Origin of the sequence: Bartonella sp. CL435QHHD, from assembly GCF_042195095.1 — a bacterium.
Lineage (GTDB): Bacteria > Pseudomonadota > Alphaproteobacteria > Rhizobiales > Rhizobiaceae > Bartonella.
Map to the genome: position 1 here is coordinate 173,015 of NZ_JBHINS010000083.1, position 47,103 is coordinate 220,117.

The 47,103-nt window shown below is 37.6% G+C and carries 42 protein-coding genes and 5 pseudogenes (1 of these 47 running past the window's edge); 19 read left to right on the top strand and 28 right to left on the bottom strand.

The window, feature by feature from the left end; all coding sequences use genetic code 11:
* On the top strand, positions 1-189 hold the final stretch of the coding sequence (gene mutY / locus ACFILH_RS08890) for an A/G-specific adenine glycosylase (protein ID WP_375667671.1). It extends 870 nt beyond the left edge of the window; 189 of the gene's 1,059 nt are visible here — the last part of the coding sequence; its start codon lies beyond the left edge, outside the window; its stop codon occupies positions 187-189.
* Positions 190-945: 756 nt separating this feature from the next.
* Here the strand turns inward: mutY and ACFILH_RS08895 are convergent.
* Positions 946-2,034, bottom strand: a complete 1,089-nt coding sequence (locus ACFILH_RS08895) for a site-specific DNA-methyltransferase (RefSeq protein WP_375613050.1) — start codon at positions 2,032-2,034, stop codon at positions 946-948.
* A 372-nt stretch (positions 2,035-2,406) separates the two neighbouring features.
* Here ACFILH_RS08895 and ACFILH_RS08900 point away from each other — a divergent pair, with 372 nt between their 5' ends.
* The 9 genes from ACFILH_RS08900 (at position 2,407) to ACFILH_RS08940 (ending at position 13,257) form a co-directional block, all read left to right on the top strand.
* Positions 2,407-3,102: an HAD family hydrolase gene (locus tag ACFILH_RS08900; RefSeq protein ID WP_375667673.1), complete on the top strand. Its 696-nt coding sequence runs from the start codon at positions 2,407-2,409 to the stop codon at positions 3,100-3,102.
* 430 nt (positions 3,103-3,532) lie between these two features.
* Complete coding sequence (locus tag ACFILH_RS08905) at positions 3,533-3,706, top strand: hypothetical protein (protein ID WP_375643148.1); 174 nt, start codon at positions 3,533-3,535, stop codon at positions 3,704-3,706.
* Positions 3,707-3,979: 273 nt separating this feature from the next.
* Positions 3,980-4,213, top strand: coding sequence for a hypothetical protein (locus ACFILH_RS08910; RefSeq protein WP_273791557.1), 234 nt, complete (start codon positions 3,980-3,982; stop codon positions 4,211-4,213).
* An 896-nt stretch (positions 4,214-5,109) separates the two neighbouring features.
* Complete coding sequence (locus tag ACFILH_RS08915; RefSeq protein ID WP_273791363.1) at positions 5,110-5,466, top strand: hypothetical protein; 357 nt, start codon at positions 5,110-5,112, stop codon at positions 5,464-5,466.
* Positions 5,467-5,640: 174 nt separating this feature from the next.
* On the top strand, positions 5,641-6,003 hold the full coding sequence (locus tag ACFILH_RS08920) for a hypothetical protein (protein WP_273791362.1): 363 nt from the start codon (positions 5,641-5,643) through the stop codon (positions 6,001-6,003).
* A gap of 216 nt (positions 6,004-6,219) precedes the next feature.
* A complete protein-coding gene (locus ACFILH_RS08925) occupies positions 6,220-6,582 on the top strand; it encodes a hypothetical protein (protein WP_273791361.1) in 363 nt (120 codons plus the stop codon).
* 636 nt (positions 6,583-7,218) lie between these two features.
* Positions 7,219-8,616 (top strand): threonine synthase, encoded by a 1,398-nt coding sequence (thrC, locus tag ACFILH_RS08930; RefSeq protein ID WP_375643150.1) that lies wholly within the window; start codon positions 7,219-7,221, stop codon positions 8,614-8,616.
* A gap of 82 nt (positions 8,617-8,698) precedes the next feature.
* Complete coding sequence (locus tag ACFILH_RS08935) at positions 8,699-9,973, top strand: M16 family metallopeptidase (RefSeq protein WP_375631389.1); 1,275 nt, start codon at positions 8,699-8,701, stop codon at positions 9,971-9,973.
* Between the two features lie 398 nt (positions 9,974-10,371).
* A complete protein-coding gene (locus tag ACFILH_RS08940; protein ID WP_375667674.1) occupies positions 10,372-13,257 on the top strand; it encodes an EAL domain-containing protein in 2,886 nt (961 codons plus the stop codon).
* Between the two features lie 42 nt (positions 13,258-13,299).
* Here ACFILH_RS08940 and ACFILH_RS08945 read toward each other — a convergent pair whose 3' ends face one another.
* A complete protein-coding gene (locus ACFILH_RS08945; protein ID WP_375631387.1) occupies positions 13,300-13,884 on the bottom strand; it encodes a YqgE/AlgH family protein in 585 nt (194 codons plus the stop codon).
* 71 nt (positions 13,885-13,955) lie between these two features.
* Here ACFILH_RS08945 and ACFILH_RS08950 point away from each other — a divergent pair, with 71 nt between their 5' ends.
* Complete coding sequence (locus ACFILH_RS08950; protein ID WP_375667676.1) at positions 13,956-14,834, top strand: protein-disulfide reductase DsbD domain-containing protein; 879 nt, start codon at positions 13,956-13,958, stop codon at positions 14,832-14,834.
* Positions 14,835-14,860: 26 nt separating this feature from the next.
* Here ACFILH_RS08950 and rnhA read toward each other — a convergent pair whose 3' ends face one another.
* The 4 genes from rnhA to cyoE all read right to left on the bottom strand — a co-directional run bounded on the left by rnhA (position 14,861) and on the right by cyoE (position 18,466).
* Complete coding sequence (gene rnhA / locus ACFILH_RS08955) at positions 14,861-15,328, bottom strand: ribonuclease HI (protein WP_273791355.1); 468 nt, start codon at positions 15,326-15,328, stop codon at positions 14,861-14,863.
* Between the two features lie 5 nt (positions 15,329-15,333).
* Complete coding sequence (locus ACFILH_RS08960) at positions 15,334-16,293, bottom strand: homoserine kinase (protein WP_273791354.1); 960 nt, start codon at positions 16,291-16,293, stop codon at positions 15,334-15,336.
* Positions 16,293-17,348: a 4-hydroxy-3-methylbut-2-enyl diphosphate reductase gene (gene ispH, locus ACFILH_RS08965; RefSeq protein WP_375663361.1), complete on the bottom strand. Its 1,056-nt coding sequence runs from the start codon at positions 17,346-17,348 to the stop codon at positions 16,293-16,295. Before ispH ends, ACFILH_RS08960 begins: the two co-directional genes overlap by 1 nt.
* Positions 17,349-17,530: 182 nt before the next feature.
* Complete coding sequence (gene cyoE, locus ACFILH_RS08970; RefSeq protein ID WP_375643165.1) at positions 17,531-18,466, bottom strand: heme o synthase; 936 nt, start codon at positions 18,464-18,466, stop codon at positions 17,531-17,533.
* Between the two features lie 344 nt (positions 18,467-18,810).
* On the opposite strand from cyoE, the gene ACFILH_RS08975 reads away from it, so the two are divergent.
* Positions 18,811-19,350, top strand: coding sequence for an invasion associated locus B family protein (locus ACFILH_RS08975; RefSeq protein ID WP_273791352.1), 540 nt, complete (start codon positions 18,811-18,813; stop codon positions 19,348-19,350).
* A gap of 110 nt (positions 19,351-19,460) precedes the next feature.
* Positions 19,461-20,885 (top strand): metalloprotease TldD, encoded by a 1,425-nt coding sequence (gene tldD, locus ACFILH_RS08980; protein ID WP_273791351.1) that lies wholly within the window; start codon positions 19,461-19,463, stop codon positions 20,883-20,885.
* A 518-nt stretch (positions 20,886-21,403) separates the two neighbouring features.
* Here tldD and ACFILH_RS08985 read toward each other — a convergent pair.
* The 8 genes from ACFILH_RS08985 to ACFILH_RS09020 form a co-directional block, all read right to left on the bottom strand.
* The gene (locus tag ACFILH_RS08985; RefSeq protein WP_375667678.1) at positions 21,404-22,657 is read right to left on the bottom strand and encodes a class I SAM-dependent RNA methyltransferase; all 1,254 of its coding nucleotides are present in this window, start codon (positions 22,655-22,657) and stop codon (positions 21,404-21,406) included.
* Positions 22,654-23,397 carry a TlyA family RNA methyltransferase gene (locus ACFILH_RS08990; RefSeq protein ID WP_375643156.1) on the bottom strand — a complete coding sequence of 248 codons (744 nt, stop codon included), beginning with the start codon at positions 23,395-23,397 and terminating at the stop codon, positions 22,654-22,656. Before ACFILH_RS08990 ends, ACFILH_RS08985 begins: the two co-directional genes overlap by 4 nt.
* A 16-nt stretch (positions 23,398-23,413) precedes the next feature.
* Positions 23,414-25,321, bottom strand: coding sequence for a 1-deoxy-D-xylulose-5-phosphate synthase (gene dxs, locus ACFILH_RS08995; protein ID WP_375667680.1), 1,908 nt, complete (start codon positions 25,319-25,321; stop codon positions 23,414-23,416).
* Between the two features lie 237 nt (positions 25,322-25,558).
* Positions 25,559-25,813: an exodeoxyribonuclease VII small subunit gene (locus ACFILH_RS09000; protein WP_273791347.1), complete on the bottom strand. Its 255-nt coding sequence runs from the start codon at positions 25,811-25,813 to the stop codon at positions 25,559-25,561.
* Positions 25,814-25,820: 7 nt separating this feature from the next.
* Positions 25,821-26,924, bottom strand: a complete 1,104-nt coding sequence (gene ribB, locus ACFILH_RS09005) for a 3,4-dihydroxy-2-butanone-4-phosphate synthase (RefSeq protein ID WP_375663230.1) — start codon at positions 26,922-26,924, stop codon at positions 25,821-25,823.
* Between the two features lie 15 nt (positions 26,925-26,939).
* The gene (gene aroC, locus ACFILH_RS09010; RefSeq protein WP_375660559.1) at positions 26,940-28,028 is read right to left on the bottom strand and encodes a chorismate synthase; all 1,089 of its coding nucleotides are present in this window, start codon (positions 28,026-28,028) and stop codon (positions 26,940-26,942) included.
* Positions 28,029-28,174: 146 nt separating this feature from the next.
* Entirely contained in the window at positions 28,175-28,993 is an 819-nt protein-coding gene (gene fabI / locus ACFILH_RS09015) for an enoyl-ACP reductase FabI (RefSeq protein ID WP_273791344.1), read from the bottom strand.
* Positions 28,994-29,120: 127 nt separating this feature from the next.
* Complete coding sequence (locus ACFILH_RS09020) at positions 29,121-30,023, bottom strand: DnaJ C-terminal domain-containing protein (RefSeq protein ID WP_375667682.1); 903 nt, start codon at positions 30,021-30,023, stop codon at positions 29,121-29,123.
* Positions 30,024-30,348: 325 nt separating this feature from the next.
* Here ACFILH_RS09020 and pdxH point away from each other — a divergent pair, with 325 nt between their 5' ends.
* Positions 30,349-30,972: a pyridoxamine 5'-phosphate oxidase gene (pdxH, locus tag ACFILH_RS09025; protein WP_375628318.1), complete on the top strand. Its 624-nt coding sequence runs from the start codon at positions 30,349-30,351 to the stop codon at positions 30,970-30,972.
* A gap of 237 nt (positions 30,973-31,209) precedes the next feature.
* Here pdxH and ubiA read toward each other — a convergent pair whose 3' ends face one another.
* On the bottom strand, positions 31,210-32,214 hold the full coding sequence (gene ubiA, locus ACFILH_RS09030; protein WP_375631380.1) for a 4-hydroxybenzoate octaprenyltransferase: 1,005 nt from the start codon (positions 32,212-32,214) through the stop codon (positions 31,210-31,212).
* Between the two features lie 90 nt (positions 32,215-32,304).
* Here ubiA and purD point away from each other — a divergent pair, with 90 nt between their 5' ends.
* Positions 32,305-33,588, top strand: a complete 1,284-nt coding sequence (gene purD, locus ACFILH_RS09035; protein WP_375667684.1) for a phosphoribosylamine--glycine ligase — start codon at positions 32,305-32,307, stop codon at positions 33,586-33,588.
* 1,067 nt (positions 33,589-34,655) lie between these two features.
* Here purD and ACFILH_RS09040 read toward each other — a convergent pair.
* The 3 genes from ACFILH_RS09040 to ACFILH_RS09050 form a co-directional block, all read right to left on the bottom strand.
* Entirely contained in the window at positions 34,656-35,183 is a 528-nt protein-coding gene (locus ACFILH_RS09040) for a DUF6101 family protein (protein WP_012754813.1), read from the bottom strand.
* A 144-nt stretch (positions 35,184-35,327) separates the two neighbouring features.
* A complete protein-coding gene (locus tag ACFILH_RS09045) occupies positions 35,328-36,737 on the bottom strand; it encodes an FAD-binding oxidoreductase (protein WP_375664170.1) in 1,410 nt (469 codons plus the stop codon).
* Positions 36,738-36,739: 2 nt separating this feature from the next.
* A complete protein-coding gene (locus tag ACFILH_RS09050) occupies positions 36,740-37,702 on the bottom strand; it encodes an L-threonylcarbamoyladenylate synthase (protein ID WP_273791338.1) in 963 nt (320 codons plus the stop codon).
* A 281-nt stretch (positions 37,703-37,983) separates the two neighbouring features.
* On the opposite strand from ACFILH_RS09050, the gene ACFILH_RS09055 reads away from it, so the two are divergent.
* Complete coding sequence (locus ACFILH_RS09055; RefSeq protein ID WP_273791337.1) at positions 37,984-38,265, top strand: type II toxin-antitoxin system RelB/DinJ family antitoxin; 282 nt, start codon at positions 37,984-37,986, stop codon at positions 38,263-38,265.
* Positions 38,266-38,272: 7 nt separating this feature from the next.
* Entirely contained in the window at positions 38,273-38,554 is a 282-nt protein-coding gene (locus tag ACFILH_RS09060) for a type II toxin-antitoxin system YafQ family toxin (protein ID WP_273791336.1), read from the top strand.
* 60 nt (positions 38,555-38,614) lie between these two features.
* On the opposite strand, the pseudogene ACFILH_RS09065 reads toward ACFILH_RS09060, so the two are convergent.
* From ACFILH_RS09065 to ACFILH_RS09085, 5 genes and pseudogenes are all read right to left on the bottom strand, one after another.
* Positions 38,615-38,832: pseudogene (locus tag ACFILH_RS09065) on the bottom strand (hypothetical protein).
* A 146-nt stretch (positions 38,833-38,978) separates the two neighbouring features.
* Positions 38,979-39,180: pseudogene (locus tag ACFILH_RS09070) on the bottom strand (hypothetical protein).
* 66 nt (positions 39,181-39,246) lie between these two features.
* Positions 39,247-39,534 (bottom strand): annotated as a pseudogene (locus ACFILH_RS09075) (glycoside hydrolase family protein); the annotation flags it as partial.
* Positions 39,529-40,541 (bottom strand): annotated as a pseudogene (locus ACFILH_RS09080) (hypothetical protein); the annotation flags it as partial. The pseudogenes ACFILH_RS09075 and ACFILH_RS09080, both read right to left, overlap by 6 nt.
* Entirely contained in the window at positions 40,541-40,804 is a 264-nt protein-coding gene (locus tag ACFILH_RS09085; protein ID WP_375660562.1) for a tail fiber domain-containing protein, read from the bottom strand. The pseudogene ACFILH_RS09080 and the gene ACFILH_RS09085, both read right to left, overlap by 1 nt.
* A gap of 201 nt (positions 40,805-41,005) precedes the next feature.
* Between ACFILH_RS09085 and ACFILH_RS09090 the strand changes: the two are divergent.
* Positions 41,006-42,173 (top strand): annotated as a pseudogene (locus ACFILH_RS09090) (tyrosine-type recombinase/integrase).
* Between the two features lie 209 nt (positions 42,174-42,382).
* Complete coding sequence (locus ACFILH_RS09095) at positions 42,383-42,583, top strand: helix-turn-helix transcriptional regulator (protein ID WP_375646451.1); 201 nt, start codon at positions 42,383-42,385, stop codon at positions 42,581-42,583.
* A 51-nt stretch (positions 42,584-42,634) separates the two neighbouring features.
* Here the strand turns inward: ACFILH_RS09095 and ACFILH_RS09100 are convergent, their stop codons facing one another.
* The 5 genes from ACFILH_RS09100 to ACFILH_RS09120 all read right to left on the bottom strand — a co-directional run.
* A complete protein-coding gene (locus tag ACFILH_RS09100) occupies positions 42,635-42,994 on the bottom strand; it encodes a hypothetical protein (protein WP_375667686.1) in 360 nt (119 codons plus the stop codon).
* Positions 42,995-43,174: 180 nt separating this feature from the next.
* On the bottom strand, positions 43,175-43,591 hold the full coding sequence (locus ACFILH_RS09105) for a hypothetical protein (RefSeq protein WP_375658216.1): 417 nt from the start codon (positions 43,589-43,591) through the stop codon (positions 43,175-43,177).
* Complete coding sequence (locus tag ACFILH_RS09110) at positions 43,588-44,352, bottom strand: hypothetical protein (protein ID WP_375658215.1); 765 nt, start codon at positions 44,350-44,352, stop codon at positions 43,588-43,590. The genes ACFILH_RS09105 and ACFILH_RS09110 overlap by 4 nt, the downstream gene beginning before the upstream one ends.
* 3 nt (positions 44,353-44,355) lie before the next feature.
* Positions 44,356-44,769: a hypothetical protein gene (locus ACFILH_RS09115; RefSeq protein ID WP_375637901.1), complete on the bottom strand. Its 414-nt coding sequence runs from the start codon at positions 44,767-44,769 to the stop codon at positions 44,356-44,358.
* On the bottom strand, positions 44,766-47,103 hold a 2,338-nt coding region (locus ACFILH_RS09120; RefSeq protein ID WP_375667687.1), incomplete at its 5' end, for a hemagglutinin repeat-containing protein. The genes ACFILH_RS09115 and ACFILH_RS09120, both read right to left, overlap by 4 nt.

Sequence of the window (47,103 nt, forward strand, 5' to 3'; positions counted from 1 at the left end):
GGACAAATTACACATGTTTTTACTCACTTTTCTCTAAAACTCGATGTTTACTATACCGAAGATGTTCATGAAATGAATTGTGAAAATGGTTGGTGGTGTAACATTCAACATCTTACCGAAGAAGCATTACCTACTGTTATGAAAAAAGCCATTTCCGTAGCACTTCCCAATTCTTTCAGATTTAAATAACCTTCCCTATTCATAAAAATGTTTTCTAACAGAGACTTTTGTATCTCTAGCGATTATTTATTAATCTGCAAAAGAAAAATTAAAAAAATGAAATAACCAATTTTTTCTACAGATAAGAATTAAGGAGGGATAGAAAAGCTTAAAAATCTTAAATTTAAATTTCAGGTTCTATCCTTTTTTCGCTTATGAAGGAGTAAGTCGGCTCCATCGTTATATTTACCAGCCCCCTCAACATCCCTTGGTACGTGAAACGGTTCATAAGAGGTACTTTTAGTTCTTTCGTTAACAATTTTTATTCACACGCCAACCCCGTTTATGACATGCAAGCAAGTAATTTTCATCGATTCAATATGGAACAAGTTTGAAATGAAAAAACTTGACGATATTCCGAGGGCAATTCAATATGAGTTGCGTTAAATTATCTTTATAAATAAATACATTTTACGCACTTTACAGATGTACGTATTCAAAAAAGCACTTAATTTGGAACTTCTGAATGAACCTTTTAATTCTGATATTTCATTTTTATAAGCTTATATTGAAATTTTACTGTCTTGGAACTAAAACTAGAATATAGAGTGAAAATTTCTCATTTTAATTTCTTCTACAAGAAGCATAAAAATACTCGCTTGCCGCTTACAAGCGAGATTAGTGTGTCAATAAAAAACATCTAAGAAAGGCATAAAACGCCCTCACGTCCATCTTAATCAAGATCAGGTACATTGGTGGTCAATAGAATGAAGCGATCAGCTTAGTTCATAAAACACCCGTTTTTAACATTTGTGAACGTATAATCATTCTTAAATGATCTATGGACTTCAACCGTCCATTTTCCTCGTAATACCAAAAGGTCCAACCATTACAACTCTGCGAATCTTGAGCCTTTCTTCCCATTGCGTGAATTGAACCCGCTTCACCACCATGCATAATCGTACCATCAGCTCTTACAATAGCAGATACTTGCTTCTTACGATCATAAAGAACTTCTCCAGGATAGAGCAAACCTGCTTCAAGCAAACTGTTGAATGCTACGCGCGGTTCTGCTTTTTTTCTATCCAAAATCGCTAGTTCTGGTTGCGCTAAAGGTTGAACCGCCGCAATTCTCTCACATGCTGCATCGATGTAATCTTGCTCGCGTTCAATCCCAACAAAATCACGCCCTAAAAGCTTGGCAACAGCACCTGTTGTTCCCGAACCAAAAAACGGATCGAGAATAACATCACCAGGTTTACTAGAAGCCATAATAATACGCGCTAATAACGCTTGCGGTTTTTGTGTTGGATGCAATTTACGCCCTGAATCATCCTTTAAACGTTCAGCTCCAGTGCAGAGAGGGAAAAGCCAATCTGAACGCATTTGTAGATCTTCATTTGCCGCTTTTAAGGCATCATAATTAAATGTGTACTTTTTATCTTTTTGATCTCGCACGGCCCAAATAAGCGTCTCATGAGCATTTTGAAAACGGCGCCCTCGAAAATTAGGCATCGGATTATTCTTGCGCCAAATAATATCATTAAGCATCCAAAAACCTAAATCTTGTAATGCCGTTCCAACCCGAAAAATATTATGGTAAGATCCGATAACCCAAAGTGTTCCGTTGGGTTTTAATACACGACGACAAGCAAGCAACCATGCACGGGTAAAAGCATCATAAGCAGCAAAACTCTCAAACTGATCCCATGCATCATCAACCGCATCAACAAGCGAATGATCTGGACGGTATAAAGCTCCATCCAATTGCAAATTATAGGGTGGATCCGCAAAAATCATATCAACAGAATGTTTTGGAAGTTTTTCTAGAACGGAAACACAATCTCCTTTAAAAATTTTATTGCGCCATGGCATTTGTGAGGGAATACGAAGGAAATCTTTTTGAAGCTGAATAACTGTCATGAAAAACCCAACAAAATTAACTGAATTTGCCCTATAATCAACTAAAATAGTTTATAGGCCCGCATTACCAATCCATATTTACAAAATAGCGTAAACGTATCGTTAAAATTCTACAAAATTGATAATTGTTTTTGTTTTTTTAGTAAAAAAAAACTTTCACATGAATGAAACCTTAATTTTCTTTTTTTCAATGTACTGTTCCCATATCTTTTATTTCGTAAAAGAATTAAGAATCATTTTCAAAACTTATTTTTATGAAATAAGATCCTCTCAATATCGTTTTCATGAAAGTTGTCCATCTCGTAACATGTAAAGGAATATCTTATGCCTCAGATAGATCTTATTATTTTTGATTGTGACGGAGTTCTCGTTGACTCTGAATATCTTGCAGCAAAAATTGGATCACAATTGCTCAAACAAACAGGGTATGAAATATCACCCGAAGAATTGAGTGAGCGTTTTGCAGGGCTTATCTTTCGCGATATTCTTAAACACGTTGAACAGGAAACAGAAAAACCAATTTCTGCTCATCTCATAGACCAAATGACTAATATTTTTCGTACACAAATAAAAACTAAATTACGGGCTATTGATGATGTAAGAGAAGCTGTAGAAATTATTCAAACACGCTATCCCTACTGTATCTGCTCTAATGCAAAAAGCGTAGATATAAAAGAGATGCTCACCACGGTTGATCTCTATGACCTTTTTGAAGGTAAAATATTTTCAGCACCTGAAGTTGGAACAAAAAGAACGAAACCGGCCCCTGATGTTTTCCTTTTTGCTGCACAACAATTACAGGCAGAGCCCCAAAACACTATCGTTATAGAAGATTCACTTCATGGTGTACACGCAGCCATAGCAGCAGGCATGCGTGTCATCGGCTTTACGGGAGGATCACATAGCTATTTTGGCCATTCTAATGCACTTGCAGAAGCTGGTGCAGAAACAGTTATCGCAAAACATGCTCATTTAGGAGAAGTTTTAGAAGCAATGGCAATATGGCGCGATCTATTATAAAAAAAATCTCTTGAATATATTAGTTTGTAAACTCTTGTAAGAAGAATTTTTACTCAAATGTCCTTCTCTTCTCGTTGCTCCTTTTATAATAACTTCAATAAATGCGTATCACGACACGGGTGAATTGCATCTCAATGTGAAGGAAAAATATAGCGCCTCATTGAAATCATAAGTCTGTTAACCATTGCACGTGCTTTAAAAAAAGCAAAAAACAGGGGTGCCAACTCATAAAAATTAAACCCTGCTTATCTATCTCAACTCCGATATCCCACTCCCAACCTCAGCAGCTCATCCTGATAAATTATTATATTTGTCAAAAAAGGAATATTACGATGCCTTGCTCGATAAGATGTGAGAATTGCTAGCCTCTTTCATCTGATCAAAAAAATCACATACTATGGTAAAATTGTAAGGGATGTGCCTATTGATCATGGAAAAAAATATTAAAATTCGCGGAATCTATGGAACACAAGAGTTTATTGAAAATGATAAAAGCGTCCTTGTTGAGTTACACGGGCTTATATTTGCTCAATCCAAATCTCGTAAACTTGTTGAAGGCTTATTTACTTTGCTGCTTAAACAGTATTTTAACAGCATCAATTAGTACAACCTCCCTAAGATTACAAAAAACAAAAAGAATACATTTTTATGAAAAATGTGCCTTTTATAAAAAACATTTCATACCAAGTAATTTACAGACAACATGTTGATTTATAATCAATAATTAATCATTATTCAAATTAAGCAAAAAAACCGAATATTGTAAGATCCTCTCATTTAAAATCTGGATATGCTGAATTAAAGAAATAAAAATTCCTTTTAATGAATTATCTCAAAAGGCAAAAATTAGTAGCAACATTAGGAGCGAGCAAAGTGTATGGCACTGCCATCTTTCTTCTTTATAAACGTCAAAAATTCTGATGTCCTAAGAATTTTATATTATGGGACTTTATCATCATATATAGCGTTGCAAAATAGGCTTGAGTACCTTGAGAACGGTTTCTTTAAAAAAGCACTTAAATATGAAACATACAATCATGTTAAACAACGTACAGAGATACCAGTAGTTGCTCAAAATTTTCCAAAAGCACTTAATAGACTTTTTAAATAAGCAATGAAATCAGATCTTTTCAAAAGTAATCCAACTTTAGGAAAAACACCCTTTCTAAAAATAAAAGCGGCTTTTCAGTTTGGAAAGAAGAAAATGTCGAAAAATATTATCCAATGCTGATCTTTCGGCACTCATAAATATGTCTGAATTGACATTCTTCTATACACTTTGCATCATAGTAATACGCCGCTCACATTGGCGAGAAAAAGATAATATCATTTATCTCTATCCAATTCGAGCTCTACTTTCCACTATGAGAGAGCTGTATATTTTTTAGTATCTATAACATATTATTATCTATAAGATAAATGTATATAATTAATAGTTAAGTAAGCAGTAGTATTATGCTATCATGATGCAATTAATAATCATTGAATAATAACTTAATAATATCTATATAACACATATTATTAAAATAATGACTATCTATAATAACTCATATAAATAATAATATTTTAGCATGTCCATTAATATTTTAATTTTTAAGAATATTTTTATAAATACATCATAATTTTTATGTTTTTATTATAATATCTATAATAAATAAATTTATATATATTTATTATGTAAAAAGTTTGATCAACTTTATTATTTATAATTGTATTAAAAAAAATAATATTAATATCATTTTATAAAAATCATACGATAACCACGTGTTGTTTTATATATAACACATAATAAGATATTTTATAAAATTTTTTAAAAAATATTTTTGTAATTATTACTGTTACTTTTTTACAATAATGTTTATAAAAAATTACAGTTATATTTTTATATGTATTTTTATTATTGACTAAAAATACATATTGAAATATATAAATTATATATAGTGTGAGATACATAAACATTATGTATATTTCTTACATATATAACTTAAAAATATTTGAGGTAAAGTTATGATAAAAATATTTAAAAATTATATCTTAAGCATTTTTATAGCGAGCACTTTTTTTATTTCACAAACTGTAAATGTTAATGCAAACTATTTGAAAAATGATACTCCAAAAGAGGAACTTTCTGTTTTCCCAATGGAACAAGTAAAATATGCGACATCCGATGTAGTTTCTACGACTGCTTTCTATGTTCCATCTGTAAATTATCAAACAGAAAATGGAACAACTGGTGAAGGAAAATTAGAAAAGGTCGTTGAGCCTATAACTATAGGAATGGGACTATTGTTTACTGGATATGCAATGAGCTTTATAGGATCGATAATAAGTTGGATAAAGGACATAGTATTGATGTTCAAATAATTCAACCTCATCTAGAACTCTAGAATATTAGCTTCATTATGTGTCTATAATTTATTGTAAATAATTACATAATGAAGCTCATCTTTCTACAAAATATAAATGTTGTAGATTATATCCAAATATCCAAAGTATAAATTTACGCATATATATAGTATAAAATATTTGAGGTAAATTATGATTAAATTATTTAAAAATCATATATTAAGTATTTTCATTATGTCTGCCTTTTCTCTTTCTCAGGTTGTAAATGTACATGCAAACTCTTTGCAAAATAGTACTCATCGTGAGAATACTTTTGTTTCTGCAATAAAGCAGAAAAGAAAGGATGCAGTCCATACCGTTTCTCTCTATAGACCCAGTCTAAATCGTGGAGTGAGTAATGAAACTACTATTGAAGGAAAATTTGAAAAGGTCGTTGAACCTCTTACAATCGGGGCTTTTGGTATGGGGATGGCACTTGGATATGCATCAAGTACGATAGGCATGTTTTTAGGATGGATAATAAGTAAAATAATATCGTGTTTTAAATCTCGTTAGAATTGAAATTTCATCAGAATAAAACCTTCTCATATGAAATATAAACTATGGATATATTCTGTGTTGATCGATTGTTGATGACAAAAAACTAATGAATTATCACACTAAGAATGAAAAAAGCTTTAAATGCTTCTGTTTCTCTCAATGTGCACTAATTCTGCCGACGAATCTATTCAATTCAGATTAAAATAAAAGTAAAAGTAGTGGTGAAAAATTATGATTAAAGTATTGAAAACTTACGTATTAAATATTTTAATAGCAGTTTCTTTTTTGCTTTCACAAGTTATAAATGTTCATGCCAATCATTTGAACAATGATACTCAATGGGAAACTGTCTCTTTAATAGAACAAGGAAAGAAAAAAGCTATCGATATAGCGGCTCTTTATGTCCCAAGTTTCACTCATAAAGCAAAAAGTGAATCTGCCTTTGAAGGAAAATTTGAGAAAGTGTTTGAACCAATTACGCTAGGAATTTTTTCTACAGTAGGAGCTTTAGGTTTTGGATTCTTGACTGGATTTGTTATGTCCATATTTAGCGGGATAATCGGATGTGCAATAGGAAAAATTAAAGGAAAATAATTCAAAGATACTCAGTATTTTTTCTATTAAAAATGAGAATACTTTACAGCCTGCTTCACATCATTTAGCAGGCTGTTGTATGTTTTCTATGGATAAACTTTAAGTTACCATACTGTATAGCATAAATATAATATCTATTATTATACAAAATGATAAATTATGCTAAAAAAAGATTATGCAAAGTATAGATTTGCGCACGAAATGCCATAAAATTACCTTATAAATCTTCCAGTGTGAATTCTGAGATGTATCATTTTAACATTCGGTTTAGCAGATGTAATTGTTACAAAGTATTAAGAGCATAAAATAACTATGAATGATTGAGTTTTATACAAAAGTTCTTCAGTAACTACCATTCTATCTATTTAATTTTATTATTTTAGAAGGTGCACAAGTGAAGATACGTTGTAAAATTTAAGTGAGTGAATAATAGAGAGGAAATTTTCGTCTGCAACAGATTTTCTGTGAACATTTGACGTTTATATCTTAAAAATAAAAATGCTTAAGACTATTTCCTTTCATTATTGAGTTAAAAAGAAGAAAAGAAGCTCTATCCATTTAATAATTTAAATATTATGAAAAACGTGAAATAAATAACTTCACCAATTTGCCAGAAATAAAAAAAGGATAAGACTTATGGAATATATCAGCACGAGAGGTGAAGCTCCTGCTTTAAGCTTTACGGAAACAATCATGACAGGGTTGGCAAATGATGGGGGACTTTATTTGCCAGATAAATTTCCTCAGCTATCATTTGATGCGTTACGAGCACTTCGTGGTCAGTCCTATACAACAATTGCTAAAACTATTCTGTGGCCCTTTGTGAATAACGAAATCGAATATACAGCTTTTGAAAATATGATCGCTGAATCTTATGCAACCTTTCACCATCCAGCAATCTGTCCGTTACGACAAACTGGAGCAGATGAATTTATCCTTGAACTCTTTCATGGTCCTACTTTAGCTTTTAAAGATGTAGCAATGCAGTTTCTTTCTCGACTGATGGATTATGTTTTGACTGAAAAAAATAGATGTGCAACGATTATTGCTGCAACATCAGGTGATACAGGTGGAGCTGCGATACAAGCTTTTGCTGGAAAAGAACACTCAGATATTTTTATTTTATTTCCTAAAGGACGTGTATCACCTGTTCAACAACGGCAAATGACAACCAATCAATGTTCAAATGTTCATGCCATTGCCATTGAAGGAAATTTTGATGATTGCCAAGCCCTTGTCAAAGCAATGTTTAATGACCACAATTTTCGTACAAAAAGAGCACTTTCAGGTGTGAATTCTATAAATTGGGCGCGTATCATGGCGCAAATTGTTTACTATTTTTCATCTGCACTTTCTTTAGGAGCTCCTGATAGAGCTGTTTCATTTACTGTTCCTACTGGAAATTTTGGTGATATTTTTGCAGGTTATGTCGCAGCCCGTATGGGATTACCCATTGCTCAACTGGTCATCGCAACGAATGATAACGACATCCTTGTACGTACATTGACCAGTGGTACTTATGAAACACAACCAATAGTCCATACAACATCACCTTCTATGGATATTCAGGTCTCTTCTAATTTTGAACGTTTGCTCTTTGAAAGTGGCAATCGTGATCCAATCTGGATTCGCAATGCAATGGAAAACTTGAAAAAAACGGGGCTCTTTACTCTTGATGAAAAGCAACTCAAAAATATTCGTTCCCTATTTTCCGCCGGGAAAAGCAACATGGCTACAACAGCTCAAACAATTGATAGTGTCTATAAGGAAAGTGGCTATCTTGTTGATCCACATACAGCGGTTGCTCTTCAAGTAGCGCGTGAAAACAAAAAACCGCATATTCCAATGATCGTTCTTGCCACGGCTCATCCAGCTAAATTTCCTGATACGATTAAAAGCGCTTGTGGCCTTCATGCTCCATGGCCATCTCATCTCAATGATGTAATGAAACACGAAGAACATTTTATAAGTCTTGCTAATGATGAAAAAATAGTAAAAGATTATATTTCTTTAAAATCGCGTGCATCTTATTAAAGTTAGCTGCATTAATTTAAATCAAGAATATTCTAATACCTTTACAATGAGGTATTTAGCTTATTAATGGAGTTGTAAATACATGGATGTAGATATATGTCGCCTTAGTAATGGTTTGACTATCGCCACACATACAATGCAACAAATTGATAGTGTTGCCCTCGGGATATGGGTTAAAGTGGGCTCACGCAATGAAACCTCCACACAGCATGGTATTGCTCATCTTCTTGAGCATATGGCTTTTAAAGGAACCGAAAACCGCACTGCTTTTCAAATTGCAACCGATATTGAAGATGTTGGCGGTGAAATAAATGCTACAACCAGTATTGAAACAACAGCTTACTTTGCACGTGTACTTAAAAGCGATATCCCTCTTGCTATAGATATTTTAGCCGATATTTTAATGCATTCAAAATTTGACGACAATGAACTAGAACGAGAAAAACAAGTAATCTTTCAGGAAATTGGTGCTGCCCATGACACTCCTGATGATATTGTTTTTGATCATTTTACAGAAACAGCCTTTCGTCATCAATCCCTTGGGCGCTCTATTTTAGGAACAGCTAAAACTATTCAATCATTTACATCTACTGATCTCCATGATTTCATCAATAAACAATATAGTGCAGATCGTATGATTGTCGTTGCAGCAGGAGCTGTAAAGCACGAAAGTTTCGTGCGAGAAGTTGAAAGTCGTCTTGGTACTTTTCGCTCCCATTCAACCGCACCTCTTACTAATCTTGCAAATTATGTCGGTGGCGACTTTCGTGAATATCGCGATTTAATGGATACACAAGTTGTTCTAGGGTTTGAAGGACGCGCTTATCACGCGCGTGATTTTTATGCGGCCCAAATTCTTTCAATCATTCTTGGTGGTGGTATGTCTTCACGTCTTTTTCAAGAGGTAAGAGAGAAACGTGGATTATGCTATTCTATTTATGCTTTTCATTGGGGATTTTCAGATACTGGACTTTTTGGTGTTCACGCTGCTACCGGACAAGAAGGGCTCAAAGAACTTATTCCTGTGATTCTTGATGAACTTTCCAAGGTCAGCAAAAATATTCACGCTAATGAACTACAACGAGCACAAACGCAATATCGTGCGAACCTGACAATGTCACAGGAAAATCCTTCTAGTCAAGCACATCTCATTGCTCGCCAAATACTCCTTTATGGTCGACCAATTCCAATATCGGAAACAATTGAACGCCTCAATCTCATTACTCCTAAAAGATTAACTGATTTAGCACATCGTCTTTTTACAAACTCCACACCAACACTAACTGCTGTCGGACCTGTAGGACCCCTCATAAATTTTGATGATTTAACGTCAACTCTTTCATACAAGCTAAAGTAAAAACTTCTTTTCAAAGCAGCATCACAATAACATCACATATTTTATCATAAAATTTACCACAAAAGCTCTTCTCATTAAATAAGTTTTGGAAATATTGGGCAAAGAGGCGTACAAAACTACCCAATTCATACTTCATGTGATAAAGATTCTAATGAGTGAAGGTATATCCGTGAAATCTGGAAATTTATGGTTTAACTTTGCCCTTTTAAAATATAAAACTTCATTCGCTTCAAGTTCTATTGGAGCAAATGGGTATGTGGTTTATTTGTATATAAAATCACACAACTTAAGAAAAAGTGATAACAATTTATTATGTAAATAAATTATAAAAGGTGGACGTTTTTTCTCAAAAATCGAAATGAAAATTAAACATCCTAAAATATTGAGAGTGGGACATTGTGAAGAGTTTGCGTAAAATAATTGACATCATTTTCATTGTAGTCGTTAGTTCTTTTGTCCATCTTACATCAGCACAAGCAATTGAGCCAGTTAAAATTTCTGCTCAAGATGCTGCTCTTGATCTCTCAAAAGCAATTGAAATTCACCATACAAACAACTCTATTTTTCAAACAAGTACAGCGCCAGGACCAGATGGTATTGTATGGCGTATTGAAGTGCAGGCAAAAAATGAAAAATTTTCCGGAAATTGGGCAGTTTTTTCTCTTGCAAATCCAACAGATGAACAAGTTGATCGTCTCATTGTTGCCCCCCATTACCGCATGGCACGTTCTGGATTTTTTTGGCCAGACCTTGGATCAGCAAGGATTCAATCCATAACGCCAAGCGAAGGTTTTTCCCTCGATCGTCAACTTAGTGCAAACTCTGATATCTTTCGTATTACTCTTAACCCTGGTGCTGTTGTTACATTTGTGGCCGAACTTAACTCTGCAAATCTACCGCAAATCTATTTATGGCAACCTGAAGCTTATAAAGATGCAATTAATTCTTATACGCTTTATCATGGTATTCTTCTTGGGATATCAGGTCTCTTAGCGCTTTTGTTAACTGTTCTCTTCGTCGTCCGTGGAACAGGGCTGTTTCCTGCAACAGCTGCTGTTGCTTGGGCAGTGCTTTTTTATATTGGTATTGACTTCAACTTTTTAAATAAATTCTTTGCAGTTACACTCACAACACAACCAATCTGGCGTGCTGGTACAGAAGTAGCTCTTACTGCTACACTCTTCATTTTTCTTTTTACCTATCTCAGCCTTAACCGCTGGCATTATCATTTTAGTTACGGTGCTATCGCTTGGACCATTGCCTTTTGCAGTCTAGGAGCCTTTGCTATTTATGATCCCATCAGAGCAGCTGGAATTGCGCGTTTGTCTTTTGGCCTTACCGCTGTGCTTGGTATAATATTAATCATCTATTTCTCAATCAGAAGCTATGACCGCGCTATTATGCTTATTCCAACATGGTTGCTCATTAGCTTTTGGTGTGTTGGAGCCTATGCTTGCATAGCTGGACATTTAAACAATGATATTATCCAGCCAGCATTAGCGGGGGGATTAGTGCTCATTGTTCTTCTCATAAGCTTTACTGTCCTGCAACAAACTTTTTCTAATGACGCTTTCCATGAAGGAATATTTTCCGACCTGGAACAACAAGTACTCGCAGCAAAGGGAGCTGGAAATATTATTTGGGATTGGAATATCGAGCGTGACCGTATTGTTGTACATCCAAACATGGCAACCCTTTTTGGTACTGAAATTCATAACCTCAATGGACCTATGCGCAACTGGATTTCAGCCTTGCACCATGATGATCGTGAACGCTTTCAAGCTGTATTGGATATCATTCTTAAAAATAAAAAAGGGCGCATTGATCAAATTTTTCGTCTTTCTTCCGGTGGTGGTTATTATCATTGGTTTTCTCTTCGTGCACGTCCGGCTATGCAAAAAGATGGAAAAATCACACGTGTCATTGGAACCATTGTCAATATTACTAACCATAAAAAATCCGAAGAACGCTTATTGCATGATGCAATCCACGACAGCTTAACCGGACTTCCTAACCAACAAATTTTCTTTGATAGACTACAAAATTATACCTCTTTAGCGAAAGCAAATATCAAAATTAGACCGACTGTCTTTATGATTGATTTTGACAATTTTCGCCAAATTAATCGCAAATTAGGCATAGCAGTTGGGGATACTGTACTGCTTATAATCGCACGTCGTTTAAATCGTCTCATTAACTTTCAAGACACCTTATCGCGTCTTTCAGCAGACCGCTTTGCAATTATTTTACTTAGTGAAACCGAACCACAAAAAATTGCAGCATTTGCAGATCATTTGCACAAAACAATTTCAGCACCTATTTCACTTTCAGAAAACAAAATAATCCTTTCAACCTCTATCGGATTGGTTACATGGAGTGAAAGCCGATCGACGGCTAAAGATATTTTTAATGATAGTGAATTAGCGATGATTCGCGCAAAACAAATGGGTGGAAACCATATTGAACCTTTTCGTCCTAATTTTCGCACTTTGGGTCTCGAACATAATACTCTGGAGAAAGATGTTCATTATGCCATAAAACGTAATGAGATGAAAATCCTCTACCATCCTATTCTTAATTTATCAGATGGACATATTATTGGTTTTGAAACAATTGTAGAATGGCATCATCCCACTTATGGAAATTTAAATGTCTCTGATTTCATAAAAATCGTAGAAAATGAACAAATTGTTATGGATTTGTCACAATTTATCATCGATAATGCCATTATTGATCTTATAAATGTACAAGAAAAGTTTTCCCAACAATCTTTCTTTATTTCAATTAATTTACCAAGCGCAGAAATGATTCATCCTCGTTTTATCAGTCAATTGCGTGCCGCTTTGCTTCGCCATCCGCTCCACAAAGGGCGTCTGATGATTGAAATATCTGAATTTGTCTTAAGAAATAATCCTGAACAATCAGCGCACTTTCTTGAACAAATTAAAACACTGGGAATGAATCTCGCACTCGATAATTTTGGAACAGGTTATTCGTCTCTGACCTATCTCGTACGTTATCCATTTGATATGGTTAAACTTGATCGTTCACTTATCTCAATCGACTCTCTTAAGAAGAAAATTGTTCTAAAGTCTATCATTAATATGGCAACAGATCTTAATTTGCAAATTATCGCAGAAGGTGTTGAAAATGAAAAAGAAGCAATCTTTCTTCGTCAAGAAGGCTGTAAATATGTTCAAAGTACACTTGTGACGAAACCGATTGCCATAGAAGAATTAATTACACTCGTTCAGAGCCATTTCCCTTATAAAATAAAAACATAATGGATAAAATAACGTGTAAAGTTAAAAAGCTTAGAAAAAACTCTACGCGTGTCCCATTTCAGAAGCAAGATAAGTTGGATCGATACCCATGCGTGTTAAACTTTTATCATATTTGCAGCTTAAATCGCTTTCAAAAAGAAAACTAGGTGATGTAGAACTGATTAGCCAACCATTTGTAGAAATTTCTGCCTCAAGTTGCCCCGCTTTCCATCCAGCATAGCCTAATGCGACCAGTGCATGTTGCGGACCTTGTTCGCAACTGATCGCTTTTAATATATCAATTGTCGCAGTAAAACAGATCTTATCTGCAATAAAAACAGTTTCTTCACAAGCATAATCATCTGAATGAAGGACAAAACCACGCAAAGGATCAACAGGACCACCATAGCGAACTGGAAACTGTTTTATTGGTTCAGAAAGACTTTTTTTTTGGCCACTGTCTATGACTCCCAAATGAAGCAAAAGCTCTGGAAAATCAATATGATGCAATTGATTAAGAATGATGCCCATCGCACCGGCATTAGAATGCGCACAAATATAAATAACAGAACGAATAAAGCGTTTGTCATTCATCCCAGGCATTGCTATGAGTAATTGTCCACCTAAAAAGCCATTACACCGCTTCATTAATCTGTTATTCTCCATAATTTACATGATAAAAGTTTGTTCATTTAGCACACTAGGAAAATAAAACTCCAATGAAAAAAAGTCGTATATTTACAAATTTACAAAATATCGCAACTTTCTTTTATAAAAAGCTTTTAGTTACTTTAAGCTTAACATTCATAGTTTTAGAATTACTTAACATTCCTGTAAATGCTCAAACAGAACAAAAACTCCAGCTTTTCGCAACATCTTGGTATGAATCAGATGGTGGTCGTATCCGATTAGCGATCACTGAACCTTCTCTTTCTGGAATAAGAGAAGGCATTATTGAAATTGAACTTAAACCAGGATGGAAAACTTACTGGCGTAATCCAGGTAATTCTGGCATGGCACCATTTTTTAATTTCAACCAACAGATTTCTTATGAAATCTTCTATCCTACTCCACAGCTTTTTGAAACAGAAAATGATTGGTCATTAGGTTATAAAGATAAAGTAATATTGCCCTTCAATCTTTCTGGTTCAAGCAAAAATTTAAGTGGTGCTTTCACTCTTGGATTATGTAATAAAATCTGTCTTCCATTTACTATTAACTTTGATTTTTCGCCATCTGCTCTTAAAAATAAACATCTTCCTGCTTCCTTCTTAAAAAAGGCGCAAGATTCTTTGCCCCGCATGATGCAGAATGCACTAAAAATAAGTGCCGAAAAAAATAACAGTACCCTTCTTATAAAAATACAAAATAACAACAAAACTACACCTTCCTCTCTCTTTTTAGATGGAGGAGAAATGCAAATTGGAGCAGCAAGAAAAGTCAGTGATAACGCAGAATATACACTCTTCAGTGCTCCACTCTATTTCGCACCAGAAGAAATAAACCAAAAAATTTTTTATACAGTTTCTTTTAAAGATCACGCCTTAAGTGGAACATTCATATTCCATACGCAGCCAACCCCGCTTACGACTCCGTGATAAAAGAAAAAGCTCCCAAACAGCAATTATGCTGGAAAACGTCCATTTTCACGATATTGAGTAATTGCTTTGCGAGCAAGGGCATCTGCGCGTTCATTTTCTGGATGTCCCGCATGCCCTTTTACCCAGTGCCATCTGACTGTATGACAAGAACTAGCATCCTCAAGAGCTTGCCATAGCTCCATATTTTTAACAGGACTTTTTGATGCGGTGCGCCAATTATTCTTTTTCCAATCTTCAATCCACTTAGATATACCGTTACGCACATAAACTGAGTCTGTATAAAGATCGACCAAACAGGGCTCTTTAAGCGCCTTTAATGCACAAATAGCCGCCATGAGTTCCATTTGATTGTTTGTCGTATGAACCTTACCGCCATAAAGCTCCCGTTCATGACCATTCCAGCGTAAAATTGCCCCCCATCCTCCAATTCCAGGGTTCCCTGAGCAAGCACCATCTGTATAAATTTCAACGACTTTTTGTTGAGTTGCCATAAAATTTAAAAACCTAATTCACTTAGCGAATTTACATTACTAAAAAAACAAAGCTTGTGCCAATACTCCCATGGATCTTTCTTAATAACAAAGCTATTAGGCGGTGTATTAAACCAATCATATAGACGTGTGAGTAAGAAACGTAGAGACGCACCACGAGCTAATAAAACCATCTTGTCCAATTCTAAAGGGATCAATGGTCTTATTTTTTGATAACTTTCCAATAACTTACGTGCTTTGGTAAGATTATAGGAATGATCAGGCTCAAAGCACCAAGCATTTAAACAGATCGCTAAATCATAAGCAAAAAAGTCATTACAAGCAAAATAGAAATCTATCATCCCAGAAAGACGATGATTCACAAAAAAGACGTTATCATTAAATAGATCTGCATGAATAATGCCTATTGGTAAATTGAACGGCCAATTTTTCTGTAAAAAAGCCAATTCCAACTCAATTTTTTGTCCAAATTCTTTTAACAATGCATCTTCTTTGGTTTGACAACGTTGCCACAAGACCTTCCAATCCATAACAGAAAGGGTATTTTTACGACTAAGTGTAAAATCCTGTCCTGCTAAATGCAATTGTGCGAGCCCCATCCCCACTTCGCCACAATGATCTATATTGGGCTGGCGGATCCACTCTCCTTCCAGAAAAGTAATAATAGCGGCAGGACGTCCTGCTAATTCACAGATCATCATTCCATCATTTTGAATAACAGGTTGAGGACAAGGAATTCCACGCTGTCCTAAATGCTGCATCAAGCGACAAAAAAAAGGTAAATCATCTTTTGAAATACGCTTTTCATAAAGTGTTAAAATAAATCGCCCTTGTGTTGTCTCTAACATAAAATTAGAATTTTCAATCCCCTCCTCTATACCTTGATAAGACAAAAGTGATCCTATTGCATAACGTGTTAAAAACACTTTTAAATCATTTGGGTGAATATCTGTATAAACGGCCATTATTCTGCTTTCGTTGTAGACATGTTTGTATTCTGATTTTTATTTTTTGCATTATTTGCTTGACCATTGACGAAAGCCATATCTTGAGACGTTAAAATGACGTCACGTAATTCGCGACTCACTAAAAATTTTTCCGTTTCTACCGCTGTTTCAGCTAATTCTATTGTGACATCATAACGCTCACGAAATGCTGAAATAATTTCATCAATAATAATTTCAGGAGCCGAAGCCCCTGCTGAAAGACTGACAATAGAAAGAGATTTTAGGTTTTCAAAATTAATTTCATCAGCGCGCTGAACTAAAATAGCTTGCCGCGCACCAGACTTTTCGGCAACCTCTACTAAACGTCGTGAATTAGAAGAATTTGGTGCTCCAACAATCAAAAACAAATCGCTCCCCTTTGCCGCTGCTTTAACCGCATCTTGTCGATTCGTTGTAGCATAGCAAATTGACTCAGCCGCTGGGGCTGCTAATGTAGGAAAACGTTGTTGTAATATATCGATAATTCCTGCTGTATCTTCAACAGAAAGCGTTGTTTGTGTCACAAATCCTAATTTATCTGGATCATTGGGTTGATAATGCAAAGCATCTTCTATCGTTTCAATAAGCGTCACAGCCCCTTCTTCAAGCTGTCCCATTGTCCCTATCACCTCAGGATGACCAGCATGACCAATCAATATAACATGACGACCATGACGTTGATGTCGTATCGCTTGTTTATGCACTTTCGAGACCAACGGACATGTTGCATCGAGATAAAACAAATTATAGCATCGCGCTTCTTCTGAAACAGATTTTGGTACACCATGAGCAGAAAAAACAACCGGTTGATTGCGATGTTCTTCTGGAATCTCATCAAGTTCTTCGACAAAAACAGCTCCCCGTTGCTGTAATCCCTCAACCACGTAGCGGTTGTGTACAATTTCATGACGAACATATACTGGAGCACTATATTTTTTTAATGCAAGCAGAACAATCTGGATAGCACGATCAACCCCTGCACAAAATCCACGTGGACCACAAAGACGTATCGTTAAAGGGGGAAGTCCAGACATAAATCATCCTTAATCTCTATAGTTTTAGCTATATATTCAAACAACCTATTATTATACATGAATAAGCAATGTAAAAAAACGCGCAATATCATCTTTTGCATAAGAACAGACTCTATCGTGTTTTCTTACAGAATTTTCTTGAAGAAAAGCTCTTTTTAAATTTGCTTTTTCATTTTATTTGCCTAAAGAGCGATAAAATACCAAACAAGAGATTCAATCAAAAGAACTCCAAAGATAGCTGCCAAATAGAGTAACGAAAAGAAAAACGTTTTTTTGGCCATCAAAATAGTTTCATTATGTGTATCAGCTTTCCATAAACGATAAGCAAAATAAATAAAGATAATGCTTAAAATTGTTGAAAAAATAGCATAAAAAATTCCGCCAAGACCAATAAAGCAAGGAGCAGCAGCACATAATGCCATCAAAATAGTATAAAATAAAATCTGTTTTTTTGTTGAATGTTCACCTCGTACATTAGGCATCATAGGGATGCCTGCAGCCTCATAATCAAGAGATGAAAATAAAGAAAGAGACCAAAAATGGGGGGGGGTCCACATAAAAATGATCAAAAATAATAAAAAGCTATCAATACTCACTGTCCCTGTTGCCGCGGCCCATCCAATCATTGGTGGAAAAGCCCCAGAAGCACCACCAATAACAATATTTTGTGGTGTGATACGCTTTAACCAAATTGTATAGATAACGACATAAAAGAAAATCGTAAAAGCAAGAAAAAATGCCGCAAACCAATTAATGAAGCTCCCCATAACCAATACCGAGAGCATAGAAAGAACCATGCCAAAAATAAATGCCTTTTGAGAGCTGATTTTACCCATGGGAATGGGACGCTTTTTAGTCCGTTCCATCACAGCATCAATGTCAGCATCATACCACATGTTCAGTGCTCCCGCACCACCGCCACCAGCAGCAATACATAAAATTGCTAAAAAACCATACCACGGATTGATAGGAACAGGAGACACCATCAAACCAACTAAAGCCGTAAAGATCACAAGAGACATAACACGTGGCTTTAATAATGTGATATAATCACTAATAGTGGATTTTGGTGGCGTTGGTTTACCATTCACAACCGATAACTTTTCTGAAACTGACATTCCACTCAAAGCCCTTTTCCATTTCTGTCATTCACAAACCCAATATTATCTGACAAATATTATCTAGCGTATGGAAATGACCAATTAAGACCAATCGTATTTTTGAGAAAATATGAAATATCTCTTTCGCACGTATACCCTAAAAGTAGATGAAAATACTGGCAATAAAAACACATTTTTTCAATCAACGTTCTTTCCCATATTACAAGTGTATCATAAAAATATATCCTATGAATTAATATATTTGGGTAAATACTGATTTTGTGTTATAGTTTTTTATAGGGAATTCATTTTTTATGTAAATCTATGCATGGTTGTGAGTGTTAAGTCGGATAGGATTTTCTGTGATACTTTATAAATTACTCAAAAAAACTTTTTTTATTGGCACTGTTTTTTACACACTTTATAGTAGTTTTATCAGTCATGCATTTGCACAAACACCCTATGCGCAAAGTGTCCCTGCTCCACAAACCTATGGTGCATGGACAAAAGTTTGTTCTCTACCACCAGGTACACCTAACATGCAGTGTGAAGTTGTACAAAACGTTCACACACAAGGGCGTCAAGATATTACCTTGCGCGTTACATTTTATAAACTTCCTCAAAAGCAAGGTGCCTTGATGCGTGTTTTTGTTCCGATTCGCGTTGAATTACGTCCTGGCGTTGGAATTAAAATTGACGATAAAAATATGGGCAGAATGGAATATCGTCGTTGTCTTGGTGATAATTGTGTTGCTGAAGCCTTTCTTAAAGAAGACATATTGCAGCTCTTTTTAAAAGGAAAAATGGCAACCTATTTTATCTTTACAACTCCGGAACAAGGGATTGGAGGTTTTGTTGACCTTCATGGTCTTGGCGACGCCTATGCAACCTTACCAACATGAGTGAAATCAATACACTTTAAACGATTGAAATTTCATCGTATATTTTGAAAGATTCTTAAAATTAGATTGATAAAAATCTTCTAAGCCCCCATAAAAATAGGATAATTCTTATGAAATCGCTGATTGATCATTTTGATATTGCTTCCTCTAAAGTGCAATCACTTGTACAGGAAACACTTCATCATGCTGATGATGGTGAGCTTTACCTTGAGTACACAGAAAGCGAAGCTCTTTTATTTGATAATGGGCAGCTTAAAAACGGCTCATTTCATCAAGATATGGGATTTGGACTACGCGTTGTTGCTGGAGAGGCTACTGGATATGCTCACTCTAGTGAGTTATCAGCTGCTGCACTCAAACGTGCCAGTGAAGCTGCTAAAGCTGTTACCTATAATAATCATGCAGGGCCTTATAGTATAGCACCTCAACAAACAAACAAAAGACTTTATCAACCGCATAATCCCCTTGATGCTCCATCATTTGAAGAAAAAAGTGCTCTTTTGCAAAAAATTGATGCCTATTTACGTGCTAAAAATGATAAATTGCATCAAGTGACTGTTTCTCTTTCCGGCTCGCTACAACATGTTGAAATTTTACGTGCAGATGGTTATTTGGTTCGTGATATTCGTCCCCTTGTGCGACTTTCTATATCTGTGGTCGTAGCTGAAGGCAATCGACGTGAAAATGGTTTTTATGGGTGTGGAGGGAGACAAGCATTTAACCAATTTATTCATGAAGACAATTGGAAGAAAGCTGCAGATGAAGCCTTACGTATGGCTTTAACAAATTTAGAAGCAGAAGCAGCACCTGCTGGATCTTTTGATGTTGTCTTAGCCAACGGATGGCCTGGTGTTATGCTCCATGAAGCCGTAGGTCATGGTTTAGAAGGTGACTTTAACCGTAAAAAAACATCCGCTTTTGCTGGACTTTTAGGACAACAAGTTGCAGCAAAAGGTGTTACAGTTGTTGATGACGGAACAATTCCACAATGCCGTGGCTCTCTCACTGTTGATGATGAGGGGACCCCTTCAGGATATAACGTTCTCATTGAAGATGGAAAGCTCGTTGGTTTTATGCAAGACAGGCTTAATGCACGGCTTATGGGAGGTAAATCAACTGGAAATGGACGGCGTGAATCTTATGCTTATGCACCAATGCCACGAATGACCAATACAATCATGCTAGGAGGAGATAAAACACCTGAAGAAATCCTTTCTTCACTTAAAAGTGGTATCTATGCTGTTTCATTTGGTGGAGGACAAGTTGATATTACTTCTGGAAAATTCGTCTTTGAATGTACTGAAGCATACCGAGTAGAAAATGGTAAAATTTGTGCACCAATCAAAGGGGCAACTCTTATTGGAAATGGACCGGATGCTATGAAACGTATCACAATGATTGGTAATGATAGTAAACTAGATAATGGTATTGGTATGTGTGGAAAAGCTGGCCAAAATGTCCCTGTTGGTGTTGGCCAACCTCACCTTCGAATCAATAATATGACAATCGGTGGAACTGCGCTTATAGAGGAATAAGCTTGCTCATTCCTTCCCCGTATTGCCTCCTTCTCGTCTATTACGACCATTTTGTGAGTGGGTACAATGCATTGATTTATAAAGATAATCTAGCGTTATTCATATTGTATTAGAACCTTGAATACCGTAAGATTCTCTCATTTTAAATCTGTGTCTGTTGAACCAATCAAAATCATTCGTTTATACATTACAGGCAGGGAGAGTTATATGGATAAAAACTGTACAAGAAAGAACTAAAGATTCTTCTTATGGACCGTCTCAAGTACCAAGAATTTTAGAAACATTGGGAGATGGCAAATATAACGATGGAACAGGCTTATTCAGATACATATTCTTCGTAATCCATTCGTCTTTTTTGTGGTTTTTTTGTGTGGGGTAACTTGTCTTTTATATTTCATAATAAAAAAGCACTTTCTACATTCAGTGCTCTTAGATCAACGAGAAAAAGGTTATTATTATAGATAAATTTTGGAGAGATTTTATAATAATACTCAGGTAAACTTTTAAAAAAAATTAGGCTAAAGTTTCCAACCTTTCTTTTTTTTCTTTTTGCTCAAAACAGCAACAATTTCGACATGTGGTGACCATAAAAATTGATCGATCGGTATGATTTTTTCTACTGTATACCCCCCTGCAACAAGAAGAGATAAATCACGAGCAAATGTAGTAGGATTACAAGAAATTGCCACAACACGTGATACTGTTGTCTTCGCTAATTCACGTACTTGTTGCTCTGCACCAGCACGGGGAGGATCAAAAACAACACTCTCAAAACATTCAAGTTCCTTTACAGAAAGGGGATGTCGGAAAAGATCACGTTTTTCACAAGTGACCGTTTTTAAACCAGTCGCAAAACGTGCTGCTGTATTTAGATTTCTTAATGCATCTTCATTATTTTCTACTGCATGAACACTCATCTTTTTTGCCATACGCAAGGTAAATGTTCCTACCCCTGAAAACAAATCAACAGCATTCTTTGCTTTTTTTAAATGAGTCAAAATAATATTGCCCATTATATTTTCCGCTTCACAAGTTGCTTGCAGAAAACCACCAGAAGGAAATTCAACACGGACATCTCCAAAGTAAATCTCTGGTTTTTCTCGTTCAACCAAAACTTCACCGTCAACAGATAAACGTATAATCCCATATGAAAGAGCAGCACTGATCATTTTCTGACGAAGTGATTCATGGTGTATAATGCAACCGCTTAAAGCAACATCTAAACCATTTTCAACACATGTTATCGTAACATGAAACCGTTTGGCAGAGTTCTTTAGAAAAGCACAGAGCTCTTTGATATTATGCAACTGAGAAATAAGCTCTGGACGGCTTACTGGGCATTCCTCAAGAGCTACAATCTCATGAGAGAGATAACGGTTAAAACCAACTTTTTGCCCCTGTGGGGTCATGGATGCTGTTAGAGTAATCCGCCGTCGGCTATAAGGTTTACATTCTATTAAAGGCGCAACAACATTATTAAGTCCATACTTTTTAAGCGCCTCAACAACCAATTGTTGTTTCCATACGCGATAAGCATCCATATGCCAATGCTGAAGAGTACACCCTCCACATTCTCCAAAATGCTGACAAAGAGTATCAATGCGTTCTGATGATTTTTCTTTTAATGCTATATATGTTGCATATTTTCCATGAACAGTAATTTCAGCACACTCTCCTGGTAAAGTAAAAGGAACAGAAACGAAGCCGTGAGACGTCTTAGCAATACCATAACCATTTGCTCCGATATGATCGATTATGACATTGTCATTCACTCTTGTTTTTCTCCGAATAGTAAATATTCCACGTTGCCATCACCACCTGTAATAGGGGAAGAAATTAAACCTTTTGCACTCCACCCTGTTTGTGTATTTAACCAAACAAAAAGTGCCTCAGCAGTTTCTTTAGCACTTGATGGACTTAATATTCCTCCCTTACTAAAATGTTTACGACCAACCTCAAACTGAGGCTTTACCAGTAAAACAGCTTGGGCACCCTTCTTGGCTAAAGACAACACGGGAGGCAATGCAAGTTTGAGCGAAATAAAGCTAACATCTGAAACGATAAGATCAATTTCTCGCCCACCTAAATGTTCCTGTTTAAAATCTCTGACATTCAAGCCTTCTAATAACGTTATAGCACTGTTGCCCAATAAACGTTTATCAAATTGATGATGCCCAACATCAACGGCAATAACATGATCTGCTCCACGCTCTAAGAGAACTTGCGTAAAACCACCTGTTGATGCACCAACATCAATGGCTGTCACTTTATCTGTTATAATTGGAAATGCATCAAGTGCAGCAATCAATTTTAACGCTGCCCGAGAAACATAATTCTGCGCTGGATCACAAACGGTAATCTCTGCATCATCAAAAACGATTTGCCCAGCTTTAAAAACGATTTCTCCGTTAACTTTAACAGTTTGGCGCATAACAGCATCACGTGCGCGTGAACGTGTCTTAAAAAAGTTTTTTTCAACTAAAAGAATATCGAGTCTTTTTCTGGCAGCCATCTCATACTCGAATTTTCTATCCTGTTCGAATCTCGCGGTCCAAAGCTGTAAAAACCGTGTTGACAATGCCCATAGCATCAAGCCCGATACGTGAAAGAACTTTTTTTGGTGAGCCGTGATTCAAATATTCATCTGGAAGTTGTAGTGTACGAACTTTCAAACCATGCTCTAAGAGCCCTTCTTGCGCTAAAAATTGTAATATGTGCGCTCCAAATCCACCGATTGCCCCTTCTTCAATTGTCACCAATACCTCATGCTCACGTGCCAAACGACGCATCAAATCCTTATCTAAAGGTTTTGCAAACCGTGCATCTGCAACCGTTGTAGATAACCCTTCAACCTCCAACGCATCAGCAGCTTGCAACACTTCTGACATCCGCGTTCCAAAACAAACCAAAGCGATCTTATTCCCTTCACGCAGAACGCGCCCTTTTCCAATTTCTAATAACTCACCACGTTGCGGTAAATCTATACCAATCCCCTCACCACGCGGATAACGAAAAGAAATGGGTCCCTGATCATAAGCTGCAGCTGTACGCACCATATGCATCAATTCAAGCTCATCAGAAGGTGCCATAACAACAAACTCAGGAAGAGTGGACAAAAAAACAATATCAAAACTTCCAGCATGTGTTGCGCCATCTGCCCCCACAAAACCTGCTCGGTCAATAGCAAAACGTACCGGTAATTTTTGAATTGATACATCATGAATAATTTGATCATAAGCACGCTGTAAAAAAGTAGAATAAATTGCAACAAAAGGCTTATACCCTTCACAAGCAAGTCCTGCCGCAAAAGTTACGGCATGTTGCTCAGCGATACCAACATCAAACATTTTTTCAGGAAATTTTTTCGCAAAAGAATCAAGGCCTGTCCCTGTTGGCATCGCTGCTGTTATGCCAACAATCTTATCATCATGGCGAGCTTCTTCTATTAAAGCTTTAGAAAATACCTTGGTATAGGGTAGAATATTACTTGATGCTTTTACCTGTTTTCCTGTCGTGACATCAAAACGATTAACACCATGATATTTATCAGACGAGGCCTCTGCAGGTGGATATCCCTTTCCCTTATGGGTTACAACATGCACCAAAACAGGACCGTTAGGATATTCACGAACATTTTTAAAAACAGGCAATAAATGCCCCAAATTGTGCCCATCTATGGGTCCAACATAATAAAAGCCAAGCTCATCAAATAAAGTTCCCCCAACCAAAAGTCCACGCGCAAATTCCTCTGAACGACGGGCCTTATCCAAAAAAAACTTTGGCAATTTTTCGCTCAACATCTTTACGCGTTCACGCAAATGACGATAAGAAGGACGAGACACTAATCGTGCAAGATGTGCACTCATAGCACCTGTAGGTGGTGCTATAGACATATCGTTATCATTAAGAACAACAATCAAGCGCGCATTCAAAACACCAGCGTTGTTCATTGCTTCATATGCCATACCCGCAGACATTGCACCATCACCAATGACAGTTATGATATTGCGTCTTGTCTCTGCTTTCAAAGCACTTGCCACCGCCATGCCAAGCCCCGCTGAAATAGAAGTAGATGAATGCCCCGCTCCAAATGGATCATACACACTTTCTGAACGTTTTGTAAAACCAGATAATCCGCCCTCTTGACGTAATGTGCGAATTTTTTCTCTACGCCCCGTTAAAATCTTGTGTGGATAGGTTTGATGACCAACATCCCAAATAATCCTATCCTCTGGTGTATTAAAAATATAATGTAATGCAACAGTGAGCTCAACAACACCAAGTCCCGCCCCAAGATGACCACCTGTTACAGAAACCGCATCAATTGTTGCTGTCCGCAACTCATCAACCAACTGTACCAAATCAGACTCATGCAATGCCCGCAAATCTTGCGGAAAACAAACACGGTCAAGCAATGGTGTTAGGACCTGAGACAAAAAAAATCCTTTCTATTATCTTAACTCAAGAAAACGCAACGAAATACATCTTCTCTACTCTTATTTACAGTTTTGCATCTTTTTTTACTGAAAAATGCTCTTTATCTATTGAGATGAACTATAATTTCCTCATTTTTAAATTATTATATAAAAAAGAAATCAATAAATTTTTCTGTTTATAAACTAAGGTTATTGCATCTCTTAAGTCCCACAATAAATATCCAAAAAGATTTAATATTATTTAGCATCAAGTGGTTCTACTCCTTCTGGAGAACCTTCTTCTGAAAACTGGATTTTTTCAACTTTAGCTTCAGCAACTCTTAAGAGTTTTTCACAATGCTTTTTAAGCGCTTCACCGCGTTCATAAATATCAATGGATTGTTCCAAAGGCACATCGCCACGTTCCAAATTTTCGACAATAACTTCAAGTTGCTTAAGCGCTTGCTCGAAACTTAAGGTCGTAATATCTCCCTCTTGTATCTCTTTTTTCATATGAACCTCAAAAAATATCTGTTCTGGATATACGAATTCCAAAACCTTCCAAACCTACATAATGACGCTCTTTAGAAGCATAAACAATAACAGAGCCTATTCCTAAATATTTTAAAATTTGTGATCCTAAACCAATTTTGCGCCATTCTTCTTCGCGTTCAATCGCCTGCACATGGTTTTCTGAACTGTCTCTTGCCATGTTTTGAATACCAATAGTTGATTGTATAACAGATCCTTCACGCAAATAAATAAATACGCCACGTTTTTCTTTTTCCATCATACGCCGCATCATCACCATAATATCTGAAGTTTGACAAAAAACGTCATTTATAATGTTTTCATGATGTAAATACACAGGAATATCCTCCCCCTCACGGACATCACCAAAAACAATTGCAATATGCTGAACGGCTTCCCAAGGGAGTTGATAACTTTGAATAATAGCGGGACCTACAAATGTTTCAATAGGCATTTCTCCAACATTTTTGATCAATATTTCCTTACGTTGGCGGTAAGCAATTAAATCTGCAACCGTTATAATATGCAACCGATGTTCTTGCGCAAATTTCATAATCTGATCGCCATGTTTAACGCTTCCATCATCATTAACTAACTCACCGATAACACCAACCGGCGGCAAATTAGCTAATTTACATAAATCAACAGCCGCCTCTGTGTGACCTGAACGCATGAGCACCCCCCCTTCATGCGCAATCAAAGGAAAAACATGCCCTGGACGAACAAAATCATCCGCACTTGCATTTGAATTCGCAAGATTACGTACAGCTAATGTACGGTCATGTGCTGAGATCCCTGTTGTTATGCCGTGTTTAAAATCAACAGTAACCGTAAATTGTGTCCCATGTGCAGAATTATTATCTGGTACCATAGGAGAAAGATTAAACCGTTTTGCTTCTTTTTTTGGCATAGGTGTGCACACAATACCTGTTGTGTGACGAAGAATAAACGCCATCTTTTCTTCTGTACAATGCGCTGCAGCAACAGTTAAATCACCTTCATTTTCACGGTCATCATCATCTGTTACCACAACAATTTCACCGCGTTCAAAAGCTTTAAGTGCAGAAACAATTTTTTTTTCATCATACGCCATTGTTCACCTTCTCAATCACCCAACTTGACCGCGATGTCTTAGATAATGGTCAGCAATAGCACAAGCAACCATCGCTTCACCAACAGGAACGGCACGGATCCCAACACATGGATCATGACGCCCCTTTGTTATAACGTCTATATCATGACCATCAACATCAATAGAGCGACGAGGTGTTAAAATTGATGAAGTAGGCTTTACAGCAAAACGTGCAACAATTGGCTGTCCACTCGATATTCCCCCTAAAATACCTCCCGCATGATTTGATAAAAAAAGCGGTTTTCCATCATTTCCCATTCGCATTTCATCGGCATTTTCTTCTCCCCTCAAGCGGGCTGCCGCAAAACCATCACCAATTTCCACACCTTTTACCGCATTAATCGACATAAGTAACGAGGCAATATCTTGATCAAGCTTTGCGTAAATAGGGGCTCCTAAACCTGCCGGAACATTTTCTGCAACGATCTCAACAACCGCTCCAACAGATGTTCCCTCTTTACGGAGTTCACTGATATAATCACTAAAAATGTGAACCATCTCTGCATCAGCTGTAAAAAAAGGATTATTATTAACCTCTGACCAATCCCAACGATCACGATTAATATTATGAGGACCAATTGCTATCACTGCTCCTCGTACAATCAAACCAGGAACGATTTTACGAGCAAATGCACCAGCTGCAACACGTGCTGCCGTCTCCCGTGCCGAAGAACGTCCCCCACCTCGAAAATCACGAATGCCATATTTAATATCATAAGTATAATCCGCATGTCCTGGACGATACTGATGGGCAATCGAGCTATAATCCTTCGAACGCTGATCTGTGTTTCGAATCAACAGAGAAATTGGTGTACCTGTTGTCACCAATGTCGTCCCATCGTCTTGAACAACAACTCCTGAAAGGACCTCTACTTTATCTGATTCTCGGCGCTGCGTTGTATATTTTGATTGTCCTGGTTTGCGTTTATCAAGATAAGCTTGAACTTCTGCAAGAGTAAAAATAATTCCAGGTGGACAACCATCAATGACACAACCAAGAGCAGCACCATGACTTTCACCCCATGTTGTTACACGAAACAAATGACCAAATGTATTATGCGACATGAAAAAGATCCGTTTCTCTGTCAAATATTACAACGACAACGCATGTTGTATGCTATACACAAGGTAGCTCTTTGCGCTCAAATACTCTTAGCCACTTTAAATTTGGTCAAATTACTGCTGTCCAATAAAATCCTATAAACCAAACTTTATTCTTTAACGACAGAAATGTCTGGTGCATCAACGGCTTTCATACCTATGATATTATAACCCGAATCGACATGATGGACTTCACCAGTAACAGAACGAGACAAATCTGAAAGAAAATAAAGCGCAGAATCACCAACCTCTTCAATTGTTACCGTACGACGTAATGGAGCATTATATTCATTCCATTTTAAAATATAACGAAAATCACCAATACCAGAAGCTGCTAACGTTTTAATGGGTCCAGCAGATATAGCATTAACACGAATATTTTGAGGACCTAAATCTACCGCTAAATATTTCACGCTCGCTTCAAGAGCCGCTTTAGCAACCCCCATTACATTATAATTTGGAACAACCTTTTCTGCTCCATAATAGGTCAGTGTCAAGATTGAACCACCATCTGGCATCAATTTTTCTGCACGCTTCGTTAGAGCCGTTAGGGAATAAACGGAAATATTCATGGTCATCATAAAATTTGATTCGCTGATATCAATATAACGACCACTTAATTCATCTTTATCAGAAAAACCAATAGCATGAACTAAAAAATCGAGTTTTCCCCATTTCTTCTCTATTTCTTTAAAGACCGTATCAATAGAGACACTGTCAGAAACATCACAATGTCCACAAACAAACCCCTTTAATTCTTCAGCCAAAGGCTCAACACGCTTTTTCATTGCTTCACCCTGATAGGTAAAAGCAAGCTCTGCCCCTGCGCTACTTGCCGCTTTAGCGATTCCCCAAGCGATGGAGCGATTATTGGCCAACCCCAAAATTAAACCACGCTTACCGTACAATAAACCATTACCCTTAGCCATCAGCACTGCCCCATTGTTACTTAAAATTAATATTATTCATCTGCCTATGACACAGGTCAACTTTTTCTTCAAGCAATTGGTTTAAAATCAAACAAAAACTACGCTTTTATATATAAAAATTTTAAAATTAATCTTGTTGCATTTGCAAAAACTGTTCTAGCGCGGCATTTTCACCTTCCGGCAACATAATGCGAACATGCACATAAAGATCATCTCTTGTACCATTTTTTAAACGAAGCCCTTTCCCTTTCAACCGTAAAACGCGATCAGAACTTGACCACGCAGGAATCGTTAAAACCACACGTCCCTCCAACGTCTCAACTTCTTCTTTTGCTCCCAAAACAGCATGTTTAAGAGAAACTGGTAAATCAAGATGAAGTGCTCTTCCTTCAACCCGAAAACGAGGATGTTTTTGAATCTGAATGGTTATCAACGCATCTCCTGCTTGCCCAAGAGCTACCTCTTCTCCCTGACCTTTTAAACGAATAACCTGTCCGTCTTCAATATAATATGGAAGTTTAATTTTTAACCTTTTTCCATTTGGAAAAACAGCTTCCACCTTTTCTGCGCCAACCATCTGCTCTAGTGTTATGGCAAGATTAGCACGAACATGTGCTCCTTGTTGGGGACGGTTATAGTGTGTGGAATTCGAAAAGCTACCTCCTCCTCCAAACAGATCCCGAAAAATATCACTCGCATCAAAACCTGCACCACCTGAAGAGGAAAAATCAAATCCCTTTGCTCTTCCTGAAAAGGGATTTTGTTTATTGCTAAAATTTTCACCAGTACCATAGGCTTGATAAAGCGGTTTTCCTTCCATATCAATTTCACCGCGGTCAAATTGTGCCTTTTTATCTTTATCACCTATAATTTCATAAGCTTGATTAATTTCAGCAAATTTTTCTTTAGCCTTTGCATCATCTCTATTATGATCTGGATGATACTTCTTTGCTAATCTTCTAAATGCCGATTTAATCTCTTGCGATTTTGCGGTACGTGCCACACCCAGAATCGTGTAGGGATCACGCATATTGCCCTCTTTTCAATTTTTTCGTTTTCAAAATATCAACTGATCCGTTGTTCAATATCCCTTATAACTTCATCAATCTATTCTAGAGAATAATTTCTTCTTTCCTCTTTATATGTCTATCAATAAACTAAAATACCAGATAAAATGAGATATTTATTTAATATAGCTCCTTGTAGTCTATGCTAAAGTAAAAATAATTAAACTACCATAGAAATACACGATAGCATTGGCTTTTTGAAAATGAGAAAAAATGGTACTGTGACTTTTTGATGATAAAGTAAATGAGAAAATGCCTCACCCATGCTCACTGATATTTGGAGAAGCTATGAGCAAAAAAATACCAACAGATGATCATTTTATGCAAATGCAAAAACCTTTTGAACTTTTCGCAAAGTGGCTTGAAGAAGCAACGATAAGTGAAATAAATGATCCGAATGCTATGGCATTAGCAACAGTTGACGAAACAGGACTCCCTAATGTTCGTATGGTTCTCCTCAAAGACTACAGTCCCCAAGGCTTTGTCTTCTATACCAATTATGAAAGCTGTAAAGGACAAGAAATTTTAAAATCAATGAAAGCATCCTTAGGTTTTCATTGGAAATCGCTCCGTCGTCAGGTAAGAATTAGAGGAATTGTTGAAAAAGTAAGTCAACAGGAAGCCGATGCCTATTTCCAATCACGACCACGTGGTAGTCGAATTGGTGCATGGGCATCTAAACAATCTCAACCTTTAGACAATCGTTTTGTGCTCGAAAAAGCAATTGCTCAATATACTGCGCGTTATGCTCTAGGTAATATTCCACGACCACCTTATTGGTCTGGGTTTCGTGTTAAACCCCTTTCTATAGAGTTCTGGTGTGATCGCCCATTTCGTTTACATGATCGTCTGCTTTTTACACGCGATTGTGTTGAACACAGCGATTGGAAAAGACAAAAACTTTATCCCTAATCCTTCAAATTTCATCGTTATGAAGATTTTTTCTTCCCAACAGTTAAACAAATATTTTTTATTTGAAAAATTCTAAAAGAAGATGATTTATTTTATTTAAATAGAAGAATTTCATTTCCACTGTAACAGTTGATTAGTAATATTTTCTACTGTATCGCTTAAAAATAGATTAGCAACAAGCTTATTTAAAAAAACATACTGTATTCAGTAGAAACTATGATTTTAGCTAACTTATTTTTAGACCGCAGGATAAAATATCGTCCATATACCCCCACATACTAAACCAGCAAAAATCACAAAACCAATAAGCGAATTAGATTTGAAAAGCCTGAGGCATTGTGAACTGTCATCTATATCAATGACTTTAATTTGAATAAACATATGGATGCTTGCCACAAAAATCCCCAAAAAACTAAGAACAGGGACTCCAGCTAAATAAAATGCTAGACTAATGAACATCACAAAACCACCATACAAAAATACTAAAGCACGCTTGGTTGCTTTACCAAAGAGAAGAGCCGTAGAACGGACACCAACAGTAACGTCATCTTCTTTATCTTGATGTGCGTAGATTGTATCATATCCTATGGTCCACAAAATTGATCCCACATAAAGCAAGATTGGTGCCCAGCTTAAACTTCCAAAGACAACAGCCCACCCCATTAATGCCCCCCAATTAAACGCAACGCCTAAAAAAAACTGCGGCCAATATGTTACGCGTTTCATAAAAGGATAAAATGCAACAGCTATCAATGACGAAATACCTAGAAAAAAACTAAACCTATTAAATTGTGATAAAACAACTAAACCAACCAAACATTGCACAAGTATAAAAACTCTTGCTTGAAACCGACTCACATGACCTGTCGGCAATGGGCGAGAACGTGTCCTTTCTACCTGAGCATCAATTTTATGGTCAATAAGATCATTCCAAGTACATCCTGCCCCTCGCATAGCAATAGATCCCAGAAAAAAAAGAAAAAGATACCAAACCCAATGAAGAAACATTGATAAAAGAGTATCGTAATGCATTTTATAAGAGAAAAAAGCCATTGTTGTTGACCAAAAACAAGGCCACATCAACAATTGCCATCCAATAGGCCGATCCCAACGCGCCAATTGCGCATAAAACCATAAAGAACAGGGAAGGAAATTGTAGACCCATTGTTTGGAAGATGCATCCATAACCCGTCCTTGGCTATCATAGGACTGAACATGCGCGATATTTTTATTTTTTTTCATCAAATGATTTACCTTTGGTCTTGCGATAGAGACATTTCATTCTTATGAGAAGGGGATGAGATTAATCATCTTTTATGAGAGGAGCAAGCAATGAATATTCTTCTTATTGGCTCAGGTGGACGAGAACACGCTTTAGCATGGAAAATAGCAACATCACCACTGCTAACAAAGTTATACTGTGCTCCTGGAAATCCTGCAACAACAGAATTTGGTGAAAATATTAATTTAAACATTGATGACCATTCCCTTGTTATTGATTTTTGTAAAGCACGTTCTATTGATCTTGTAATTGTAGGACCAGAAGCACCATTGGTTGCGGGTATAACAGACTCTCTTAATAGCGCTAACATCTGTGTATTTGGTCCTACTCAAAAAGCTGCTCAACTAGAAGGTTCAAAAGCTTTTACAAAAGATTTATGTCGTAAGAATAACATTCCTACAGGAAGTTACCAATGCTTTAATGATGCCTCTAAAGCTAAAGCTTACATTCAGCAACAAGATGTTCCCATTGTTATTAAAGCTGATGGCTTAGCAGCTGGCAAAGGTGTTGTGGTTGCAACAACTATGGAAGAAGCATTTAACGCAGTTGATGCCTGCTTCAAAAGTACATTTGGAGATGCAGGAAACAAAATTGTTGTAGAATCTTTTCTTGAAGGTGAAGAAGCAAGCTTCTTCTGCCTTTGTGATGGTAAAGTTGCTCTTCCTTTTGGATCTGCTCAAGATCATAAACGTGTAGGTGATGGGGATATTGGAGCAAACACCGGTGGTATGGGTGCTTATTCACCAGCGCCCATCATGACCAAAGAAATAGTGAATCGTACTCTCAAAGAAATTGTTGAACCAGCTTTAAAAAGCATGAAAGAAATGGGCGCTCCCTTTAAAGGTATTCTCTTCGTCGGATTAATGATAACGCAAAAAGGACCCGAATTAATTGAATTTAACGTACGATTCGGTGATCCTGAATGTCAAGTTTTAATGATGCGCCTCAAAGATGACATTTTGCCAATTTTTCTTGCTGCTGCTCAAGGAAAACTTGAAAATAAGCCTCTTCGGTGGTCTGAAAAAGCTGCTCTCACCGTTGTTATGGCTGCTAATGGTTATCCAGACTCTCCCCAAAAAGGTACTGTTATCCGTAACGTTGATCAAGTAAACTCTCTTCCCGATGTGAAAGTTTTTCAAGCTGGTACAGTGTTGCGTGATGGAGAACTCATTGCAAATGGTGGACGTGTTCTCAATATAACTGCAACAGGAAAAACGATTACGCATGCACAAAAACGTGCCTATGAAGCTGTTGATTGTATTGATTGGCCAGAAGGTTTTGTTCGTCGTGATATCGGATGGAGAGCCGTTGCGCGAGAAAATAAAATCCTTTGAATATTCTTTTTCACGATTTTATTATTTTATATAAGAGCATGACACACAAATTTTCTCACTGTTTTACGTTGACCATAATTTTGAAAAAATGAGTGTGCTTTCCTTTGAACAATCAAATATTATAAATAGAATATCTACTCATGATAAAATAGGAAAATTTTTTGAATCTGAAAATGTAATATAAAATGATCATTTTACTGTTACTTTAAACGTATTTTCTCATCATTTTTATAAACACTTTCTTTCTTATAAAGTCCTGAAGAAAAACATATATACTATCATTTCTTTTATCTATCGCGTTTTTAATGAAATTCCGCTTTTACAAAAAATAAAATGCCCAAAAAAGATAGTTATATTATTCACATACAAATTCTTAAACAATACCTCTCATGCTCATCACTCCCATTTTACGACACTACCTGCAAATAGTATAAATCCATTCTGCCATCTTTCTGGAATAAAAACCGATACCATCTTTGTATTTTCCAACTCTCAATATTACGATCACCCTTTCTATCTAAATGATTTTGATTATAAGAGAGAGAGATGAAATAAGAATATTCTGCAATATTCAAAGCTCTCATTCAACATGGAGAAATTATTTATAAAAAAATTCAAAAACACTTCCAGCAATCTGCTGGTGTTTTTATGATGTGGCAAAAACCCAAAATTATACCGCCAAAAAAAACAGTTTCTATTGTTATGAAAACCGTTTTTACCTCTCCGAAAAAAGCGTTTTACATAATCGATTCCTGCTGCCAATGTATGGTGTCAAAAAACTCTCATTTACAATCATTGACTTCCTCTTTTTGTTTTCAAGAACCAAAAGTCACACCAAATCCCGTCTGTAAAGGTCTGGATTCTCATTGAGCGGGTTCCTCTTGCTTCCCACTCCTATGCTGCACTTACACAAATACCTACAAGCAAACTTAAGAATATTTGCCATATCTTCTAAAACACTTCATGTGTGAAGTTTACATGCCTTATATTACCGCTCCAAACAACGATGTTTTACAGCACAACAAGATAAATGCTGACGGTAGTACAAAAATGAATGCATGTTAATATTACTGGAGTGCAATTCGATTCGCAATCACCAAACGCAAGCCTAACGGATTGCTATAACGAAGTAAAAAACGCTTTTGTTTAGAATGTGCTGTTGTACCAAAAAATCGATGTAAATCAGAACGATCTTTTACAACCAGAATGCGATTATCTTCATTGATCATAAGCATGGGAAGGCCATAAGTATCCGCCCATAACCGCCAATCCAGAAGAACATTATTCAAATCTCTGGAAACCAAAAGTGGTATACAAGCTTCCTCATCGGCATGAAGTAATTCTAATGCAACAGCTCTTTCTCCTGAACGCGTTTTTACGGTACGTGCTGCAATTCCTTGGAAATGATAAGGGGGTATTAAATGCGATAAACTTGAAGGCATATCCGTTTTAAAAGAAACACCACGCTCATTTAACGAACAAATAACCTGATTACCCGTTTTGGATGAAAAATATGTCGTCGTTTGTGGCAAATGGCACGGATCTAACCGAAATTCAAGCACCGCTTTTGCCTGATTAAAGCATTGATTAGCCATATACATTATCCCAATTTATCTTAAATAACATACACCCTTTAGCAGCTTTTTCTCATTGGATTATTAAAAGTTTGAATAAAAAACAACTGGTTTCTTTTTTGGTTATTAAAATCTAAACAAAAATACATGATCACCATTCTTGAATTATAATACTTTTCCAGGATTCATTATCCCTAAAGGATCGAGCGTTTTTTTAATCCCTTGCATAATATCCAATGCGACAGGCGATTTAAAAGAACGAAGTTCTTCGCGCTTAAGCTGACCAATTCCATGCTCAGCAGAAAATGCACCTCTATAGTCCACCACTAAACTATGAATGCGATGATTCATTGTTGACCATAACTGCAAGAACACTGTCGTATCAGCTCCTACAGGTTGTGTAATATTATAATGTAAATTTCCATCGCCCATGTGTCCAAAACAAATCACCCGTGCTCCTGGAGCAATATCTTCTACAATAAGCGCTGCCTCAGCAATAAAATCAGGAATAGAAGCAAGTGGGATTGCAATATCATGCTTAATGGACCCTCCTGCTAACTTTTGTGCTGATGATATACTTTCTCGTAATTGCCAAAAAAAATCTTGCTGTTTTAAAGATTGCGCAACAACTGCATCTTCTATCACCGCATTCTTTAAAGCTTCTTCTAAAATAGTACTCAATACCGATAATGCCTCATCATTGCCTTGCAACGATGAAATGTTCATTAATACATACCATTCATGTTTCCGCTGAAGAGGAGGCTTCTCACACATCTTATAATCTAAAGCCATTTGCAAACTGAGATTTCCCATGAGCTCAAAACCTGTCAACATCCCTCCTCCATATTCTTGAGCCAGAGATAAAAACTCTAAAGCCTTCGCCGGACTATATAATCCCACCAAAGCAACAGCTTTTCCTTTTATTTTTGGAAACATCTTCAAAACGGCTGCGGTTATAACTCCCAATGTGCCTTCTGCACCAATAAAAAGATCTTTTAAATCGTAACCGCTATTGTCTTTTTTAACAAAACGCAAATCATCTAAAATACGCCCATCCGGTAAAACAACTTCTAAACCAAGACAAAGATCACGCATATTGCCATAAGCTAAAACAGCTGTCCCTCCAGCATTCGACGAAAGATTGCCTCCTACTTGGCAAGAACCTTCAGATGCCAAAGAAAGAGGGAAAAAACGACCTGATTCATCCACTTTTTTCTGTAAATCCTGTAAAATAACACCAGCCTCTACAACAACAAAATTTCCCTCAAGATTTATAGCTCTAATCTTATTTAATCGCTCCATGGATAAAAGAACGCTCCCTCCTCTTTCATCTGGTTGTTGTCCCCCCACAAGCCCTGTATTTCCACCCTGTGGCACAATCGGTGTGCGCGTTTTGCTCGCTAACTGCATAATCGATGAGATCTCTGCGCAAGAAGATGGACGTAAAAGTAAAGGTGTTTTTCCATGAAAAAGCCCACGCTCTTCAAGCAAATACGGCGCAATCAACGCTTGATCTGTTATAGCATGCTTAGCACCAACAATTTTCCTAAACCCCTCAATTAATTCCTGCTCCATGTTCATTTCTCCTTTGGAGCTGCAGCCCGTATAAGACGATCATTGATAGCCTCCCCTAATCCGTATGATGGAATAGGTTCTACTGCGATACATCTCACTTTAAATGAATCTAATTCCTTCATATATTGAAATAAATGAGAGGCTGCCTCTTCCAACTTTCCATCTTCGCTAAGGTTTAAAATAGAAACGGCATTTTCAGCCCCCATAACACGCTTTGAACCAAATGCTAAAAGCGCTTCACCATTTTCCACCTTTTCTACATTCAAACGAACCGTGGCATTGGGGGCATAATGCGATTTTAACATCCCAGGAGCTTCAATCGCCGCCCTTTGATCTATCCGTTTTAAAGACTTCCCCACAACTTCTTCAATTTTATCAGCCGTAAGCCCCCCTGGACGCAAAAGATAAATATTTTCACCACAAATTTTAATAATCGTTGATTCTAGCCCTATTTTAGCAGGTCCTCCGTCCAATATTAAAGGAACAGATTCCCCCAAAGATGCAAAAACAGCCTCAGCTGAAGTAGGGCTAAGACGCCCCGATTGATTCGCACTAGGAGCAGCAAGTGGACGGCCAAAATGTTGTACCACTTCCGCAAAACGACTGTCTGGAAAACGAACAGCCAAGGTATTCAAACCAGAGGTTGTTAAAGGATGGATATTATGCTGTTCCTTTAAAGGCAAAACCAATGTCAAAGGCCCTGGCCAAAATTCCTCCATTAATTGGCGTGAAAGAAAGTCAATTTCAACATAACGTTGTGCCATTTCGATGCCGCTGACATGCGCAATAAGAGGATTAATTTGCGGACGACCCTTTGTAGAATAAATAGAAGAAATTGCCCTCCCATTGGTTGCATCGCCCGCTAATCCATAAACAGTTTCCGTTGGTAACGCTACTAACTTCCCTTTTTCAAGAAGCGCTATTGCTTCTCTTATCGAAGCACTATCGAGTGGTAGAATCGTCATGATACATCATTTCTATAACACTCTTTTAGTGATATTATGCTCTTTTTTATTCATATATCACATTGATTTTATATAGTTTTTTTAAAAGTGCGAGGTTCATAAATAAAGGTTAGGGAATAGGATTTTCCAATATTCTTCTACAAAACATATCTTATTCTGCCAACTTTCTCTAATCATTTTTTGAATTTTGCTAAGTTCTCTTGTGAAAAGCTATTGTTGAAACTCTTGACATAAACTTAACGTGTAGTACATTGTACTACAATTGAATAGGAGGTTTAGCAATGGGAAAAATTCAAGCCCGCATACCTGATGAAGTTCAAGAAATTGCAAGTGCAGTTATTAAGTCTACGGGTTTAACTGTATCGGATGCAGTACGCATGTTTATGACCCGCATTGCTAGAGATCGAGCATTACCGCTTGATCTATTCCAACCAAATCCGGAAACATTACGAGCTATCGAGGATGCTGAAATGAGACGCATCGAACATACATCATTAGACGGCTTAAGGACCATGATACGGGAAGATAGAACCGAAATGCGTAAATCTGAAAAGCAAACCTAAGCTTGCTATGCGGGAAATTGTCTATACGCGTTCATTCCGGTGTGATCTTAAACATGAAAGCAAAGGTAGGTATGCTAATGCACTAGAGGAGAATTTACTGCTTGTGGTCAAAGCGTTAGCGGAGAATGAACCGCTAACGGCGCATTGGAGAGATCATGCACTAACATGTCAATGGCGCAATTGTCGTGATTGTCATATCAAGCCAGATTTAGTTGTGATCTATCGAAAGCCAGATACCAAAACACTAGAGCTCTTACGACTTGGTTTGCATTCTGAACTACGCTTATGATTGGATCTCCAATTCATAGTAAAAAGGATTTTTCGAAGTTTTGCTTGTATGACAGTTTTTCTAATTCTTTAAGAACCATTGTTTTAAATGTGCGAAGATGTTGTCTATTGCATCCATGAGGCGTGCAAAATCAAGGATAAGCAAAAAAAGAAAAAATGCTATCCACTTCATCAAGCGAGACATCATTTTCACGCTTTGATAGGTGATGATCATTTCTTGAAGCATTTCTTTTCTACTTCTGTAAGCTCTGTGTGTTTTTTGGATTTTTTTCTAACCATGTTTCCACCCACACAAGCGTTGACCCTGCTTGTTATGCTTTAAGAGCTCTCTTCCTAAGTTTGAGCTAATGGTGTTCAGATCTTGCCGGCTTAAATAAACAGGTAACCAACCAACACAAGAAGAAGCATATTTATTTGTCGCGCAATCAATCAAAGAGAGCAGCACGCACATCAGCAGCACTTTTTTGATTAACTTCACTTTCCACCTCCAGACGTATTGTGGCTGCTTTTAAAGCTTTTTCTGTTTGCTTTTGTTGTTCTGCTTTTTTTCCAAGAGTAAAGGCTCTTGCTAAAATCATAAAAAAAAGCGTCTAAAGCCGCACCTGTTAGCATCAGATTTCTTTTCATCCATAAGATTCATAGGCAGTGCTCCTGAAAACGTTTAGCAACAAAGAAAATGCCAGCATATGCGGCTCAAACCATAATGGCGGCTAAAGCCCATTGAACTAGACCATTGCCCGCTAAAAAACCGCCAAGACCTGAGAAAGAACCAATAATGGGTGCCAATGCTTCTGCTTTACCCCCCCGTTTCTACTGTTTGATAATTAGCAGAAGCACAAGCCCCTTTCGTCCATAGCCCTGCCTCTGATACACGCCGGAGTACAAGACCTTGTAAACGTTTGCCTCTTGGCTTTGGTCCATTTTCTGCAATTCGGTTGGTACAGCTTCATAATCACCCCGATTAAGCCTTTTAAGCAATGTTCTATAGCCTTCTTGAGGGCTTAACGTGTTGCCTATGATTTTCATGGCAAGATCTGGATATTGTGTGAGTGCTTGCGCATCTTCATCGCTATACCCTTTAGAGCGTAAAAATTGCAAAGTTTGTTTATGTTGTGCGTGTTCCTTGTTGCCCTGCCGCATAAGGATAGATGCATTTGAAAAACTTTCTTGTGGTGTCTTTCCTAACGCAAGCCCTGCAAAAAAATCCATTAAATGCTCGGAAAATTCTGATTTTCTAAAACGCTCCCATAAGCTACTTGGATTTGCTCCTGTCTGAACAAAGTTATCAAGTGACTTGATATAATCTGTTTTTTGTTCAAGATCACCACTTGCTTTTAAATGTTCCTCTTCTGGTAAGTGTGCATTCAAATGTTTTTCTTCTCCTATAGGTGCCTCAAAAAGCTTTTCCTCATCATTTCCAGAATCGTTTTTCAAAGAGTTTTCCGCTATAGATTTCTCATTAAGTTGAGCAATATAATCCATCACATCTTTTTGCTGTCGCCCAGCTTCATCCCCACTAGACTAATCAATGTTCGCAACAAGTGGAGATTGAGGAATCATTGATGCAACACCTCCCTGCTCTGAGAAGTCATGCTTTTGTTGCTCTGGCGCCTCTTGTATCTTAACAGTATCCTTTGAAACATCCGGTAATAGAGGCATTTGGCGCTTTAAATCATCTGTAGACATAATCAATTCTGCTGGCGTTTTTTCCCAGCTTGTTCTGTCCCTGCTTGAGAACCACGAATAAGCTCTGTAGGACTCAATTTTTGTGGAGTATTATCCCCATTGCTCGCATCAAAAGGGTTTGTGCTAAAAGCAGCACGTTCTAAAAAACTTGGCTTGTATCGCCCTTCCAACGGCGTGCTTGGAGGCGTAGAAAGCTGTTCGAACAAATGCTTTGGCAATTGATACATACCCTGATATATCAAGGGACGCAAAAATTTTGGATCAAACAACTTTGATAGAGAATTCGTGTTTTCTTGTTCCATCACCGCACCCTTTCCATCTCAAAGCCAAGATTGCCATAATCAACATGCAAAAAGCCTGTCACCTTATGCAAGAAAACAGCTTCAGGCTTTGACTTCAAAACGTCTTGTGCCATCACCCCGCGATAGCGCTCTGGATAACCCTTGTAATTATACTCATAGAGTTTGTGTCCATTTCGCTGCCCTACTCGTACAATATTTTCTTTCGATCTGATGTCGCTAAGCCCAGCAAAAGTACCAAGGATAGTTCCAACATTTCCAACAATCTCTCATGGATTAGGTTTTGGCTACAACAATATATTGATTTATAATGATAATTTACTGTTTTGTATATTGAATTAGAGTCTCGAATAACGTAGGATTCTCTCATTTCAAATCTGTTTATGTTGAATCAACTAAAACCACTTACTTGCACATAACAAGTGGGATGAGTGTGTGGATAAAATTTGTATAAGAAAGGACTAAAAATGGTTCTTATGAATCGTCTTAATGCAAGGGCTGTCGCAACACCCACGAGCTGGCAAATATAATGATGGTGCCGGCTTGTTACTTCATAAGCGTAAAGATGGTGGTGCTCAATGGCTTTATCGTTATACCATTCATGGGCGGCGTCGCGAAATGGGCTTGGGTGCTTTAAGAGATGTTTCTTTAAAACAAGCCCGTGAATTGGCAACAGGATGGCGGGCTGTTTTACGTGAAGGGCGTGACCCTATTAAAGAACGTGAAAAACAAAAGCGTGAGGCAATAAGCAATCTCCATTACTTAAAAGATATTGCACTAGATACTTTTGAAACTCGTAAAGCTGAATTAAAAGGTGACGGTAAAAATGGAAATTGGTTTACACCTTTACGCCTTCATATTCTTCCCAAGTTAGGCTGTTTACCCGTTTCAGAGATTACCCAAACAGAGATACGCAATACCCTTGCCCCCATTTGGCATACAAAAGCTGGAACAGCCCAAGCAGCATTGATACGTCTTAATCTTTGTCTCAAACATGCGGCTGCCTTGGGTTTGAATGTTGATTTACAAGCAACAGAAAAAGCACGTGCTCTCTTAGGAAAACAACGTCATAAGATCACTAATAGACCAGCAATGGATTGGAAAGATATACCAGCTTTTTATCAGTTCCTCTGTAAAACACAAAACATAACACATCTTGCTTTGCGCTTGCTTATCCTTACAGGGGTTCGCTCTAACCCTTTACGTCATATTCATAAAGATCAAATTGATGGGGATATATGGACCATACCTGCTGAGAATATGAAAGGAAAGCGTGATACAACAAAAGAATTTCGCGTCCCCTTATCATCTGAAGCATTAAAAGTAATTGAACAAGCCCGCTGTATTTCTAAAAGTGATTTCATCTTTTCACTTACCGGTCGTGGTCCTCTTTCACATACGATGATGGCGGCGTATATGAGAAAAAATAAAATTGAAGCCTGCCCGCATGGTTTTCGTTCTAGTTTACGCAATTGGCTCGCTGAAACAACCGATGCCCCCTATGAGGTCGCTGAAACCATTCTAAGTCATACAGTAGGAGGTAAAGTAGAGCGTGCCTATCGTCGTACTGATTATCTAGAACAGCGCCGTGTCTATATGGATAAATGGGCGGCTTATGTCACGGGTCAATCTTAAGATATGGGGTGAATAACCCCATTATCTGTGGATAACTTTAGCTCTCTTCTCTCTCATTCTTTCTCAATAAGACTCATAAATTATCACATTAGAAATTGTATGATAAAATATTGTTTTATATAAATAAAATACCTTTAAAAATGAACCCAAATGTGGTTAATAAATGGTTATGATTTGTTGCCATTTTTTGAGAGTGAAAGGATTTTAGTATGACAGAAAATGATATTCTTTTGACAGATCGTGAAAGTGCAAAATTGCTTCATATGAGTGTCTCAACATTCCGCCGTCATGTTACCAATGGATCTCTCCCCAAACCCCTAAAATTGGGTTTTTTATCGCGTTGGTTACAATCGGATCTTTTGAATGTCATCGAGCAAGCAAAACAGCAACGTTATAACGACGCGGCATAAAAAAAACTTGTCACGTAAGGACGGACAAGGCTTTCTCTGCTGAAGCAAGACTTAAGGTTTGCATTCAAGTTGTTCTGAATGCTTTTTACAATAAGAGCTATTTAAGCGTCTCTCAACACTTCGCTGAGGCATGACAGCACCAGGACGACATATGGGAAGGTTGTCTGATTTATGGTTCTCACACCAATCTTGTATTGTAAAGCTAGGGCGAAAACCTGATTGCGCCATACACATTTCAATACTGGCAAATTGATTCAAATCTAGCGCCACAACCTTATTAAGGTCCGGTACTCCACATTCTAAAAGTATTTTATTTCTCCATAATGCTGGAGAAAGTGAGGGAATTGAGTTAACACATCCAGCTGTATTTAACAGAGCTATACAACTCAACAGTTTTAAGATTTTCTTCATTATTCCCCTCTTTCAATGGATTTATTTACAATAAAAAAGCTCATAAGCCTGTTGATATTTCCTGTCATCGCTGTTTAAACAACGGTGAACAATATTGAAATGGTTGGTTGAGGAAACAATCCCGCCATTCCAAGAAAAGGCAAGAATAGTGGGATTGTTGATCATCACAAACAGCAAGACTTAAGGCTCGCATTCAGGTTGTTCTGGATGCTTTGTACAAAAAGGGCTGTTTAAGCGCTTCTTGACACTTCGCTGTGGAACAACAGCGCCTGGACGACAAATGGGCAAGTTTTTCTCTTTAAAAGTATAACATGGCCCTCCCGCTCTTGCTACTTCTTCATCTTTATAGCGGAATCCTGATTGGAGCATGCAAGCATAAGTTGTTGCTTTAGCATTAATACTCTGCTGTTGGTTTTCTGGATCGATATCATAAGGCGTTGGCATGCCACATTCTAATAGGGCTTTTCCTATCTCCGTAAAATCAGTAACACTATTTTTCTCCCACATACTCAAATACCCTGGAGCAGGCTTATCAATGTTACATCCAGCAATATTTAACAGAATGAGACCACTTAATAATTTCAAGATTTTCTTCATTTTTTTCTTCCTGAATATTTTGAATAAATTGGCGTACGATTAGGTGAACCGTAGCGCCATGTACAAGCATCACCGGCATGACCATAACAAGCATGAACACTTGGGTAGCCCTTAAATATTTGCCCTCTCTCTTTCCAGGGACCACTTCCAGGAGGTATTTGTTCAAAAGTGTAAGGATTTTTGCCAATCTTTGTACCCACAACGTCATATTTATGATTTTCCAAGTTTACATAATCCTGCTTTCCATCACTTAAGATATATAACGTATCTGCCATGTTTTGAGTATTATAAGCTGGTCCAAAGAAATTAATCGTTGTTTTCTTTGCTATACCATGAACACCATGCTTTTCTAAATCATGCGATCCATTGCCCGCTGTCATACTGCCGCGGCTATGCGCATCAGTATGCAATCCTATATTGCCAAGGCTATACAACAGATTCTGGTACTTCTTCGTCGAATTGGTCAAAATACCCAACTTACCTTCTAGAGCATACTGATACCCTGCAATGAACAACTCTACCAAGCGCGAATCGCTATGAGGGAACATCAGAAAATAGTGTGGATCATTCTTGTTATCAGCCAACTGAACCGCATTATGGGCTGCGTCATCTGGTGTTGTAAGAATACCATTGAGGAAAAAATGAACCTTGCCATCAGAACCTTTTTGTAAATTCTGTTGTTCTTCATCCGTTAAATAATGTGCGTGAGGAAACAATCGCGCCATTCCAAGTGAAGGCAAGGATGGCAGATTGTTGATCATCACTTAAGGCTTGCATTCAGGTTGTACTGGACTTCTTTTACAAAACGGGCTGTTTAAGCGCTTTTCGACACTTCTCTTCGGGATGACAGCACCAGGCTGACAAATGGGCAAGTTTTCGGCTTTATAGTTTTGACACCAAGTTCCTCCCCATTTATCTTTATAGTGGAATCCTGCTTGAACCATACAGGCATCAATTGTTGCCCATCCATTATTGTTTACCTCTTTATTTTCTGAATCAGGATCGATAAGACTCGGCATTCCACATTCTAATAAGGCTTTTCCTACCTCAGTAGAATCTGCTCCTGTCTTCTCCCACATATTCACGTACCCTGGAGCAGGTTTGTCAATGTTTTCAATGTCACATCCAGCTATACTTAATAAAACTATCCCACTCAATAATTTAAACAGTGTATTCATTTTTTTCTCCATAAATAACCTAAACCTAAATTATCTAAAATTGCATAAGGTGCATAAATTTTTGTATTATCATTATGATGTGCTCCATAATCACGTTTACATGCTGCCGACGCATTACCATAACACCTATGGGTGCTAGATTTAAAGCCGCCTAGAGCTTTCCCTTGCTCTATCATTGGAGTTGCTGGTGGAAATATTGCATAAGGGAACCTTAAGGGTGCCTTATAAAAAGTAGGTAGATTGTGACCAATTCCTGTACCAATGGGATCGAATATATGGTTTTGTAAATAAATATGATCTTTTTTACCATCACTCACATAATAGAGTGCATTCGCTATTGATTGAGAGTTATCAGCTGGTCCAAAAAGATAGATATCTGTTTTTTCTGCTATACCGTGAATGCCATGCTGTTCAAAGTCACGCATTCCATTGCCCACTGTCAAGCTACCACGGCTATGCGCACTAACAATCGCCCCTGTATTGCCATAACGATAGATAAAATCTTGTAACTTCTTGGTCGAATTACTCCATCTCCCAAAATACTCATAAATCGCTACTCCGATCTCTACGAGCCTGTCTTTAGCTTGTGGGTGGTATGTAAAATAAAGGGGTTCATGCTCATTATCAGCTAACTGAACCGCATTACGCGCTGCTTCATCTGGTGTGTTAAAAATACCATTATAGAACATACGCCTGTTGCCATCAGAGCCAGCTTGTAAATACTGCTCATCTTCAGCATTTAAAAAGTGATACAGAGTGATATATTCTCCATCGCTGTCTTTTATATACTCTCCATTTTCATCGGTTAAATAGAGTACTTTGCCATTTTCATCATGCGCAATCTCACCTACTGGATGCTCTTTAACATTTGCGACTTCGCGCACTTTGTCCCAGTATCCCAATCCTTCATCCGATAAATCATTGATCATATCTAGGCGATTATGCACTGCTCCCTCAAGCGATGTGGCGTCCACCGGTGCAACGGCTTGGTGGGCTGTAGCGGTGTTGCGGTTGAGAGAGCCAATGATTTGTCCAGCATCTTGCCCCATCGCCCTCTGTCCAGTTGTATCAGTAAGAATGATAGTCCCATCGCTGATAGCAGATTTGGTTTCCCCTTCTGCTCCATCCTTGGCTTTGCCGTGATTTAAAACATTCTTGGCAATGTTCTTTATCGTGTCATTCCCAGAAATGCTAAACCCATGGCTGCTGGCTTTAGCATGGGCACTGTTGCTGATATCACTGGTGCTAATGCTTCCAGTGGTCAGGCTGTTTTTATCTGCCGGCGCGGTGCTGGCAATGATGCCTCCGGTCAGCGTTGTTTTGTCTTTAACTATGATATTAAAGCCGCCATCACCGGCTTTGATGCCTGATTGCTCCACAACACTATGATAATCGCTAGAGGATTTATCCTTTTGGAAAGAGGCACTCATGGAGCCCCCACCACCCGTTTGTCCAGCACCAAACCCAACAGAAACAGAGTTTTGCTTGCTGGAAGTTTGTCCCGTATCACTGCGGCTGATAATGGCAAAATCACCCCCTACTTCCATTTCTACACGCTCTCCAGAAGCCACGGCGCCTGCCAATGTGGTGTTTGCCCCACTCGTGGTATGAACAGTGCCGCTACCTATAATATGGCTGTTTTTGTGTTGAACTTCCTCACTGGAACCTTCCCCTTGACTAAAAGCAGCACTACCCGTTGCCCCTGCGCCACCCGTGCCATAACCGGTGCCAACACTCATTGAAGAACTTTCACTGCTGTTTTGTGTGCTTTGCGTGTTTTGTGCACTTTCAAAGATGATATCTTCACCTGCTTCCATAGTGATATTTCCGCTCTGTGCATCATTTTCCAGCACATAGATTGGATTGGTACCAGCGATAATATCAGCGCCAACACCATGAATGCTGCCTTTGTGGGCTTGCATGTTAACAGCGCGTCCGCCTTCTATGCTATCTGTCACCGCTGTGGAGACTTGAGAAGAGGCTTCTGTTTTCTCAGTTTTAAAGCCCACGGTTACACTGCCAGATGCACCAGCCATATTGGCAAGAGCATCCTTGGTGGAGCCCCCCACCCCTCCTAATGAGCTACTCAGTCCTTTGGTTGTGTTCCCCTTTTCCCCCGTATTGCCAGTCAGCCAATTAATAAAGTTCTCTCCTTTATTAAAGAGGTGACTGATTTTCATGCCAGTCAGTATGCCATTAATAACGGTGTTATTGCCATCCTTATTGTTCATGCGGTCCGCTGAATCTTTTAAGCCTTGTACCGTGCCAAGGACACCGATATCAACGGAAGTTGTCACACCAGCAAAAGACTTTTCATGCTTTTCTTTTGCGTTA

Bases quoted from the DNA above. Each gene is read 5' to 3' on its own strand.
- ACFILH_RS08960 (WP_273791354.1), bottom strand. From the start codon at position 16,293: ATGGCCGTTTATACAGATATTCACCCAAATGATTTAAAAGTGTTTTTA.
- cyoE (WP_375643165.1), bottom strand. From the start codon at position 18,466: ATGTCAGTTTCAGAAAAGTTATCGGTTGTGAATGGTAAACCAACGCCA.
- ACFILH_RS08905 (WP_375643148.1), top strand. From the start codon at position 3,533: ATGGAAAAAAATATTAAAATTCGCGGAATCTATGGAACACAAGAGTTT.
- pdxH (WP_375628318.1), top strand. From the start codon at position 30,349: ATGAGCAAAAAAATACCAACAGATGATCATTTTATGCAAATGCAAAAA.
- ACFILH_RS08915 (WP_273791363.1), top strand. From the start codon at position 5,110: ATGATAAAAATATTTAAAAATTATATCTTAAGCATTTTTATAGCGAGC.
- ACFILH_RS08945 (WP_375631387.1), bottom strand. From the start codon at position 13,884: ATGAAGCGGTGTAATGGCTTTTTAGGTGGACAATTACTCATAGCAATG.
- ACFILH_RS09050 (WP_273791338.1), bottom strand. From the start codon at position 37,702: ATGACGATTCTACCACTCGATAGTGCTTCGATAAGAGAAGCAATAGCG.
- ACFILH_RS09020 (WP_375667682.1), bottom strand. From the start codon at position 30,023: ATGCGTGATCCCTACACGATTCTGGGTGTGGCACGTACCGCAAAATCG.
- ispH (WP_375663361.1), bottom strand. From the start codon at position 17,348: ATGTCTGGACTTCCCCCTTTAACGATACGTCTTTGTGGTCCACGTGGA.
- fabI (WP_273791344.1), bottom strand. From the start codon at position 28,993: ATGGCTAAGGGTAATGGTTTATTGTACGGTAAGCGTGGTTTAATTTTG.
- ACFILH_RS09045 (WP_375664170.1), bottom strand. From the start codon at position 36,737: ATGGAGCAGGAATTAATTGAGGGGTTTAGGAAAATTGTTGGTGCTAAG.
- ACFILH_RS08990 (WP_375643156.1), bottom strand. From the start codon at position 23,397: ATGGCTGCCAGAAAAAGACTCGATATTCTTTTAGTTGAAAAAAACTTT.
- ACFILH_RS09100 (WP_375667686.1), bottom strand. From the start codon at position 42,994: ATGAAGAAAATCTTAAAACTGTTGAGTTGTATAGCTCTGTTAAATACA.
- ACFILH_RS09095 (WP_375646451.1), top strand. From the start codon at position 42,383: ATGACAGAAAATGATATTCTTTTGACAGATCGTGAAAGTGCAAAATTG.
- ACFILH_RS09000 (WP_273791347.1), bottom strand. From the start codon at position 25,813: ATGAAAAAAGAGATACAAGAGGGAGATATTACGACCTTAAGTTTCGAG.
- ACFILH_RS08895 (WP_375613050.1), bottom strand. From the start codon at position 2,034: ATGCCATGGCGCAATAAAATTTTTAAAGGAGATTGTGTTTCCGTTCTA.
- ACFILH_RS09115 (WP_375637901.1), bottom strand. From the start codon at position 44,769: ATGAATACACTGTTTAAATTATTGAGTGGGATAGTTTTATTAAGTATA.
- ACFILH_RS08925 (WP_273791361.1), top strand. From the start codon at position 6,220: ATGATTAAAGTATTGAAAACTTACGTATTAAATATTTTAATAGCAGTT.
- ACFILH_RS09055 (WP_273791337.1), top strand. From the start codon at position 37,984: ATGGGAAAAATTCAAGCCCGCATACCTGATGAAGTTCAAGAAATTGCA.
- ACFILH_RS09110 (WP_375658215.1), bottom strand. From the start codon at position 44,352: ATGATCAACAATCTGCCATCCTTGCCTTCACTTGGAATGGCGCGATTG.
- thrC (WP_375643150.1), top strand. From the start codon at position 7,219: ATGGAATATATCAGCACGAGAGGTGAAGCTCCTGCTTTAAGCTTTACG.
- purD (WP_375667684.1), top strand. From the start codon at position 32,305: ATGAATATTCTTCTTATTGGCTCAGGTGGACGAGAACACGCTTTAGCA.
- ACFILH_RS09105 (WP_375658216.1), bottom strand. From the start codon at position 43,591: ATGAAGAAAATCTTGAAATTATTAAGTGGTCTCATTCTGTTAAATATT.
- ubiA (WP_375631380.1), bottom strand. From the start codon at position 32,214: ATGAAAAAAAATAAAAATATCGCGCATGTTCAGTCCTATGATAGCCAA.
- ribB (WP_375663230.1), bottom strand. From the start codon at position 26,924: ATGGCGTATGATGAAAAAAAAATTGTTTCTGCACTTAAAGCTTTTGAA.
- ACFILH_RS08950 (WP_375667676.1), top strand. From the start codon at position 13,956: ATGAAAAAAAGTCGTATATTTACAAATTTACAAAATATCGCAACTTTC.
- ACFILH_RS08920 (WP_273791362.1), top strand. From the start codon at position 5,641: ATGATTAAATTATTTAAAAATCATATATTAAGTATTTTCATTATGTCT.
- aroC (WP_375660559.1), bottom strand. From the start codon at position 28,028: ATGTCGCATAATACATTTGGTCATTTGTTTCGTGTAACAACATGGGGT.
- ACFILH_RS09060 (WP_273791336.1), top strand. From the start codon at position 38,273: ATGCGGGAAATTGTCTATACGCGTTCATTCCGGTGTGATCTTAAACAT.
- rnhA (WP_273791355.1), bottom strand. From the start codon at position 15,328: ATGGCAACTCAACAAAAAGTCGTTGAAATTTATACAGATGGTGCTTGC.
- ACFILH_RS08900 (WP_375667673.1), top strand. From the start codon at position 2,407: ATGCCTCAGATAGATCTTATTATTTTTGATTGTGACGGAGTTCTCGTT.
- tldD (WP_273791351.1), top strand. From the start codon at position 19,461: ATGAAATCGCTGATTGATCATTTTGATATTGCTTCCTCTAAAGTGCAA.
- ACFILH_RS08910 (WP_273791557.1), top strand. From the start codon at position 3,980: ATGGCACTGCCATCTTTCTTCTTTATAAACGTCAAAAATTCTGATGTC.
- ACFILH_RS09040 (WP_012754813.1), bottom strand. From the start codon at position 35,183: ATGGCTAATCAATGCTTTAATCAGGCAAAAGCGGTGCTTGAATTTCGG.
- ACFILH_RS08935 (WP_375631389.1), top strand. From the start codon at position 8,699: ATGGATGTAGATATATGTCGCCTTAGTAATGGTTTGACTATCGCCACA.